The organism is Pedobacter gandavensis, from assembly GCF_032678745.1.
GTDB lineage: Bacteria > Bacteroidota > Bacteroidia > Sphingobacteriales > Sphingobacteriaceae > Pedobacter > Pedobacter gandavensis_C.
Genome location: NZ_JAVTST010000001.1, coordinates 1787818 through 1845488 on the forward strand (window position 1 = coordinate 1787818; position 57671 = coordinate 1845488).

The window sequence follows — 57671 nt, forward strand, 5'->3', positions numbered from 1 at the left end:
AGTTCCGACAAGCCTAAAACAAGCCTATAACAAGCTTTTTATGAGGTATTTCAAATAAAGACTACAAAATCCATAGATTTTATAAAAATAATGAAAAAGAGTTCTATATTTGTATAACCGAATCAAGTTTACAATCCAAAACCAAATGAAAACAGATTTACCTTTTATAGAAATCAAAAGACAAACGCCTAAAGAAGGAATGCGATTCCTCTTAGCATGTTGTTGTTGCTGTTGTTGATTCAGCTCAAAAATCATCGCGCAAAAATAAAGCGCCAATAAATCCCATAGCAAGTTTTTAAAATTCTACTGGATGTGAAAATCATCCATATGGCTCTGCTTTGCCCATATTATTTGGCATCGTCATCCAGTATAAACAAAATTAACCCGCAGCAGAGTAGCTGTCTGCTGACGTACCACCAACAAACCATATCATATTAAAATCATGAAAAAAAAATTACTTATTATCTTTTCATTTATACTCATCGCAAATTCTGTTTTTGCCCAAAGTGCAATAACGGGTGTTATAAAAAGTAGCAACGGAACTCCGGTACCTCATGCAACAGTGTTGATCAGAGGAACTAAAATTTCTGCTAATGCAGATGATCAGGGCAGGTTCAGTATTGATTCAAAGCAGGACCTCCCCTTTTATCTTCGGGTCAGTTCAGTTGGCTACAAATCTCAGGATTTCCAGATTTTAAAGCTTCAGGAAGCACCCTTTGAGTTAATCCTGATTGAAAGTGAATTACTGGATGAGATCGTGGTCACCTCAAGAAGACGATCTGAAGTACTTCAGGATGTGCCTATCGCAATTACGGTTATCGGGGGCCAGGCTGCAGAGAACGCAGGGGCTTTTAACGTTAATCGTTTAAAAGAGCTGGTTCCATCAGTACAGTTGTATGCTTCAAATGCCAGAAACACAACCCTTAATATCAGGGGACTAGGTTCCACATTTGGTTTAACGAACGACGGTATTGATCCAGGAGTAGGCTTTTATGTAGATGGGGTTTACCAAGCTCGTCCAGCCGCGACTTCTACAGATTTCCTGGATATTGAACAGATAGAGATATTGCGCGGCCCACAAGGAACCTTGTTTGGAAAGAACACTACTGCAGGTGCATTTAACATCACTACAGCAAAACCAACTCAAATACCAAGCGGAAAGGTTGAATTGAGCTTTGGAAACTATAATTTTATACAGGCGAAAACATCAGTTTCAGGTGCTGTTGCAAAAGATCTTGCAGCAAGATTATCCATTTCTGGAACCCAGCGTGATGGTACTATTTTCAATACTAAAGAAGAACGCAGGTATAGTGGCCAAAACAACCTTGGTTTTAAAGGTCAGTTATATTATACGCCATCGGATAAATTACAGGTATTGTTGAGTGGTGATGTAAGCATACAGCACCCTGCAGGTTACCCATTGGTAATTGCCGGTGTAACTACAACCGAAAGAAGTGCTTACCGTCAATATGCCAAAATCATTTCTGACCTGGGCTATCAACAACCTGTAATAGAACCTTCTTCCAGAAAAATCAATACCAATACGCCCTGGAAACATGATCAGTCTATCGGTGGTCTATCTGTTAATTTAGATTATAAAATTGGGAATGGAACGCTTACTTCAACCACTGCCTGGAGATTCTGGAACTGGAATCCTACAAACGACAGGGATTTCTCTGAATTATCGGCACTTACCAAATCTCAGGGAAACTCCCGCCATGATCAATATTCTCAAGAGCTAAGATATGCTGGTCAGATTGCAGAAAAAATAAGTGGTGTAATTGGTGTATTTGCCCTTAGTCAGAATTTGAAAGGATTAGACCAAACGGAAGAGGTGGGTAAAGATCAGTGGAGATTTGTGCAGACCAGTAATACCGGTGCCCAGGCCTTATACTCAACACCAGGCTTATTAGATGGCTATGGTATTCAAACCAATTCAACCATCAAATCATTAAGTACTGCTGTATTCGCACAGGTGGACTGGGAGTTTCTAGATCACTTCCATATTTTACCTGGTTTAAGGTATACTTATGATAAAAAGGATGTTGATTATAACAGGGTAACTTATGGCGGACTGCAAACCTCAGATGCGGCATTGCTAGCACTTAAAACCGCCGTTTATAACAATCAGAAATTCAATACCAGTGTAGATAACAACAACCTTTCTGGTAACATCACCTTGTCATATCGCCCTACGACTAAGTTAAATGCTTACGGAACTTTTTCTACCGCTTATAAACCTGTTGGTGTGAATGTAGGTGGTTTACCAACTACCCCTGCTGGAGAACCAGACCTGGCTGTGGCAATAGTAAAACCAGAATATGTACAACACTATGAATTGGGCGTTAAAACCAAGCCTTTTAAAGGTGCGTTGTTAAACGTTAGCGCTTTTAATACTGATATTAAAGATTACCAAACCAATGTACAGTCGCCACAATTGGGTGTAAACAGAGGTTATCTTGCCAATGCAGAAAAAGTGAATGTAAAGGGTCTGGAAATTGATGGAAGTTATCAGTTAGGAAGGTTCTTAACTGTTAATGCAGCACTGGCTTATCTTGATGGCGAATATGTAAAATTCAAAAATGCACCGCTGCCATTGGAAGAGACCGGACATACGGAGCTCGTTAATGGTGTGGCTACACAGGTAGCGTTTAAAGATGCTTCAGGTGGCAGTTTACCAGGTATATCCAAATGGAATGTTTCTGGTGGTGCTGAGTTCAGCAATCCAGGGAGCTTGGCTAGCACTTTAGGCAGGTATTTTATTGCTGCTGATGCGAGTTACCGTTCGGAATATTCTTCAAATCCAACACCTTCGCGTGTCTTAAATGTTGAAGGTTATGCCTTGTTGAACGCGAGATTAGGGTTTAAGTCTGATAAATTCTCTCTGTTTGTTTGGTCCAGAAATATTGCGAATAAAAACTATTACGAACAATTACAGGCTGCAGCGGGGAACGCTGGTTTATATGCTGGTGTACTTGGTGATCCAAGAACTTACGGAATTACATTACGCTATTCTTTGTAAAATTATTTTATCTAAGCTTGCAGAAGCCGTCTCATCATAAATGATGAGGCGGCTTTTTGTTTAAAATAATTCGTTTATCTACAATAGGGTATAGATAAACTGTAAATAGACCCAAAACAGAAAAACATACAAATCAGCACTTTATGTAAAAATTAACTCTTTTTTTCTTTTCGGTATGTAAATGACTGCCATCAAGCCTTACCTTTGCAGAAAATTTATCATAATGAACAATATCACTCCACATCCAGTGCTGGAACACGTTGTAAACATCATCAAAAATGTGATCAGCGATATCAAAATTGATTATACTTCAGAAAGTACAGCAAACCTTAAAGACGGCAATGCTTTCATCATTTTAGAACAAGTATTTGACAGTAGCAAAAATTCTGCAACAATCCTTATTAAGGATCCAAAAGATATTATTTTCAGTGAGGACCTTTTGCCAGATTTGAAGCATTTACATGATGGTACTACAGGAGCGTTCAAAACTGAACTACAAAATGCGACTGTCATCATCAATGATTTGGATGTAGCTACGCAAATTATCTTCGAATCGGCAAAAGATGCATTTGACCAGATTAGCAATAGTTACGAATTGGTAAAAACTATTGAAAAAGAGATCTCTAAAGTTAAAAGCACATTTAAATTCGGAAGCAATGTCTTTAATCTTACTATTGCAGATGGAGAAGATCTGATCTGTATTACCCCAGAGTTTGCGCCATCTTATAACGCCGCTATCCAAAAAACAATAGAGGATGATGCGCTTAAAGTACAGAACTCATTAAATAGCATATTTAAATAAGGAAAAATCAGTACCTCAGTCTGTTTTGTAAAAGCAGCATGAATCAAATAGCCCTTCTAAAAATTAGAAGGGCTATTTGTTTTCGCATCAAAAAATAAATGCAGTTTTAAAATGAGCTTTAGGATTAATAGCGAACTTCAAATTCACCATTTTTGACTACAATAGAATCCAACAGGTTCTTTGTATTGTATAAAACACCATTAAATTTCCCTCCAACAATCGGAATTAAACTATTTTTTGGATATTCATATTTTGTGATTTCTATATGGAAAGGCTTTTTTAAGCTGCTGGTAGAATACAACACATTTTCACCTAAGTCTGGTTTTTTGACGGCATAAATATAGGCCCCAAAGTCCGTCCTATCAGATAAATCACCTTCCATTTCATATTTCCTCTTTTTAACATCATAAATCTGAAAGCTCAATCTAAACACATCAGTACTGCTTAATGATGCTTTAGGTAAGTTTACATCCACCGTGTAGATGTCAATTTTAGCGCCATTACCCATACCTAATCCTGTCCATGAGCCATAAAAGACTGTTCTATCGTTGTCGGTTTTCTGAAGGCTAATAGATTGACCGTCTATAGTTGCTTTGAGGTATTGGATGTCGGCTTTTTTTTCTTCTTTAACTGGACTTTCCTTTTTGCAGGAAGATAAGCTGAATGCTGCCAATAAGTATGGCAAAAGAATAAGTGCAGGATTTCTCTTTATGTTTTTCATGTTAAAATGATTTTTACATTTAAATCTATAGGAGGATAAAATGTCTTTTGCAAGAGACTAAACATCCTAATAAGGAAATTAATAATCGAAAATAAAAATCAACACCTCAAGATAACGATACTTAAACACAATACTTTCCATCGTTTTTCCTTGGTAATTACGCCGCTCATTAACTCGTAATTTAACCCTGACTTTCTCTGCAGCTTTCACAGAAAACACATATAACTACCTGATTTTCAAATCACATAATTATATGTATAATTCTAAACCCTATATCTCTGAACTTTATATAAGAAGATCCCCATTTGCTATCCAAGCCATACTCACACGGAATTTTGATTTAAAGATTTTAGCTGAACCTTAAACCCTTTAACCCAATAAGATCAAATGAAAATAACTATCCTAATCATTCATGAGGTCGAGCTGACCGATATCAACAACAGTATTGATGCTACGCTGTACTCCGATATTCCGGTTGTTCCAGTACCCATCAGCCCCTATTATCACATCATCTCTATTTCCAATAATCCCCTAGAAATATGTTAAATGATCAACAACCAGGTTCCGGGTTATATACTTACAGGAGCCTATTAAACGACCCCGACATTACCAAAGAGTTCAATGACTTACAATTCGGACTTGGTAATCTACAAATCAACATCTCCGAAGCAGGAGTGCTAAGCGGAAGGATCTATGACACCGGCTGGGAGCTTAAACTCAGTGGATGCGCCCAATCCGGGAATCCGGCGACGCTTTGGTTCCAGGGTTCCGGAACTGTAGGTGGTGCCCCATGGATTTATGAATATCTATGTTACCGGGTTCCTCATATTCCAAACGGTGTAGCGCAAATCCCCTCCCTGGTTGGCAGTGTGATTCGCGTAATTCCACACCCGAATGGTAGCGGTGGCATCAGCCCTGCAGGCGTAGTCTGTTCATTTTATGCGGTACTTCAAGCCCTCAAACAATAGGATATAAAACCCCCTATTTAAAACCATCCTTATGTCAACTAAACCCTATTGTTGTCAGCTGGAATCCTCCTCAGTGGAAGCTCCCAGCATTAATAAGAACGCTAAAAAGAGCATGAGGGCCATCCCTTCTCTTCTGATGAGCATTCTGATCGCTTTCTTTCCAAAATGTCCATTTTGCTGGGCCGTTTATATGAGTATGTTCAGCAGTATTGGTCTAGCCCAAATTCCCTATATGCCCTGGCTATTGCCTGTCTTGAGCGCAATGCTTTGTATCCATTTGTATCTGTTATTCAGAAAAGTGGCGACCAAAGGCTACCTACCCTTTATGATCAGTGTAGCGGGTTGTCTCTTCCTTTTAGCAGGCAGGCTTGGCTTCCCCGATGAAAAATGGATTTCTTTGGTAGGAATGCTCTTGATCATTAGTGGCTCATTACTCAATAATTTACTAACTAAATATCTTCCCTTAAACTTTTATAAAAGATTAACGCTCTCATGAAAAACGAAGAAACATTAAAAACGCGCCGTTCAATTCTGGAAATTCAACGCGCACACGAAGCTGGTGACGTAAAACCCCTGGAAAATCTGATGCGGGCCTGGCGTGGTGTAAAGGCATTAGATTCGGATGATCCCAGATCATTCTTTATGCTGGGAGGCTTCCATGGAGAACCTTTCCGAGGCCCTGGTGTAGACGATAGCGCCTATTGGGGTGGTTACTGTATGCATGGCAATGTACTTTTCCCAACCTGGCACCGAATTTACCTCTATAAATTGGAGCAGGCACTGCAAAGCATTCCTGGTTGTGAGGAGGTCATGCTACCTTATTGGGATGAAACTGATGAGTATTCCCTGAACAATGGTATTCCATCTTGTCTAACGGATGAAAAGTTCAAACTTGATGGGGCATACATTGACAACCCATTACGTTCTTTTACCTTTCCGGTGAAGATCTCTGATCAGATTCTTGACAATGGCAATCCTTCTGCCTATTCTAAACCAAAAGGTTATGAAACTGTTCGTTTTCCACTTTCGGGATTAGTGAGTACGCCGGAAGAAGTCGCTAAAACCGAACTTTATAATAAACAATTCTCTGACTCAGAAAGACTTTATTACCTGAATCACAACGTGGTCTCCTGGTTGAGTGACCGGGGTTCCAATCCCAGACGTCCGCTACAAAACGTTCATGACCTGTACAAAATGTGCCTTACTGCACCAAATTACACCGTTTTCTCCAATACCACTTCTTATGCAAAATACAATATGGACAATCCTACAAACCTTGTCCAGCCCTTGGAACAGCCACACAACGATGTTCATATTTCGGTAGGTGGCCCAAACAGGACAGTCACCCCACCGGTTATTTATGCCAGTGGCGATATGGGTGACAATGAAACTGCAGGTTTGGATCCCATCTTTTACTTTCACCACTGCAATGTAGACCGTGTATTCTGGTTATGGCAAAAACAAAATGGCTTTACGGAGCATTTAGAGATTATTGCAAATTATCCAGGGACAAAATCAAGCGATGCGCAAGGGCCAACACCAGGGTATTCAATGGACTCCGAACTGAACCTTTCCTCTCCGCTTTACCCCTTTGCAAAAAACGGCGAACTACTTTATCCCTATAACGAGAATGATCCATCAGATGTATACACTTCCATGGATTGTATAAATATAGAAAAACAGCTAAATCTGACCTATAGCCTCGGTTCACTAGAAAAACCAGTAAGCACTTTAACAAAAGAAAAGATGACAGAGCCCATTCATATCAATGCCAATAACAGCAGGAAACAGTTGTTTGTTACGGACATCAGCAAAGGAGATATTAGTGGCTCCTTCATTATTGCCGCTTACATTACGCTTGATGGCACAAGAGAATTACTGGGATATCATTCTGTGCTGAGTCGGAAGAACGTACGTGGATGTGCGAATTGTTTGACACACCTGGATGTAGCTGCTTCCTTCAAACTGAATAACTATACCGAGGAAGAGGTAAAAAGGGCAACTTTCGATGTCGAGATCCGCGCTAAAGAGGCAGACAACGAGGCCGTGCTAAAAAAATTCAGCGCCGCAGGACTGAAATCCGACGTTCCACCTTACAAATTAGAAGTCCGTTAACCTTAAACTAAATTTGTTATGAAAAGAAATACGCAGTTAAAACCACGGTTTTTTAATAAAAGACTGTGGCTCATCGTTCTTTTTTGCTGCCCGATTTTTTACCTGGCCTTTAACACTCCAGGCAAATCGGTTGTCGGCGGCGAAGCCTTGATCCCTTTTAGCAATGTCGTTCCAACAGACATCGCCAATCCTGCTGATCCTCAACAGGCGGCACAATTTGCCTGGCAGGAATTTATTGCACTCACCTGGCCAGCGAAAGTCAATCCAGCACCTGGCCCTGGAATGTCAGCTTACTTCCGCGGACAACCCTCGGATACGGACAGCCCCGGATCTACGGGCTCAGGAGGAACAGTAGTTTGGGAAACATTTTATCACCGGGCAGAGCTTTACCCCTCTTACAAAACCCCTTCTGGCAACATACTCCCTGATCCAAACATCATCCCTAGTTACACTTACCCTTCCTATGTCAAGATCAGTCCCGCAACGGCAACAACAAACATGAACCTATTCAACAATATGGATGAGGCTAGTGAGATTACCCTGGCCAATATGTATTACACACCGCTCGCGCAAAAATCAGATTCTGTCCGTAATAGTATAGGTCCACAACCAACCCCTGTGCAAACTCTGGCACTGAATAAAGCCTCTATAAAAGCTGCTTTGATTTATGAAGCCAAAGGCAATCCTATTATGTTTAATTACCTCAAGCAAACTGGATTCAATAACCTAAGCCTACGTAAACCGGCGATGCAGCAAAGCGTAAATCTGGTGACTAAGAACATCCAACCTACAGGACCGGTATTCCAACTACCTAATGGCACTTTAGAAGTAAAAGCGACCTGGAGACACTATGATGTTTCAAAAGATAACCTGCAGGATTTCCACTGGAAGGTTGGCATTTATTACACCACAGGAGCAAACGGACTCATCGCCAACAATGATACCCTGCTGTTAGTTGGTCTGCATATCATCCAAAAAACACCGAATGTACCGACCTTTACCTTCGCTACTTTTGAGCATGTCAGCAATGATAAAAACGGTTTCCGCTATATCAACACCAACCCACTTACTGATACCAGTCCGAATCTTCCCCGACCATTACCTGATTCTGGGGTGATTACAGCAATCCGACAATTTCCCATCCCGGGAGTGGGAAATCCATTCAACCTGGTGGCTTATAACCAACAAGTTCAAAATCAATTGCGCGCCAGTTTCGGATCCAACGTGGTATGGGCTAATTACCAATTAATTGGTGTACAAGCGGTACCGCAGAATGATCCTGGCGGCGTAGTACCAGCCCAGCAGTTCTTTTTATCGAATTTTGCAACAGAAACCAATGATGCCCTTCAGTTCTTCCAGGGTGGACTTTCTGGGCCATCTAGCAATGTACCAGATCCGGATGCCGCACACGTTTTTGTACTTGACAATACTAAAAAGTATGTTGGCCTTACGATGGGTGGGTGTATGGGTTGCCACGGTTCCCAGGCACAGTTTATCGGTTCAGACTTTAGCGTGATCTCAGCAACGGGCAACAGATTCATCCCAGAACCAGTCAAGCCCTATCCGGGAGGAAGAATAACCAACCAAAACCCAGCAGGCTTCCCACTGCCACATAGCAAATAAATTTCTTAAACTTATATCAATCAATCCCATGGCAACAGTAATCAACAACTACTCGGACTTACAAAAACTGCTTAACGCTTTCGTTGCAGCGAACAGTCTTACTCCTGGTCTTGCTCCACACGCAGTATTCTGGAACTCGATGTCTTATCAAGAATTCATTACCGGAGAAGTTCCAAATGTTTCGGGCTTCAAAATCCTGATACCCGGGGATCCAGAAAATTCGAACCTGATTATGGCACTGGCAGGCACTCCAAACTCTCCTTTCGATCCTAATACAGGAGAGATCGGACAAATGCCGCAGCCAAATCCACCTTATAATACTGCAAGCCCTCAACAAGCAGAGGTTATCGCTGCAATATCGGACTGGATCGCTAGAAAATGCCCGAATGGAGCTGTTTAAAAGCGTTCTTTCCTAGAAATTAAAATCCCTTTTCCTGCTCAGGAAAGGGGATTTTTTATGGAATTTTATTACGTTTTCATCCAGCCCATATTGGCTCAATTGTTTGATAATTTGCTTTTACGAAATGAGATTCCTTTTCTGAGGAACTACACATTTAGGCTACAGTAGGTGTTTTTACCTGTAGCATCATTTTTTCTAATAACTAAACATATAAAAAAGTTCCTAGCCATTGAAATGGCAGATAAATACAAAGCTTATTAAATTTATACTTCATCTGATTAAGCCCTCTGGCTATCAATTTATTCAGAACTACTCAAACCTCTTTGTTTTGGTAAAAAACATTTACCTACCGCAGTAATCCCACAGCCAATATCAAACCTCTTATCTATAATTGTATTTTTTCGACAGACAATCATATTTAGTTATAGTTACATACGATATTCTATAAATACTTTCTTTATATTTGATATACACCCTAAAGTGTTAAATTATGATTAATAAACCAACCATTGATGCTGTTCCTCTGGAAGAAGCGCTTATTGACATCAGGAAGTATAAAAACTTCATGAAAGATCATTTCAAGCTTGAGGAAAAACAAATTCTAAAAGCCTTTACCATTCATTCTGTGGAGTTACTAGAAGCTATGGGTATTGATTACACTAGTATTCTACCTCAGTACCCCTCAGTACGTGTTTACATTGGCAAAAAAGACGGGGATGAAGATGAGGCCTTCAAATTGTTCCTTGTTCCAGTAGACGAAAACGGCAAGGATGTTATTCTGAAAGGGCCTTTTAAGAATCTACTTGCAACAGATGAATATGTTTTTGACTTCACCATGCCTTGTCCAAATACCTGTGATGATAGTAGCCCATTAGCGAATGCCTGATGAAAGAAGTAGCCAAAATTATTTTGATTTTGACCAATATCCCCATCTTAATTTCTGCTATTTATGCCTTGACATTCTATAAAAGAATGGACTGCAAGTTCAAAATCTTTTCTTGCTTTTTATTCTTTTCTTTCCTTGTCCAGGCAAGCTCTTCGGCACTTTGGTTCCTGGGAAAAAATAACTTGCCTCTGCTGCATATTTATGTAGCCGGAGGCTTTATTTTACTAGCCTGGTTTTATAGAGAAATACTAGCTGATTTCATTGACAAACGAATCATTAACGCGATTATGGTCATATTTACGTTGTTCACGCTAGCCAATACGCTATTTTGGCAACCTATATATGTATTTAACTCCTATGCACTAACCATTGAATCCGCGTTATTGCTCTTTTTCTCCTTATGTTGGTTCATTAGTAGTATGACGCTGATGGGTAGTGATACTCCTCATGATAAAACAGAGGTCAGCAGTATCAACTGGATCAATGCCGGTATAATGATCTACTATTCTTCCAGCTTGCTTATTTTTTATTTTGGGACGATGATTACCAGCTTCTCAAAAAACATGAACCGCTATGCCTGGGCGATCCATTCCTTTTTCTCGATTACTATGTATTGCTTTTTTTTAATTGCCTTGTGGAAAAAACAGAAGAACTAAATTTCCTAAACATTTTGTTGCCATTTGCAGGTTTGATGTTCATGATCTGCCTGGGGGTTATTTTTATTGCCCGTCGTTATCACCAGAACCTCTACAAGCAGCAATTGAAGCAGGAAAACCTAAAGCTACAGTACCAGAAGGAACTTTTACTCTCTACCTTTAATGCCCAGGAGAAAGAGCGTAAGCGCATCGCGAGCGACCTTCATGATGAACTTGGCGCAGCACTTTCCATCAGCAGGATGCAGCTCATCCAACTCGAAAGACAGAGCAAAGTGGAGGCTCCGGATATTTCTGCAGCGCTACTCAGTATCCATACGATTACTGGAACCGCACTAAACAGCGTAAGAAGAATTTGCCATGAACTGATGCCCGTTAACCTGGAATCTTTTGGCTTAATGGTCTGTCTGGAAAGTTTAGTTACTCAATTCAACAAAAGCGGCATCATCAAGCTTAAGTTAGAAAATGGCCAGGAAGATTTACGGTTACCCGCAGCTATAGAACTTCATTTGTACCGGATTATCATGGAGTTGATCAACAATACACTCAAACATGCTGAAGCAACTGCGATTGAGCTCTGCTTTGAGTTAAAGAACGATTACATCCGTGTTCATTATGCCGATAATGGCAAAGGTTTAGCTCCGGAGATCCAGAAAAAAAAGCAGGGATTAGGAGCCGATACGATAACGGCAAGAATAAATGCACTTAATGGGACCTACAATTTCTTTAGCCCAGCGGAAAAAGGAATGGCGGTAGAAATGAAAATCCCAAATACCACTGATTTTTAGTTAATCATTAAGCCACCATACTATGTCAGCTATTTTACAAAACACGATACACATAGGTCTTATTGAGGACCAACACATCTTCAGGGAAGGTATCAAAGCCCTGGTAGCAGGCTGGCCGCAAATAGAGGTCACATTTGAAACTGCTGAAGGTTATACCATTGTAGAGAAATTGAAATCCAGTTCTCCCTTACCTGATGTTCTTCTTGTGGATTATTCCTTGCCTCCTCAGGGGGACATAGAATTTAATGGCGTCCATGTGATTCAGGCCGTCAGCACTCATTTCCCAGACATTAAGATTATTGTACTGTCTATGCATGAGGATGAACATTTCATTGCGCGCATGATTGAAAATGGGGCACGTGGACATCTGGTGAAAGACAGTGATCCGGATGAGGTTCGATTGGCTATACTTTCCGTTCATGAGAAAGGTTCTTATATTAATGAGCGCACATTGAGGGCGATCCAAAATAACATGGGAAAGAAGCCAAAAGTAAGTCGTGATGGAAATGGCCTGATCCAGATCAGCAAGCGAGAAAAGGAAGTATTGGATCTGATTTGCCGACAGTATAAAACGGAAGAAATAGCGGAAAAGCTATTCATTAGCAGTAAAACTGTTGATGGCCATCGTAATAACCTCTTACAAAAGACAGATTCCAGAAATACTGCCGGATTGGTTGTTTATGCATTGCGAAACCATATTGTGAGTATTTTCTAGTGCGGTTGGGCTACTCTGATTTTAATTGTACCTTTCCATTTTTTTAATAGAAATGGAAGATAAAATCCACAAGCGTTTCAAAGTAGCCTCCTACCTAATTTTCAGTTCCATCATCATAGATTCAATTGTCGGCGTGATTCAAAGTCATAAAAACCCCGATTTCGAGATGACAATTGGCATCGAAACCTCTTTAATGTTTATGACCCTGGGATATTTTGCCTTCATTGGAAAGCATTGGGTAAAATGGGTAGTTTTATTTGTAACTGTTTTAAGCAGTTTACCTTTATTAACCATGCCTGATCAGGACCTGAGTACCAATCCTTCTTTTGCTTTACAACTGTTTTCAGGTTTCTTAAAATTTACAGCAATTTTAATGCTCTTTTTAAGTCCTAAACAAGATAGCTAGCTGTCGGCAATTTTGTCATCCACATAAAATCTAAAACCCAGACCTCTTACACTTTCAATGTGTATGGCTGGGTCTGCGGACAGGTATTTCCTTAACCTACTGATGAAAACGTCCATACTCCTACCATTAAAAAAGTCGGGTTCCTTCCAGAGGTGTAATAAGTCAGGAGCGTTTCACAAACAGGGAAAATATTGAAGCAATATATGGGAGCTTATATGGTATAACTCTCAGTTCTAAACAGAAAATAAAGAACAAGGCTATTGATTCCAGTCCGGAACTCAGGGGACGTTTATAAAACAACATCGCTCCTCTATTGAATCCTACAAACTAATGCCTGAAATTATTGTTATTACCAAAATACAATTATGAAAGGTTCCAGAATTAAAGTACTCTTTTTTGATGTCGGCGGTGTACTGCTGAACAATGGCTGGGGTCATCAATCCAGACAGGAAGCATCGGAGAGATTTGGCCTGAATCATGAAGAAATGGAGGTCCTCCACAACTTCATTTTCAATGTTTATGAAATTGGAAAAATCACTATGGATGATTATTTAGATACTGTGGTATTTAACCATCCTAGAGACTTTAGCAAACAAGACTTTAAAGACTTCCTGTTTGCCCAATCGGTAGCATTGCCAGATTTCTTACCCTGGTTAAAAGAATGGAAAAAGAGTTGTGGCTTACGGGTGATCTCTATCAACAATGAAGGTCGGGAAATTAATAATTATCGCATACAGAAGTTCGGATTACACGATTGTTTTGATGCTTTTATTTCTTCCTGTGAAGTGGGAATGCGGAAGCCGGATCCAGGGATTTTTAACCTGGCCATGGGAATTGCTCAGGTCTCTCCGGACGAGTGTCTGTATTTTGACGACCGGCTAATGCTGGCGCAAGCCGCACAAAAACTTGGCATCCGCAGCTTCCATCATCAGGACTTCATTACTACAAAACAGATCCTGGAAGCACATATCCATCCATCTGATACCGCTGTATGAATTAGATAAAACACGCAAAATGAACACTCAAGAACTAAAACATCTGGCCGAGAGGCTAATGGCCGAAGACAAGGGCTTATTGGCTATGGATGAAAGCACTGGGACCTGTAACAAAAGATTTAAAGCTTTAGGCATCCCACAAACTGAAGAGTACCGTCGAAAATACCGCCAATTGATCGTTACTACCCCTCATTTAGAGGAAAGCATTAGTGGTGCCATCCTCTTTGAAGAAACCCTGCATCAGCAAACCGATGATGGCCAGTCTTTTCTTGCCATTCTGAAACAGAAAGATATTATTCCGGGAATAAAAGTAGATCAAGGTACTACACCTTTAGCTTTTTTTCCAGGGGAAACCATTACTGAAGGACTGGATCGTTTAACGGATCGTATGATTAGCTATCACCAAATGGGCTTACGCTTTGCCAAATGGCGTGCGGTAATTCATATTGAAACCGATCTCCCTACAAAGACCTGCATCACAGCCAATGCTTTTACCCTTGCCCGATACGCTGCAATTTGCCAGGAGGCTGGAATAGTCCCAATTGTAGAGCCTGAAGTGTTGATGGATGGAGCGCATAGCCTGCAAACCTGTGCAGCAGTAACACAGGATGTCCTGAAGGAAGTTTTTAGTGCTTTATATGAGCACAAAGTTTCCCTGGAGGGTATGATTTTAAAACCCAATATGGTGTTGCCCGGTTTAAACTGTCCTGATCAAAATAGTACTGAGGTGATTGCTCAACAAACCATTTCCTCTTTCCTTAAGGTAGTTCCAGCTGCGGTAGGCGGTATTGCTTTCTTATCGGGAGGTCAATCGCCTATGCTTGCCTCTGAGCGACTCAACATGATGCAGCTGAGGTATGGCTCCCAAATACCCTGGCCTTTAACATTTTCCTTTTCAAGAGCAATTCAACAACCTGCTATGGAAATCTGGAAGGGAGATGATCAGAATATTACGGCAGCACAGCAGGCACTGGCACATCGCGCAGCTTGCAACAGTGCCGCACGCAGAGGGGAATATCTTCCAGCCTCCTAAAAAAACTCATCCTAATGGAATTACTTGGTGATCAATTTCTGATAATAAACTAATTTACCAGAATTCGTTACAGTTTGTTTATCTACCCATCGGCCAAGGTTTATATTTCTACCAAATGGTCCTGAAGTATAAAATAAGTCAATTTTTCTAATTTCTATAGAAAAAAGATAGCTTTGCTACCCTAAATTATGTGCGCAAGATATACCCTAACAGCAGAAGAAAAAGAGATTCTAAAAAACAACCCGTATCAGCTTGTTGGTGCTTATGAGCCGGATGCCAATATCGCGATCACCGATGGTGGTCTGGTTATTACCGCCGATGAGCCCGATATTATTCAACAGATGTCGTTCGGTATTGTTCCTCACACCGCCAGTAGTAATGTGCTTACTTTTGACACCTGGAATATCCGCAGTGAGGAGGTCATGGATAAGAAAACTTATGCCCCTTTAATGAAACATCGTAAAACCTGTTTAATCATTGCAGACAGCTTCTATGAATGGCAAAAGATTAGCGATACCGACAAAAGACCATATCGCTTTACCAATGAAAGGAAAACTTTCTGCTTCGCAGGATTATGGAGCCAATGGATCAATCCTGAAACCGGCGAGAAACACCGGACTTTTGGCATTATGACAACCGTTGCGAACCAGACGGTTGGAGAAATTCATGATAAGCAAAGAATGCCGGTCATCTTACATCGAAATGAGGAGTTAAGGTGGTTGAATAAAAAGCTAAGTGTCGAACAATTGCTGGAAATGTGTAAACCCTACCCTGATCATATGATGAAAAGGACTCAAGTGAGTAAAAAAGTGAATAAAGTTTCCACGAAAAAGAGTCCAAATAAGGGAATAGAACTGATTAAACCTTACAATGAGCTGGATATACCGACTCTTTTTGACTAAAAACCGGGAGGAATGAAAAATAAAACTACTCAGTTTTAGTTTGTTATAAAGATTTCATTAAATAATCATAATCATAATTTGCAGAACCGGCTTGAGTTCGTACTTTTGTGCCGGAGAGTTGGCAGAGTGGTCGATTGCGGCAGTCTTGAAAACTGTTGACTTGTCAAAGGGTCCGCGGGTTCGAATCCCCCACTCTCCGCTAAATGGTCATCAAAACCATACTAAAACCCTGAAATCGTAAGATTTCAGGGTTTTTTGTTTTGGGAAATATCAAAATCACACAAAATTTCACTTATTCTGGTGCCCTATTCGATAAGGGCGGAAAATGGATCAGCACCTACAGGCAGAAAACGGATGCCGTAGTAAAGGTCCCGCTATTGCCTTTTGCTTCAGACCTGATTGATAAATATTTAGTTTAGACACCGAAATCATGTAATATGATTGTATTCGCAGAAATTTCTAATAGTCCTCAGCAAGATGTGGTTTACTTAACTATACAAGGGAAATAAATCTTAAACTTAAACATTTGCCCCGACCTAAATACCTTCAACTCATCACTTCCTTTAACCTTGACTATTGAATCATTCTTTTCAATAAATTGATAAAAAGAAGAAGTATCCTCGTTCAAAACAATATCCAGATTATTTGTTAATTTAACAGTTCTCATTGAATGGTTAGCTTCATTTATAAATTTCTTTACCACAACTCCATTATAGTCTTCTTTTTTAAAGTTTCCCAACCTATTGCAGGTGTAATAATTATTTAGATTGTCATCATTTATTATAAAAACAACGGGTACAAGAACAAGCACCACGAAACCTAACAATATTTTTATTTTTACATCCATAAATTATTTATTAAAAAACCGTGATTTTAGCTCTAGACCATGAGACACCGAATGATGGAAATCCCATCAGTAATTATTTAACTTCTCTTTTTTAACAAAGAGTAGGCAAACACCTATAATGATTGTTGGAAGCCATAATACGAAGGAGTATTCTCCAGCTTTAATCTCAAAAGTGCTTAGCCTTGGACCTTGATAGGCAAATAATGATACCCCATACAAAAACATAGCAATACCCAAGATGACAACGACTATTCCAACAAATTGACATTTAGACATTGATTTTCGTGTTTTAATTTTAAGACGACACAATATACATTTACATTGAGCGTATTTATATATGAGAGCGTTAATTTAGATAAAGCGGGAATGATCGGAGGATTATTTCCGCTTTTCTTATTTCCCGGCACTATTAAGAGTTACCACAACCTAATTCATAGACCTCAAACCATTAGATAATACCTCCTATGGCGCGACATCCTCCTCTAATGGTCTAAAATTCTTAAATCGAGTATATGGATCAAAATTATTCTTTCTATCCTTAACTATGGTTCTTCTCTTTCCATTTTTATCTACAAGTTGTATATTAATTTTGTCATCTAGATTAACACTCGCGAATTCTTTTAGACTATCTCTTTTAATTTTTAAAAACACCGTAGTAGAACCACCATGAACTAAAAATGCATATATACAATCTAGCGTATTATTATATAGCATATTTGGATAATTTTCGGAATTTTTCATGTAAATAAGCTGATCTTCAGAACTGTCATAAATAAAAAGATTTCGAACATCATTGGCACCTCTTGCAGCAATAGCAGATTTATAAGTTACATCTTTAAATCCATCATTATTAAAATCAGACAACTCCGGAAAACATCCTGAAATGTCATCTTTTAAGAAATTGATTTTTTGCTTTAACTGCCAATTACCTTTCACTTTCGTATAAAACTGAATAACGACATAACCACTGTCAGAATTTCGAAAATGTGAAAGTTCAATCTTATTCTTCGTTGGTTTACCAATATTCAAACTATCAACAAAATGCTCGAGAAGTTCTACGGCTCCTTTTTCTATATGTTTTGATTCTACTTTTGAAACTGTGCTAATCTTAGATTCAAAAGATTGATTGGATCTATTTCCCTGCCGATTCTGGCAAGAAAACAAAAACAATAAAACTATTAATAGGTATTTTTTCATTTTGTTTGGCTGATATAAAGCTACTACTTTGCAAGCCACTTATCGAAATCATTAAACGTTAGTAGGGTAATTTTGAGCATATCAAGCAAACTGCTTCCTACAAACAAAATGAACAAGTTGAATAGATCATCCCTTCCAGTAGCTAATAATGGTGAATTTTAAGCTACACACTAAACAACCTCCGTTTTATCGTTAAAAATTACCCATTTATAGGTATAAGGTAAAACACGCACAGTTAACTATAATAAGTTTTTATATTATCTTCATGCTTTTAATTTTTAAACATAATTTAAATCTAATGCAAGAAAAAACAATTAATTACTCTCCTTTACTATTATGTGCTTTACTTATGCTTGGTACCCTCATTGGGTGTAAAAAAAACAATGATGCTCCATCAGAGCCAGAACAACCTGTACTTTCCATGAACCAATTATACCAAAGCGCCATACTGGATGCAATGGTTGCTGATAATTCAGAAGTTATTGATACGTTATGGGCATTAACTCCTGAAAACACTGCTTTAAAATGGAAAACTATTAATGGTAAACCACATGTTCTACTAGCTAGCTTTATGCGTTTTCCATCTAGCTATCCAGTTGGTGAATCAATTACCAATTCTTGGGGCGAATCCTGGCTATTCGTTCCACAACAAATGAAAGCACGCATAGGATCTTCTTTCTCTAAATCAAGTGATACCACCATGCGTATCTGCCAGCTGTTGGGCCTCCCTCCTGCTAATGAAAGAAGCAATACGCATATCGCCGAGATTTGGGTGAACCCAGAGAATTTATATAGGCCGGCCGGCAACCAGATGATCACCACTAAAACAGCTACGGCGACACTAAGTAATACTAACCCTGAAAGTTTCAGCACATGGTATAACAACTATATTCTTTTCGCCTATTACCGAACATTATCAACTACATCAGATTTCCATTACCCATGGACACGTCTGGGTTATACCTATGATTGGTCGCCTAAAGCAAAAGAGGTTGGACTTAGTGAATATGTTTTACAGCCCAATTCTGCAGCTTTGGTAGAAAAGGTATCAAAATTAAGTAGCTATTTTTAAAAACAAATCGGAATTAAACTTTAACCTAATACTCCTTATTTATGAATGCTCTAATTATTATCGACGTACAGTATGATTTTTTACCTGGAGGTGCTTTAGCAGTTAACCATGGGGATGAAATCGTCCAAACCATTAACGACCTGCAGTCAACATATGATCTGGTAGTTGCCACGCAAGATTGGCATCCAAGAGGCCATAAAAGTTTCGTTACTTCCCATCCAGGTAGAAAACCGTTTGAAGAAATAGATTTAAACGGATTAAATCAGGTGCTATGGCCTGAGCATTGCATACAAGGAACAAAGGGAGCCGAATTTGTCCCGGAACTATCCACAAATGCTATTGAGGCTATTTTTAGGAAAGGAATGGATAAAGAAATTGATAGTTATAGCGGCTTTTATGATAATGGTAAAAAAAAATCTACTGGCATGGCCGATTACCTTAAAGGAAGAGGTGTTACAGAAGTAGCCGTTTGCGGAGTGGCTGCCGATTATTGCGTGTATTATACAGCTAATGACGCCTTAGACTTAGGTTTTAAATCAAGTATTATAGAGCGGGCTTCTAAGCCGATAGATCAGGAAAGATATGATCGTGTTAAAAAAGACTTTCAGTCAAAGGGCGGGACTATTATTTAATATCAATTTTTTCTAAAAACTGGAGTTGCGACCTAAGTTCTGTGCTAAGGTCGCAACCCTCTTTCAGCTTATAAAATGCTGTTTATCGGATTATTATTCGTTAATTCAATACATGATTTTAGAAGTAGCAGTAGAACTATGACTATCAAAATTGAAATATCGAAAAGCCTAACAGAAGATCAGACGAAGAAAGTTGATCAACTCTGGAACGAAGTATATCCAATACAATTAAATAACAGGTTTAGACTCCTGTTGGAAGGCATAGAAGATTACAATCATCATCTTTTACTTAATGAAGCTGACGAGGTAATTGGATGGGCAGTTGCTTTTTTTAGAGCTAACGAGCTATGGTTTTCCATTCTTATATCTGCTACAAATCAAAACAAGGGCAACGGTAAAATGCTACTCGACAGTCTAAAGCGCAATTCCACAAATTTATGCGGTTGGGTAATCGATCATAATAATGACCTGAAACAAGACAGCTCAACTTATTATACACCTATGCAGTTCTACCTTAAAAATGGCTTTATTGTAATGGAGCAAAGAATTGAAACAGCTATTATTTCAGCGGTTAAAATTAAATTTGAAGTATAAAGGAGGAGAACTACTACCAGGAGTCATTATCTTTGCTGATAATAGTAGCAAAGCTAAATTTGGACTATCTTTATATTAGTTTTGCTTCGGCAACCCACATCATCAAAGACCCCATGAACACACTTCGCATCATCGCAACCTCCGCAATGTTATCCTGTCTGATCTATTCTTGTTCGACCTCCAGAAACTCAACTGCTGAGGGAAAAAGAAAACGTACAAAAATTACCACCATTAACCCGGGAATAAAAAATCCCAGCAGGTCTGTGATCAATGCAAGCGGCGACGGGCTATCACCTGGAATCAACCCGATAAATACTCCTGGTTCAAAGGTAAATGCAACTAATGCTGCCAGTATTGCAATTGAAAGAGCTAATGCCCTGGCTAGAAAACAGCAGAGCTTAGAAATGCTTACAGATGCAGAACTGATCAACAGGATTGCTACTGCTCAACAAATGGAAATCAGTACAAGCAACAGTATAAACCGTACAACGAAAAACGACAAGATTAAGGACTATGCCAACATGGTTGCTACCGATCATATGGAGCTACAAAAGGAATTGAAAAAGCTTGCTTCCGGAAAAAACATTGGACTGGATAAGGAAGTCTTTTTACCTGGCAGTCCTAAAACGGATCTTGATTTCATTAAATTGATGACGGAAAGCAACCGGGACCTCATCACCCTATATACCATAGTTGGTAATTCTAATGATCCCGATCTAAGGGAATTTGCCTTGAAACAATTGCCATTGTTAAAAAAGCATATGGATACCGCTTTAAAAACAAGAGGCGAGCTTGATAAAAAAGCGAAGCAATAAATAAGCATATTTTTATGAAAAAAGGCAATGTGCAAAACGCACATTGCCTTTTCAGTTAAAACTTAATAAGTTCAATCTTACTTTCTTTTTACCCCCATAATCTTCACTTCTACCAGGTAATTTCCTTCCTGCTTAAGTTGAAAACCTATTGCAGGGTTAATGTTAAACCTGGTATTAACAGGATAACTTGCCTTTGGATTGCTAACTTTCACAAACTCACTTGGAATCCTATAAAAGATATCAAATGAACCATATCCTGGAATCGTTTTGTATGGGAATGGAATGATCTCAAAATTAAGACTCATTTCGGTATCAGTTTTAAGTACCGGATTGAACTTCGCATAAGAATCCAAAGTAGGCCTGTCGCCACGAACAATAAGTTCCCCAGCTTTAGGATTAAAAGGCACCCCATCTTCATCCACATACTTTACTACTACATTTGTTCCCGTAGGTGCTGTTTTTGTAACGGTAATTTCTACCGGAGGTAGCGATTCGAAGGTCGCACCACCATCCTGCAAGTAAGTTGCTGTATTTCTGTTGATGGAAAAAGCCTGCGCTTCCACAAAGTCCAGTTCGCCAATATTCGAATAGGTTTTTGTACCGCTCTCATTGCTCAACTCCAGGTCAAAAGTATATTGAGATCCTGTAGGGATCACTGCCGTTCCGGAAGTGAACAAAAACTGACCGCTTGGCAAAAACTCGAATATTGGTTTCGACTTCAGCTCTCTGATCGAGTTTAATTTCTCCAGTGTGGTATGTACCTCGGGGTCGAATGCCGTTTTATAAATATAAACCGGTACTTCCTTATACAATTCATCCGCATTCTGATCTGTTCCTTTACGTTTGATCTTCAACAATTTGATCTTCAATGGCACAGTAGAGCCATCACCTTTTAACTCGGAAGTCAGGAAGCCATTCTTACCTTTCTCTACCTGGAATGGACTGCCTACAAAATAGACATCGTCACTTAAAAAGCCAACAGTGATCTTTTTACAACCTGTCCAGATGGCAACTGAGAGCAGCAAAGCTCCCATAATCATTATATATTTTTTCATCAGATTTATTTCTATTAGTTACCAGTAAAACCTATGTGTATTTGTCAAAACATGCAGTACGCCAGTTGTGGTTTGAATATTTGACGTTTGTGCAAACGTAAACAGATCAACATCCAAAACCGGAAACCCCGAAGGGAGAGATACAGGATCCAATCCATTTCTTATTTTTATCAGGAATAAAATCTGAGGCTTACTACTCACCAAACCTGGGCTTTCCTGTTCGATCAACTTCACCGAAAACGGTTCATTAGACTTACTGGTGAATAATTTATTCGATAAGCTCAGGCTTTCTCTGGTAATTTTACCAGCAAAAAGATGAGAACGTAAAGAATCTCTAAGTTCTGGAACCGGAAGATCGTTCAAGGTATAAGTTAAACTTTCATCGTTATTATCCTGTCGCAATTTCTCTTGTCTTCTGAACAGTAAAGCTTTAATAGAATAATCTGTTGGTGCAAAGAAGGTAACATCAGCATTGATTTCTTCTTTCATTCCGGCTTTATCCACTAAAACCAGTAAAGTATCAAACAAACGATTCGTTTTCAGGTAATCATAAGTAGTCATATTTACATGTGCATCATGTAAACTACCACCAATGATATACTTATCCTTTTTACAGGCCGTGGCCATGGCGACTACCGCACAGGCCAGTACTAGTATGTGCTTAATTTTCATCTTGAGCTGCTTAATTTCTTCCATTCCAATATTTATTTTGAACCAATAACTGATTCTTCTGAAGGTTAGTTCTTGAGATTGGCCACTTCCATCCGTCCTGGTCGAAGCGACTTTGAGGGAAACGTCCTTCTGTGTACTCGGCTAACCTTTTATTCCGGATCATGACGTACCACAACTGACCTTCAAATGCGATCTCTCTATAGGTTTCTTCAAAGATCTCTGTTCTTAAATCCGCATTACTGCCTTGGTAGGGATCAATTCCCGCACGTTGCTTCACGGCATTTAAGTCGGTAATTGCCGGTCCATAATTCCCTAAGAGTTCATTACATTCGGCACGAAGTAACAATTGTTCTCCCAACCTAAAAATTGGTGTATTACAATCAACCACAGGGTCTGTATTGTTTGAGGCATTTCTATACTTTACGTTTCCTCCATTCCGACCAGTGTATTTGGTAAGAATCCAGTTGTCTACATCGGTCTTATCAAAATTATACTCAACACGGGCATCATTGTCATAGTAATAGATCTGGTCCAGAAAATTGCCATTAATAATCACTGGCATGCTCCCTTTGCTCTTAATATATGGCATCATCGTGGTAGTATAAAAGAAACCTGTCCCCGATTGGTACTCATTATTACTCAAGCTTGTAGCTACTTCAAAAATAGCTTCTGAAGATCCTCCCTTATACAAACTCACATAATTTGTATTAGGCACTAAAGTGTAGTTATTTGAATTGGTAATAGAGTCTATTGCGGCTACAGCTTTTGTAAGCAGGCCACTTTCTGTGTTTTTACCCAGGAAATACTGCCAGCGAAGGACGTTCGCTTTTAGAGCAAATACGGCTCCTCTATCCGCAGCAACAGCGCGGTCTGAACCCGTTGAAAACTGAAGCAACTTTTGTGCTTTATCAAGATCTACCAAGGCAGAATCCAATACGACCTTATCTGAAATACGTTCAAGATTCACTGAGTTCACCGGATCTGGATTGTTTTTCAATACCAATGGCACATCACCCCAAATTCTGGTCAAATAGAAATAGGTATAGGCCCTTAAGAAGTAGGCCTCGCCAAGAATTCTGTTTTTTCTATCTCCAGTAAATACATTATTTGGCATTTTAGCTACTTTATCGAGTACCGTATTGGCCATGTTAATGGTGGTATAATACGACTGCCAATCTCCAAGGTCTTCCAAATATGGGCCGATAAAATCACCGATATTGATTCCTGTACCATAATACCTATCGCCTTCTATTAAGAAGCTCAATGTAAAATCGCCATTTACTTTTATAAACTCATTGGTAGAAAGATCGCCATAACTAAAGTGCGACATCCTTCTGCTTTCAGCTCCCCGCACCATGGATTGTCTGGATAAGGAATAAACACCCGCTAAGGCGGAAACCGCATCGCTCTGTGTTTTCCAGAAGGAACCTTCATAAGGTGCATCTTCAGGGGCAAAATTCAACAGCTTTTTGCAGGAAGAAAAAAGCAGTGTGGAAGCCATCAGGAATAAAAGGCCAATGGCTGCGTATGATTTTTTAGTATTCATCTTCAATTGATTCTAATGGTGATTAAAATGTAGCTCTAAGTCCTAAAGTGAATTTTCTAGGTAAAGGATATCCATTACCGTTATAAATTCCCAATGCGTCTACTGCCTCTACATCAGGTAAGTTTGATTTCTGAAATGTGTACACATTATCAATAATTCCATATACCTGCAGCGCATTGATTTTAGCTTTTTTCAGCCATTCAGCTGGAAATCTATAGCCAAGATTGATGTACTTGATGCGGGCGTAACTTCCGTCTTCCATATAAGCAGATGAGAAAGTATTGAACTGATAATAATAGCTTTTATACGGATTGATGTCTGCATAAGCCGCCTGATCTCCAGGATTACGCCAGATAGAAAGCTTGCTCAGGTCAATTAAACCCTGACCATAGAAATTCCCGATTTGCTTGTAATTGGTCAATAAAGAAGCTACATAAGTATTGTAAACATCTCTACCCAATGAAAAAGAGGTAAATACTTCCAGAGAAAAGTTTTTATAAGTTAAGGTATTGCTGAAACCACCTGTTATTTTCGGATTTGGATCACCGGTTCTAACAAGGTCATTTCTGTCCCAAACATCATAATCACCATTCTGATCAATCCAACGGTAAGTACCTGGTCCGGCAACAACTGATCCATCCCAATAAGTAATCAGGTTACCAGTTCTTGGGTCAAAAGGAACATCTGCTGCGGTGGAATAAACACCATTAGATTTCACCTGATAGAATTCATTAATCGGGCGTCCTTTAGATAAAATATAAGTAGTTCCATTGTAATCGATCACGATATCTCTGTTTCCATCCGGAAGTTTGGTGATCTGATTCTTGTTCATCGACATAATCAAACGTGGAGTCCATTGGAAGCTCTTTTCAGGCGAGAATACCCTACCTGAGATATTAAACTCAAAACCTACGTTCCTTACGCCAACAGCGTTGGTAAACACCTCTTCATAACCACTTGTAGTTGGTAGCTTAAGGTTAAAAAAGATATCCTTAGTATTTCTGTTATAGAGATCCGCCACTACATTAATCCTGTTATTGAAGAAATCGGCATCAATACCAATGTTTCCTTGTAGCGCTCTTTCCCAGGTCAGGTTATCTTGAGTAACTGATTTAGGATTATGAGTGATGATCGTATTGTTGTTATAGGTATAGGTATTGCTACCAGGTTGCAGGCTTCCTTCCCCAACCAGATAGGAATTATAAGGTGCATAAAAATCATCCGGTAAATTTCCGCTGACACCAAAGCTACCTCTGATTTTCAGCATACTGATCCAGGATTTTGTTTTTGACATAAAGGCCTCATCCGAAAGGATCCAGCCCGCAGAAACTGCCGGGAAATATGCCCAACGGTTGTTTTTACCAAAGCGAGAAGAAGCATCTGTTCTCAGCGAAGCAGAGAATAGATATCTGGATTTATAATCATAATTCACACGTCCAAAGAATGACAATAAACCTGCTTGTTTATTGCTGGAACGCGTATAGTTCTTATCAAAGTCACCAGGTTTAATGGCATTAACAGTGGATATGGAGTTGTTTCCTGTACCGAATCCGCCAACACCAGTGTAACCTACATTGATGTAATTAATGGTGTTACCAACCAGGAAGTTTAAATGATGGTTGTCCAGTAAGTTCAGGTTATAATTTAAGGTATTGTCGATGTTAAAATTCTGAAATTTAGAATTCATCGAATAGCTATAGAAAGTATCATCGGCATCCAGAGCACTTGGTCTGAAAAGATCACGTGTAGAACTGGAAAGCAATAAAGAGCCCTGACTAACAAACTTTAAATTAGGTGTAAATTCATAATTTACGGAAATGCTGGTTGCAATGTCATCATTGATGTTTTTATCTTTTGCCAGGTCATACTGACCTACAAAATTAAGACTATCGGCATGGCTCAACTGGAATAAAGAAGATGGGAAAGCACCACTGTTGATGGGCAAAGGGTTGCTATAATCGGCATCCGGATTAGGAATTACGCCCCTACCTCTTGACCTGTCTGTTCTTGATACCCTAAAGGAAAGATCAACATTCAATTTTGGCGTCATCTTATAGCCCATACTCGCGGCCAGGTTATAACGTTTAAAGCCTGTTGACTTTACAATTCCTTCTTCATTATAATAGTTACCACTTAAACGGTAGCTTACATTTTCACTTCCTCCATAAACAGAAGCATCAGCATTATAAATCTTTGCCGTTTGAAAGAATAAACCTTGCCAATCAGTTTTATTATTGAAGGCAGGATTTAAACTATCCGTTAACAGCAAAGGAAGCGTTGATAATTGTTCGTAATTGCCCAGAGAGTTCAGGTAGTTCATTTTATACCTGCGTTCTTCTGCACCTACATAGTAAACCTCAGAATTCGCACGCATGGAAAGGCCAGTATAGAAATTGGCATTAATTTTCGGTTTCTCTCCGATTTTACCTCTTTTCGTTTTCACAACTACTACCCCATTTGCCCCTCTTGATCCGTAGATAGAAGCAGAAGCTGCATCTTTTAACACATCAATACTTTCGATATCATTAGGATTGATACCTGCGATAAAGTTGGTTTGTGTCACATCAGAAAAGCTAGAGATGTCATCATAAGAAACAGGAACGCCATCGATGATAAAAAGAGGACTGCTTAGCGCATTCACCGAATTTACGGTTCTGCTCATTGCGGTATTTCCACGTACGGTAAAGGTAGGTCTGGAACCCGGCTCACCTGAATAGTTTTGGATATTTACTCCGGCAACTTTTCCTTGCAGCAGCTGGTCAAAACTAGGCGAAGGCAGATTCTCAATATCTTTAGCGGTTACCGTAGATACGGCAGCAGTGGAAGTCCGGCGGGAAACGGTTTGGTAACCGATCACCACCGCATCTTTCAACATATTTGGATTAGGCTCCAATCTAATGCTGAACACTTTCTGTGTACCTACTTTTAAGGTTTTGCTAACATAACCTACAAAGGTTACCGAGATGGAAGATTCCGGTCCGGCTACATTGAGTTTAAACTCTCCCTTATTATTAGTTTGAACGGTATTGCTGGTCCCGATTTCCTTAACGGAAGCTCCAGGCAATGGTTGTCCGGTTTCGTCAATTACTTTTCCAGAAATTGGCTCAGCAATGATCAGTTGGTTTTTACTTTGTGGTTTAGTTTTCGCTTTTTCCTGTACCACTAGGGTTTTCGTATCCAGAGAATATTCGAAGGGCTGGTTCAGAAAACACAAATTCAGGGCATCTTCCATGCCTGCATTACGCACATTAATAGTCACAGGTTTTGCAGTAGATATATCTGTTGCGATAAACACCAGGTCGTAGCCTGTTTGTTTGGTGATTGCTTTCAGCACCTTTTCTAAGGTGACATTTTTCTCCGACAAGGTTACTTTTTTTTGTGCCAGAGTAGAAGCATTCAGCTGAAACATGAACAATAGCACAAAAGCTAGAGAAAGTTTCATGGTTAGAAGAATTTTATTTTTCATATAGGAATCCCTATACGAGTTAAAGTCGTACAATTTCATACATTTGGTAAGTTTGGGTTCATGATAGAGAGTGTAACTGCTAGGCTTCCTCTTTATCGCGTTAGGTTGATAAATTGTATAATTCAGACAATGGACCATAAATCAGACACCGGGGGCGCGTCAACGCTCCTGGTTCTTTTACGAACCATTCAAAGTAGAGTTAAGGCATAGCTATAATCCTCCTTCCTTCTGTCTTAAATTTAATTTTCCTGGTCAATTGAAGTACCCTGAGTACTTCTGAAAGGCTTTTACTGCGGGAGATCTTTCCCCCTATTCTGATGTCATCAAATGTTCCTTCGGAGCTGATATCTACATCATACCAGCGTTCCAATTTATTAAGCACCGTACGCACATCATCTCTCTCAAATGCAAAATAACCATTCTTCCAGGCCACAGCCTGCTCCACATCGACTTCTTCGACCTGAAAAAGCTGCCCGGTTAATGCAGCCTGTTCTCCAGGTTTTAAACGTTTGCCGTCTTTTGTGTTTTTCAAATTAACATTTACACTTCCTTCTAATAGTGTGGTGATTACTGAAGGCTGATTGGCATAGGCATTCACATTAAAATGTGTACCCAATACCTCAACTTCCTGATGAGCGCTAATTACTTTAAAAGATTGGCCTTTACTTTTTGCAACCTCAAAGTACGCCTGTCCGGTTAATTCGACCTTACGCTCCTTACCAGCAAATACTACGGGATATTTTAAGGAAGATGCGGCATCTAACCACACCAGGCTACCATCAGGTAGTATAATTTGGAATTTTCCACCTCTTGGTGTTTCTATAGTATTGTATTCCGGAGCCTTTTGCCCCTGATTTGTTTTCGATTTTGGAAGGGAGCTGTATACAATTTGTCCATCCGAAGATTTAGAAATTTTTAATCCGGATTGGACGGCAATCTCACCGCTCTTAATATCCGTTAAACTAATTTTCGAACCGTCAGCAAGCGTCAACATTGCCTTATCTCCACCGGCCTTTATATCTGTTTCTCTATGTTCCGCATAATTCGGACTTTTCTTTCCCGGATAGTAGAAATATAGCAAGGCTGATAAACTCAATATGACTAAGGCTGCAGCGGAAATCCGAGTCCAAAGAATGATACGCTGCGGCGGCCCTCCTACACGCCCCAATACTTCCTGGATTGCATCTACATCGGCCTCCATTTCGGCCTCCGACAATCTAACTGGGTTCAGTGGCTCATGTTTATTATACCAGGTTTCCACAAAAGCTTTTTCTTCTGCTGTACAGTCATTGGAGAGATACCTGCTTAATAATTCTTTTAATTTACCACTTTGCATATAGGTCGGATTAACGCTTAATTAAAAACAAGACATTTAACTCGCCCGGGGGGCCTAGATGAAAACTAAAAAAAAATCATTCATTTTTACCCGCAACACTTTTAGTGCATTATTAATTTGATTCTTTACTGTTTTTTCAGATAGGTTAAGCTGGTTAGCAATTTCCTTGCGGGATAGGTTATTCTTGCGGCTAAGTTCAAATACTTCCCGCATTTTTTCCGGCAAACAGGCAATCTCCTTTTCAATGAGTAGGCTAAGTTCTTTTTCGCGAACGCGATAATCGGTTACAGATTCATATTCGTTAATGTTGACCTGGATTTGAGAAAAGTAAGTAGATTCCACCTTCCTATGTGATATGGCATTTAAAACTCTATTTCTAACCGCACAATAGAGATATCCCGGCAAATTAGTTTCAATTGCCATTTCTTCTCTTTTGACCCATAACACGGTAAACAATTCCTGAATCGCATCTCTAGCTTCCTCCCGATCCTGAAGTTTTGCATAAGCATGGCTATATAACACAGCTGTATATCGTTTGTAAATTTCCGTATAGGCGGCCCTATTGCCCGAACGCAATAAAGCGACCAGTTCAGAATCTGAATGCTTACTATACAATAACATGTTCATCTATCCCCCTCCTCTAATGTAACATTTTTCATACTATTTTCTATTCATCCAAATAAAAAACTGCAGGAAACGTTGATTTCGGCAAATTATTATTACAAATCAGCGGTTTTTATCAAAAATTGAGAATAAACACAGGTAATGGTATGGCTGATGAGTCGGCCATGCAACATTTCTATAATCCTTTTGTCTTTTACATAACCACCATAATTCCATAACCAACACACTAATGACAAAAAGCTTATTAATGAGATGCTATTCGCTCTTTCTGGTAATATTTCTAACCACATTGAGTACTGGTTTCGCCCAACAGAAAACAGGATTAAACAGTTTAAAACAAAGCATTGCCCTCATAGACTCCGCTTTCCAAAAAAACGACATTCAATATTTCAACAGCCTTGTTTCTCTTCAAGATCTTCAGGAATTTTATAAATCAGTTGTGGAGGAAAAACTGAAAAAGGTACCAGGAAAATCCAGCATCATTAGTGTAAATAAAGATAGCGCCTATGTTTTTCTTACTGGAATTCTTTTATACGGCAATTCTGGCGATGAAACCAATTATTCCAGTAACTATACAGGCATTTATAAATTTGAACGGGTAGCGGGTTCCTGGAAACTAAAAAACCGAATTGATATTGACAGGACAAATCAAATAAAAAATCACCAGTTAAGATTAGATGTGCTACCTGGAAAAAGCGTACATGTTCGAGATACCATCAGCATTGATGTTAACGATGTTTTTGGATTTGCAACCAAACTAAACCACCGCGCTAAACTAGAAAAACTATTCCTGAATGGTGCTAAAACAGATTTCAGCTTTAGCGGCGGTTTATTGTGGGTAAATGCTAAGCAAAAGAAAAATCAAAAGCTCATTATTGATTATACTATAGAGGTCGAAAAAGATGATAAAAACACAAATTCCGCATACTTTTCGGAGACCTATGGGCACCTACGCAACCAATATTTCTGGCATCCATTCTTCAGTTTTTCAAGTCCGAATGACAGAGCCACTTTCAGCTTACATTGTACCATTCCTAAGGCTTATCACCTGGCCACAAGCTTAGCTCAAAAAGAATCAATTGTTGGCGATTTAAGGATCATTAAAGCTACATCTGAACAGCCAACTTTCGGATTATCCATTTACTACGATAAGGATTGGGAGGTAAGTACTTTTAAGAAAGGTCAGACTGAGCTGGTGGTTTATGCTACAAAAGATTTTCTTCCAAAAAAAGAAGCGCTTTATGCAGAATTCGCTAAAAGTTATGATACCCTTGAAAAACATTTTGGAAAACCTTTAAGTACTTATATGGGCATAGTTCAAGACAGGACAGGCGGAAATGGCTGGTTGAACAGAAGCAATAATATTATTATTGCTGGAGAAAAAGGAAGTATTTTAATTACTGACAAACCTCAACCCAGAGCATATTTTGGACATGAGATTGCTCATGGCTGGACAAGCCCAACAGGACCTGCTACAAATTTCTTAATGGAAGGCTGGGCAACCTATACAGAATCATTGCTTTTATCATCAGTTTATGGGGATACTATCCTTGCCAAATTCTTTAAATCTCAAAAACAGAATTATATCCGCGGAGAATATGATGGCAACGCATCCCTCTGGGAAGATTATAGCAATAGTGGTGTTTCTTACAGTAAAGGAGCCTGGTTATTCTATATGCTGGAACATCAAATGGGTAAAAAAAATCTATCCATTGCCATGAGAAACTTCATTAAATCTGGCGATCAATCTATTCAATCATTCATCAATCAATGTAGCCGGATTGCCGGTGCTGGTATGGAACCTTTTCTCCTCTCTTGGCTTAAAAGCAAGACAATACCGATGTTGAACATTCAGCAATCAGCAAATCATCTTAAAATCAGTCAGCAAGGAGATGTCTTCTTGTTTCCTTTGGAGATTAAGCTAAAATTAAAGGATGGGACTTATTTAAACAAAGTACTAAACATCAACAGCAAAGAGCAATTGGTAAAAATAGCAGAAGGCGAAATTGACAGTTACACTTTAGATCCTGACAACAAACTTTTGTATACTATAAAATAACTAAGCTATTTTTTATAGCTTTAGTCTATCAAACCCTATTGCTATAAATTAACCTCTCCATTATGAATCATTTAAATGATGTTCTCACTTTAGTTCAAACTCAAATAATCAGTCATCTTTTTCGTAAGTAGAGTTAATGCAATAAACAAATTTTGTAATAACCCTTGAATCATTTCTTAAACTAAACGAAAATAATACCATGACTGAAAAATCAAAAAACAAGTCAGATGCAGCATTGCAGCCTGAATCTTCGGCCGTAGTAAAAGGCGAAGCTACCGCAAATAATGTAGTCTGCTGGGATAGCAATGGAACTACAGAGGTGGTCACAGAACGCCTCAAAGAGATGTTCGTGGAAATGGGACAAAAGACCCGGATCGAAAAAGGACAAATGCCTGCTGAGCGTGCCGTATTTAGAAAACAACATGGGATAGCCTATGGAACCTTTCGTATAAAAAAAGACATAAAACCCGAGTTCAAAGTTGGGATTTTCGCTGGCGACAGCTACGAATGTGCGGTACGATTTTCAAGCGACACCGACCCTCGCTCAGCAGATTTGCACACCACCTTAGGTCTTGGACTGAAACTCTTTGGTGTAGAAGGCCCGAAATTATTAGGCGATAGCACCAATGCAGATTTCATCTTTCAAAACATAGACCGCTTTTTTGCACGTGATGCACAGCAGATGTGTAGTTTCACTACTGCTGGTGTTATAGACAAAGACTACGACTCTTACATTAATAAACACCCGGAACTCGCGCATATTCTTGCAGCGATGACAAAAGTAGAAGCGAGTTGCCTGAGCGCTGGTTATTGGGCAATACTTCCTTTTAGATTGGGCGACAATAATATTGTTAAATACCGTTTAGTACCGGATGAAACCGATCATGGTGCTGTTTTTAATGATAAAAACTATCTGGCCCTTGATTTACAACAACGCCTGCGCAATAAGGCAGCAAAATTCCGTTTTGAAATACAGCTTCGTACCAACGACGCCACCATGCCGATTGATGATGCTCAGGTGGTTTGGAGTACTGAAGAAAGCCCTTACATCTGCATTGCGGAATTAGAATTCCCGCAGCAGGATATTCAGGCAATTGGTCAATCAGAATTTGGAAGCATCCTTGCCTTTAATATCTGGAGAACTTTAGCACAACACGAACCATTGGGATCTATTGCCGATGCCCGGAAAGTCGTGTATGAGGCAAGTGCCGAGGCACGTCATCAGGCCAATGGTCAACAATTAGAAGAACCTCTTCAGGTAAATCCTGAATTTAAAGGAGATACAGATGAAGACAGCGACTGTATTGTTACTGCCGGCATCTACCCTCCTATCGGAGTGATGCGTGTAGGGAATAGTGAGGATGAATATTTTATCGGCCCACTGGTTTCGGAACCAGTAGCATTAACCGACGACTATGCCTACCGTGATAAAACCGGAGCATTAAAACGTCAGGCTGCTCAATTCAGAATTTACGGATTTAATGCCGCCGGAAAAGCAATTAAAGAACTGACTTCCGAAAACGCCAATATCGTTTGGCATGCGCATTTAGCAAATCAAAAATCATCCTGGTATCAATTTCAAATGGCGCTGGATATTCCGGATGCTGTAGGCGCACCAGCGTCCATGTTACGAAATATTAATGTGGCAGACCGGAACTCGCTGATCATAGACGGTGGTCACCAAACAGTGAATACCCCTAATGTAGACAATGGCCATCCTTTTATCGGGAAGTTCCAGGGCGAGACCGTTTATCTTGGTGAAATGCATACCGATGAAAAAGGAAGATTAATCATGCTGGGAGGCCATGGTGTCGCTAAGAACTTAAACGGAGATATTGCCATTACATTCGCGAACAATGAAGGATGGTATGACGATATTTCTGATGGCCCGGTCACTGCTGATGTGGAGTACAAGGGCGTTAAACTTAAAGTTGCCCCGGCATGGGTAATTTGCGGTCCTCCGGATTATGCTCCTCTACAAAAATCGGTTCGTACCATGTGGGATTTAATGAGAGATGTAGCCGTTGATTCAGGTATGCTGGCCCGACCAAAAAGACCTTCATTTACGCAAGACATCCTACCTATTTTCCAACGGATGACTAATCTGCAATGGGTGAACGCAGGTTTCGGAGCAGCCTTCGGATGGGGTGGGCAGTTTGATTATACCACCTCTAAATGGATGGTAAGGTTGAATGATCCTTCCTCTGCAAATCTGGAAATGCGCCGTACGATTTCTAATAATTTCCGTCGCTATGAAGTATCTGGTGCCGAGGCACCTCAATTATGGCCATGGATGTATGGTGACGCCATCAGTATCCCTAGTTTAGGCTCCGTACGTCAACATTCCACACTTTCTCAATTACAATTGTCTTTTATTGACCAATGGGTAAAAGGAGATTTTGATGCGGATTATGTAGACATGACCGGTTGTCCGCATATACCAGCACCAAAAACAATTGATGATTTACCGACTGAGGAACAACCAGATATGCTGACCAGAGCAGCGATGGAGTTTTGTTTGGCAGATGCCTTCCATCCGGGTTGTGAAATGACCTGGCCAATGCGAACAGCCGGTATGTATATGTCGGCATTCCGACTTAAACATGCACCAAAAACACCTCCAGTAAACTCATCATACTATGGCCCTGTGATGAACAGTGATGTATTTACTTTGGCAAAAGGACCATTACTAGGCGGTCAAGTAGCCGGAGGTATCACCCGATGGATGGCTATCCCATGGCAAACCGATACGGCGAGTTGCAGAGATGGCTATACATCAGCCTACGATCCGTACTTACCAACCTTCTGGCCTGCCAGGGTTCCTAATAATATTTTAGGCGAAGAACAGTACAAAGAATCTATAGATCCAAACTTGTCGGAAGAAACACGAAAACAAGCCTTTTCTTACCGTAAAGATTGGCTGGATGATTTGCCTCTGGATGGCGAAGATCCTAACTACACCAACCAGATTAACAGCATGGTAAAATACTTTGATAAACTGGCTGTGGTTCAGGCACGTCCCGGCGTACCTAATGACCCCAATTTCCCTCCGAAAATGCAAGTCGGAATTACCCCAAATGCCGCCCAGGAAGCTGCATTATTGGCGGAAGCTGTCAAAGAACTGGAAGGTATTTTAAACCGCAAAAAAGCGATAAAAGGAGCTCCGAGTCTTTTGACTACTACTCTTCAAAACTTATCACATAAACAGTTATTAACGGAGCAATTGCTAACAGAAAGTGCAAAAACTAACCTGCTCGAAATTGTTAAACAGGAACTGAATGATGATTTCAGCTCAAGTCCGAGTGTTCAAAAATTACTGACTTTATTGTCTTCTAAAGCCCCTAAAGCAGCGAGACCATTGACGTTGAAACATGAGACAGGTACCAGTGGAAATACTGGCGTGACGGAGAAATCTACACGCTTCTCCCGATTCATCCCTAAATAAAATTAACAGGCATTACCTATTTTAATGGAATCGGAAATAAATAAAGAAGTCGATATTGCGATTATAGGCGGAGGGCTGGCGGGTTGTACCGCCGCCATCGCTCTTGCCAAATCGTATAATGTGGTGTTGGTTGATCAAACAGACAGTCCTCCGGAACGGATTGGCGAATGCCTCGCGCCGGCAGCCAGACGGATTTTAAAGCAACTGGACCTGTTGGAAGGATTAGAAAAAACACGCTTAGACAGCGAACAAAGCCTACATCTAAAACATATCGGCACACAATCCTATTGGGGTACTGAACAGGCATATGTCGTAGATCATTTGCGAAATCCCGATGGATTTGGCTGGCATTTGGACCGACAGGCATTTGAAATCTATTTACGGGAAACCGCTTTACAAAGGGGTGTAAATTGCTTTTGGCCTGCCAAATTACAAAGTGCTCATTTTGAAAACCACCGTTGGCAGCTCAGTGCCACAGCAAATGATAAAGTCTCCAATAATCTCCTTTACCGCTTCAAAGCAAAATTTGTGATCGATGCAACTGGCCGACAGTCGCAGTTCGCGAGGAAAATAGGTGTTGGGCGTGAGCAATACGACAAATTAATTAGCTGTTGGCTTACCCTGCCCAATCAGGAAGCCAATAAAATGAGTACCATTTCGGCAAGCGAATTCGGATGGTGGTATAGCGCACCTTTACCTCATAACAGAAGGGTACTTGCTTTACAAACAGACCCTGACCTGATCAGCCGAAACACCTTGAAAAATGTGGATCAGTTTATCCAATTGGCACAAAGTAATCAGCAAATGGCAAGGCTTATTCAAAGAAATTGTGCTGCAACCAACTTTCATCAAATCGTATCGGCCAATTCAACACGCCTCAACCAGATTGCGGGGCAACAATGGGTAGCCCTTGGCGATGCCGCAATGAGCTTTGACCCCTTATCGTCACAAGGGATGTTTAATGCGATGGCTGCTGCTGTCCAGCTCACAGAATTGATAATGGAGAGGGATTCAACGGGGAGCCTAGCCCCTCAAAAGTTAAAAGATATCCAAATTAGTTATACCCAGCAGCTCGATCAAATATGGGCGCATTATATGCATCATAAAAAAACATATTACCGCCAGGAAATGCGTTGGAAAGACGCTGATTTTTGGAAAAGAAGGCATTAGCTAATAGATGAAACTTATAGTTCTTTATAAAAATCTATTTCAATTAAGGAATGTATCCAATAATTACCTCCACCTTCAGTACTACCCTTTTCGTTTTGTCTTATTCAAATTATTTATAAATGTAATTTGCGAATTAGACGTTTTTCTTCTGTATTCAATAATATTGCTAATCGAAATCTTTTCCATTATTTAAAGAAGTTAATTTGTGATACTAAATGTGTTAAAAATAACCCTGTGTACGTTTCCATTTAATTCCCGTTGACAATTAGGTCTATTGTTCTTATCATTGGCTTGGACTGCTAACTTCTTGTGCATTTATAAAGTATATAAACAGCCTTGATTTTTTTACAGAATCCCTAACGAACAACTGCAACATCTTTATCAAATTTATTCATTTGCCTGATTGAAGTTTGATAAGCCTTAAAGGCAGTCCCAAATTCTTGAGTAAACTCATAATTGCTAAATTCATACTCTTCATTTACTCCAGTTTTTGTTCTTAACCTGATATCACCATACCGCACTATTGGAATTTGGTAATTGCCTTTGAACCTTTTATCCGGACTGCCATTTTTATTAACCTTAGCCCAGGTCTTCTCAATTATTTTTGAATCTCTGGGAACAGATCCTGTTTCTGTAAACCGTACATAGCTTTGCTCAAAATCTATCTCATCAAGGCCGATAATTGCAAAATTCTCTTTACTCGAATACATGACAATAAAGCTTGGATAGAAATAAAAATCCGCACCATTTGCATTTTGAAAATAAAGAGCTTCAAAATTTGACTTCATGTCATCTATTGATTTTAATGCGAATTTTACATCTTGTTTTTTCACTATGGTACTTGCTGATGAGCGGGCTACCACTCTATCTTGATAATGGGCACTTGTCACATCCCAAATTCGATGACAGGTGATTAATTTTTTAAATGCACTAAACAGCCTATCATACTCTTGTTTAATCTCCGGTTCGAGATCAATATCTAGATTTACATAACAATTGTCAATTTCTTCTTTTATCTGCTCAATTGCTTCTTTTTGAGCTACGATATCTGTTTTTAAATCCCCAGAAACCGTCTTGTTTATCAGCCCATAAAGTAATACATAACTCAAAACAAATTTCAATCTTGACACTCCTAAACTTGCTTGAACCTTCAATAGGTCATTCGCTAGATCTTTTCTTTGTTGAGAAGCCAAAATAATTGCTTCTTTTAGGCCCTGCATATTCTGACTGGTTATTTCATGAATATCTGCACTAAAAATATTATCTGAATGTCTAGTCGCCTGATATTGATTATTTGCCTGAGGCTGAGGATCTGTATTTGTGCCAGAAAGTTTCTGTCTGTTATAAATACCTAATCCAGGTACACTGGTATTTAAATATGTTCCTGATTTGCCAAAAGTCATACTTGCACCTTTAACTCCAATGGAGGTTGAAATGCCACTTTTACTTAAGTTCAGATGAACTCCTGGAATGATTTTTATTCGTTTACGGAAACTCCAAGCCATTATTTTAGATTTATTATATTTATTTTGATGAACAAGTAGTAAATACTACTTTATTAACTACTCAAAAGTATACACAACATCTTACCTTTTTTTACGGAAAACCGTAAACAGTTAAACTATCGCTAAGGATATTAAAAACTGCATTTACGTGGCAAAACAGATCTTCAGATTGCAGTCCCAGCGATAGCCCAACACAATAAACTTCATTATTATTTTTTAACCATACTTTGGAGTTCTCAACATATGTACATGTTTTGAAAAGTCACTGGCTCTACCTTTGCCTAACTAATTAAAACATGCATATCATGAGAATATTATTAATCACCTTATCTACCTTGTGTATCGGCTTCCATGCCTTTTCCCAGAAAGTTGACAGCCTAAATATCTACAGTGCGTCTATGAAAAAGGAAGTCAAAACATTGGTGATTCGCCCTACATCCACCTCAGGAAAGAAAACACCAACAGTTTACATCTTACATGGATTCAGTGGTTACCCAAAGAGAACATTAACGCAGGACATTCCAGCTTTGCAAGCATTGAGCAAAGAAATGAAAATGATGTTCGTGTTACCTGATGGAAACTATGACAGCTGGTACCTGGACAGTGAAATTCAAAACTCGAAGTATGAAACATTTGTTGCTAAAGAACTCGTAGCATATGTTCAAGGCCATTACAGCTCAGATCAATCAAAAACAGCAATAATGGGTTGGAGCATGGGTGGACACGGTGCATTATACATTGGCGCCAGACACCAGAATACCTTTACCGCAATCGCTAGTTTGTGTGGAGTCATGGACTTCCGTCCTTTCGGAAACGAATATGGCGTACCAAAAACATTAGGATCTGACCCTGAAAACTGGAAGAATTACACCGTGATGTCTCAAATAGAAAAGCTAAAGAACTCCAGTCAGAAAATCCTGATTAGCTGTGGAACCGAAGACCCATTAATTGGACAAAACAGGAAATTACATGAGCAATTGATTGGTTTAAACATCCCTCATATTTATGAAGAACGCCCTGGGGGACATGATGCAGCGTATTGGTCTAAAGCGGCAATTACTCAACTATTCCAATTGAATCAATTCTTTATACACCATGATTAACGCTAAAGGAATTTCAACACGATCAAAGTGTATCTTACTATCCTCAATTTTCATCCTCTCCTTTGCAGGTTGTCAGCAAGCTGAAAAGGATCAAACAAAAGCCCAAAACAACATGACCAATATCATTCATAAAAACCCAGAAACACTTTTCGATCCTACTCCATTTGCCTTTTCACATTCTACCAGCGCTCCAGAAAATGGAAGGTATGTTTTTATCTCCGGGCAAAGCGGTGGACAAGATTTAAAGCATAGCCTTTCAAAAGATTTCAGAACTCAGGTTCAGTTCGCATTATCTAATCTGGAAACGGTACTTAAAGCTTATCATTTGAAACCTGATGATGTAATGAAGATTACCATCTTAATCGTAGACCATAATGAGGAAAAGCTTGCAATATGGACAGAAGAAATGCACAAAGTATGGAAGAATAATAAATTCCCAGCCAGCACCTTAATCCCTGTTCCAAGGTTAGCGCTGGACGATATGCTGGTAGAAGTTGATGCGATTGCCTTTATGCAATAAAGGCTTTAATTTTAATGCTGCACAATATAAACTCTGTTTAAGCGTCTTTATATATGAGAGCGTTAATTTAGATAAAGGGAAATAGTCTTATGACGGTTTCCCTTTTCTTTTTACTCCCCAGTTTCATTTCCAGCCATTCCAACAGGATAACCTACCATACCCTATTTCAAAAGAAAGCCCTTAAATCAAAGATTTAAAGGCTATTCCATTCTTAATTAAACTAGGGGGGATAATTAAACTTTTCGAAGTGCTGATTTTAAGGCGGTCAATAGAAAAACAATAAAAAATGCAATGATTACCGGAGCAAAAACTTCGAACCAGCTTACGGTACCGAAAATCACTCTTATGATAAAAAGTATTGCAGTAAATAGTATTCCTAATGAAATCAATACCCGGTTAAAACCTATTCTATTTTTCTTACTTCTTCTCTTAGCCACGAGGGGATCTATTTTTATGATCAACGCTTCAAATTTAGGCCATCTCTAATTTCATTTCTTACGGGAAACCGTAAACCCGTAATCATCTTAGATCCGATGAGAAGAATACAACAAGAACCTAATTAAAAAAGCAGGTATTCACTCGACAAATTAGATCGGGTGAATACCTGCTTTTTATGACAGTAATATTTGCTGGAATGGTCTTTACACTTATTTTTTAATTCAATACCGGGTAAAAATCATTTAATGACCTCGTGTACACACAATAATCTACGGTAGAATTCCAGAAACTAATTTTCTTTAAATCTGCTGCCCCTACCGGCACCAACATCACCGACCTCATGCCATCCACCTTAGCCAATCCAGCAGCAGGTGCTAACCTATTGTCGACCGCAGTATCAAAATAATATAGATAATCATATACAAACTCTGTATAATACCTCTTGGATACCTGATCCCTACTGGCCAATACCACCTTATCGTAATGCTTAGTCAACGCATCCTGAAACTCCACCGCATTCAATGGTTTTCCATTCAACATCGGCATTACATTGAACTGTCCATCAAGAAACACCCATTTCTTAAGGTCCTTCAAATAAACTTCTGTGGCTACATGTCCCGGAGAACCCTTTCTAAATTCTGCATCTTTGGTCTTCAAATAGAGCACACGTGCAGGAATACCATAGGCGATCAATTGATCCCTCAATACTATCGCATAAGCAAAACAAGGAAATCTCCCTCCTGCTTTTACCTCATTTAAAATTGAAATCCCATCACTACCTTTTGGTGCATTATTCCCATCATGTTTCCATTGATGGTGCGTCCAGTTCATGATCGAAAGCGCTTTTTCAGTATCAGATTTATCTTTTAAGAGCTGCGCATCCAGCGGATACTGCTTTCTCAAAGACGCTGAATAAGCATCATCTTTTCCCGGAAAATAAAACTTAAGATCTGCCCGTCCCGCGGTCTTATCATAAACGATAGGATCCCAAACATAGGGCTCTGCAGAAATCAGCGTAAAAGCAGGTGCAGCATCGCCAAGTTTCACATAAAACGACTTCGTTTCCCCAACCTTAATCTTGAAGCGCAAACTATCTTTATCTGTCCTAAAACCAAATGTTTCCATTTTACCATATAATTTCAGCTTCATACTGTCACGTTCAATCTGGGGAGATATCCGCCAGCGATTGGAATACCAATCTTCTCCGATCAATATATCTGCAGCCTCATTATTTGCATGCAGCAAGGGTTTATTGTTAAATTTTTCCTGCGCAAATGAAGAAATTGAGAGGGCAGACAGCGCAATCATGCCGAGTAAAACGGGAGCTTTCATAGAATAAATTATAGCTTAAATATACTAGTTCCCCTTCGACAATAAAACTATCCGGCAAAACATTCTCCTTATTCAACACCACCGCTATGCTTTTCCTGCTCCGGAAGTTTATAAAGAAAATACAACACACACAATAATGCTAAAAGATTAAAGCCTGTTGCGCCCATATAAGCATTTACAAAAGCGGCTTTATTACTTTTCGCGTCCAGCAGCGAAAAGAAAACACCACCGGTTAAACCAATTCCCAGGGCAATTGCAGTTTGTTGAATGGTGGAATATAAACCTGAGGCAGATCCCGCCAGATTCCCTGGAATACGTTGCAAGGCCAGCGACATGATGGAAGGCAATACGGATCCGCAACCAATGCCATAAATCAGTAATAAGGGATAAGAGAAATACCAATCTAAAGAAGCAGTACTAAAAAGAACAACATGAAAAACCAGCGCAACCATCATCAATAACACCGCCATTAAAATTACTTTTTTTCCGTACTTATTGATCAAGGAAACAGAATATACAGAGCCGAATACATAACCTAAACCTTGAAAAACAAATAGCAAACCCGTTTCCGAGGAACTAATATGTAAACCATCCTGCAATAACAATCCCGTAATTAAAAAGTAAGAATCCTGTGCAATGAAATAAAATAGCGCGATAAACAGCCCAATCTTAAAATCCTTAATGCGAAATAACTGAATATTAATCAAGGCACTCCCTCCTCTTTTCATTTTCCCCTGTTGATGTCTCACAAAACCATACAACAGCAGAAAAGAACTACCCAGCATTCCAAGACTCCAAAAAGGCCAGCCAAGTTCTCTTCCCCTGATCAGCGGATAGATCAAAAATAAAAGTGCCAGACTTCCCAATATCACACCTGCGACATCAAAGCGCCCAGTACGTGCCACCTTATGTTCCTTTAAATAAAGGAAAGCCGTATAAGTAGCAGCAATTCCCAATGGAATATTGATTAGAAAAATCAACCTCCAGCCATCCATATTACTAAACCATTCATTTGAAAAGTGTATGTCCGGCAAAAAACCGCCTAAGAACTGCCCGATCACGGAAGCGATTCCCGCAACACTCCCATAAAAAGCCAAAGCCTTTGCTCTTGCTTTCTGATCAGGAAAAAGCAACTGAATATACGCTAAACTTTGAGGCACCATAAATGCCGCAGTCATCCCTTGCAAAGAACGGGAAACGTTGAGCTGCATAGGTGTTTGCGCAATCCCACAAAATAAAGACGCAAGCGTAAAACAACACATAGAAATCACATACACTTTCTTCTTACCATAATAATCCCCTGCACTGGCACCGGTAATCAGGAACACGGCATAACCTAACAAATACCCCGCAATCACCATTTGTATATCGGCTTCTGTAGCATTGATGTCTTTTTTGATGGTTGGAAGTGCTACATTTACAATGAAAATGTCCAGTACGGATAGAAAAGCAGCAGCAGAAAGGATAAATAGGGATCGTCTGTTATTAATTTGCTGAATCATATTTTAGGCTGAATTGAACAAGGCAACATGCCCTGTAAAGGCCGCAAAGATGTCTCTACTTGTAAATCCCTGCAAGTAGTTATTAAAACGATACTTAGTATGGAAAACAATACCAATATTCATAACCAGGAGGTTACAAAACCAGAAAAAGACGATTATTCAACAAATAACTGTGCGGTGACAAACGCCCTGAAAATTATGGGTGGTAAATGGAAAATGTTACTGATAAAAATCATCGCCGATGATTGCGTGTCGAGGTTTGGAGAATTGAAAAGAAAGATGGACGATATTGCACAAACCACACTCACCATACAACTGCGGGAACTGGAGCGTGATGGCATCATTTACAGGAAAGCTTACGCAGAATCTCCTCCAAGAGTGGAATACAAACTCACAGAAATTGGGATTACCTTACTTCCGGTCATTCAGGTGTTAACAGATTGGAATGACAAATACTGTAACCTGACAAAAACGGCTGATCACACAATCAATAACACTGGCATAATACCTGATTAATACAACTTCCCCTCAAAAACGGAAATCTGCGACTTGCTTTCTTTTCAAACCAACGCAGATTTTCTAAAAACCTTGATTAGAACAACTATTAAAACCGTTTTAGCTGCTTTCCAGCCTTGGAATTCTTTTAAATAAAGTGGCTCCATCCACCAGGCATTATATTTCAGAAAACCAGAACCATAATGCCTGTTTCATATTCCTTTTACAGCCTAAATCTAGATTTGCGCTGTAAAATCAAACAAATATGAAAAGAAAACTACTATTATTTGCGGTGCTATACCTGCTAATCAATCAGGTTGCCTTTGCACAAAATATCATTAAAGGAGTCGTAAAAGACACCAAAGGTATCGGCATCCCGGGCGTCAGCATCGCGGTGGTCAGTACCACTAAAGTTGCCACCACCGACTTTGAAGGGAATTACACCATTGCTGCACCTTCAAATGCAACGCTTTCTTTTAGTTACATCGGTTACCTGACTCAAAGCGTACCGGTTAATGGAAAAACTCAAATCAACATCATTTTACAAGAAGACTCAAAAACATTGAATGAAGTGGTGGTTACCGCCATCGGTATCAAACAGCAAAAGAAAAAGCTGGGATATGCCACTCAGGAAGTCAAAATGGATGCCCTGTCGGAATCGAAAACCATGAATATCGGTAATGCTTTATCCGGACAGGTAGCAGGATTAACGGTAAACAATCCTACTGGTATGTTTCAGAAACCCTCTTTCTCTTTAAGAGGCAAGGATCCATTGATCGTAATTGATGGTATCCCGGTAGAAACCGACTTCTTTGATGTATCCGGTGATAACATCGCCAATATTAACGTCCTAAAAGGAACAACAGCTTCCGCATTATATGGTGCAAGAGGTAAAAACGGAGCCATCCTGATTACAACTAAAAACGCAGAAAAAGACGGACTGGAAATCAACATCAATACCAATAACATGATCTCTGCCGGTTATACGGTTTTTCCGAAGACGCAAACCGAATACGGAAACGGATCCAATGGAAAATATGAATTCTGGGATGGTGAAGATGGTGGTATCTCTGATGGAGATATGATCTGGGGACCAAAATTCCAGCCAGGCGTTAAAATTGCACAATGGAACAGCCCTATCAGAAATAAACAAACCGGAGAAACTATTGACTGGTGGGGAAATGTGAAAGGAACCATTTACGATGATAAATCCAAATATGAAAGAGTACCTATCGACTGGGTAAGACACGACAACCTGAAAGATTTCCTTAGACCAGGACTCGTAACCAACAATGATTTTTCTGTGGCTTACAAATCAGATAAAGCCAAGTTTTACGCCTCAGGAACCTATGGCTACCAACGCGGTCAGGTGCCAAATACTTCTTTAACTACTGGTGGTGCAAACTTCAACTCTTCTTTCAAACTAAGTAGTGATCTGGAATTAGATGCAAGCCTATCCTACAATAAAGTATCCTCACCAAACTATCCGAGATACGGTTACGGCCCTAAAAACCACATGTACACCATCCTGATCTGGATGGGTGATGATGTAAACGGAAAAGACCTGAGAGACCATATGTATGTTCCAGGATTGGAAGGATACAGACAAGCCAATTATAACTATGCATGGTACAACAACCCTTACTTCGCCTCAGAAGAACTTACACAATCTCAAAATAGAAATGTACTAAATGCCCAGGCAAAATTAAGATGGCAGGTGATGCCGGGATTGAGCCTTCAGGCCAGAGCTTCCGGACGTGAAAAGAAATCTTTTGAAGACATGAAAAGCCCTAAATCTTATATGAACTATGGCGATTCTAGAAATGGAGATTATAAGATGTGGAACAATTCACAAACAAATATTGACCTGGATTTCCTGGCCTCTTATAATAAAGAAATTTCAAAAGATCTGAACTTCACAGTAAACGCTGGTGCATCCACCTTCAACAGAGATATACAACAGGAATATGCTTCCAGTGATGGTTTAATCGTCCCATTTGTATACAACTTAAACAATACACAAGGACCGGTACAGGCAAAAAACTCCCTGGAACAAAAATCTATCCGCAGCGTTTATGCTTCTGCAAACTTCGACATTTTCAATGCAGTTTACCTGAATGTAACCGGGAGAAACGACTGGTCTTCTACCCTAAGCAAAGAAAACAGATCTTACTTTTATCCATCTGCATCTTTAAGCACCATGGTTTCAGATTACATCAAATTGCCAAAAGCAATGGACTACCTGAAAGTATATACTTCATGGGCTAAAGTATCAAATGATCTAGCTCCATACAGTGTAAACTCTACCTATTCAAAAGATGTCACTTATGGTACCATACCATCTGTTTCCTACCCTGAAGGAATTGTAAACCCTAATATTATGCCTGAAAAATCAACCTCTTATGAAGTTGGTTTATCCAGTTCCATATTCAAAAGAGTAGGTTTAGAATTCACCTATTACAATGTCATAGACGAAAATCAGATTATTGATTTAAGTACTTCCGAGGCATCCGGCTTCAAAACCCGTAAAGTAAATGGCAACAAATACAGAACGCAAGGACTTGAAATCATGGGTAATTTTACGGCGATCAAAAGCAAGAATTTCAGCTGGAACATCGCTGCAAACTGGAGCGCATCAGCAAAGAAATTAATAGAGATTTACAACAATCAGAATAAATACGGCGACCTATTCCTTAACGATAGAGCGGATAGTTTCTACGGAACTACCTGGTTAAAAAGTGCCACAGGCGAGGTCATCCTGGATGCAAAAACAGGGATGCCAACAAAAGACAACTTTAAAGTTAACCTGGGCCACAACGACCCAAGCTGGCGCTTAGGCCTTCAAAACAAATTCACCATCAAAGGATTTGATGTCAACATCGATATTGATGGTGCCTGGGGTGGTATTATGCGCTCAGTAACCATTGAAAAAATGTGGTGGGGCGGTAAACACCCAAGTTCTGTAGAATTCAGAGACGAAGAGTATGCAGCAGGAAAAGCGATATATGTACCAAACGGTGTAGTTGTAACCGGTGGTGAATTGAAAAGAGATGTAAACGGAAAAGTATTGTCAGACACCAGAACTTATAAGCAAAATACAACCGCTGTAAACTGGCAAACCTGGAGCCAAAACTATCCTTACGAAGCAAGAGTTACCGAGAAAGAAAACAAAAAATTCGCCAACGTTTTTGACCGCTCTTTCTTTAAACTGAGAAGAGTATCTGTTGGATATGACCTTGCAAAGGTGGTTAAAATGGGCAGCTTAAAATCAGTAAAACTATCTGTATACAGCTATAACCCATTGATGTGGAAGAAAATGCCATTACTGGACCCGGATTTTGGTAATGACAATGATCTTCAGGATCCTTCAACCAGATTCATTGGCTTCTCTCTAGGTGTCAAACTTTAAAACAAACTGTTAAACCAAAAAAACAACAACGATGAAGAAATTAATATATAGTCTACTAGCTGGCGCACTCTTATTCTCTTCCTGTAAGGACCAGGATTTCATGAATATAGATCCGAATAAACCTTTGCAAACTCACCCACAGTTATTGCTTACCAAAGTAGAATGGGATGCTTTCCGCGCTTTTAGTGGCACTAGTCCATTATATGCAAACCGGATATTGGTGCAAACCGATGGGGAAAGTCAGGGGCAGTATTTTAAATGGGGAAGAGGCGATTTTGCACCTTATTCCAACCTTAGAAATGTAACCAAGATGATCGAAGAGGCCAACAGAGTAAATGACCCTTCTTATTTGGCATTGGCCAAGTTCTTCAGAGCGTATTATTTCTATAATTTAACCCTTACTTTCGGCGATATCCCTTATAGCCAGGCCCTGCAAGGAGAAAGCCCTAAAGGCTATGCCCCTCCTGCTTATGATACGCAGAAAGCAGTCTTCCTGGGCATTCTAAAAGAACTTGAAGAAGCCAATACCATGTTGAAAAACATGAACCCAAATGCCAGCATTGCAGGTGATATTATCTATAAAGGCGTTCCCGCTAAATGGCGCAGACTGGTCAATTCTTTCCGCTTAAAAGTATTGATCACCCTTTCCAAAAAAGAATCAGATGGGGAGCTTAAACTAAAAGAAAGCTTCGCACAAATTCTCCAAAACGAGCCTATTTTGGGAAATACAGAGGCTGATGGCGATGGCCAGCTGATCTTTAAAGACCAGGATGGAAACCGTTATCCTGAATTTAACTCCAGCGGATTTGGTTCCGGGATGTTTATGAGTGCTACTTTTATCGACCAGCTTAAAGTCAGAAAAGACCCACGCTTATTCTTCTATTGCGCGCCAACAAAATTAGCGAAAGAAGCAGGAAAAGCAATCGATGACTTTACGGCCTACGATGGTGGTGATCCTGCCGTACCTTACGCAGAAACCAGTATCAAAGCAGCAGCAGGAAAAGTATCAAAAGTCCACAACCGCTTTCCAGCTGAACCTGAAAATGAACCATTAGTACTCATGGGATTTGCCGAACAGGAACTCATCATCGCAGAAGCCATAGTTAGAAACTGGGTTGCAGGTGATGCCAATCAGCATTATAAAAACGGGATAAAAGCTTCCTTTAAATTCTATCAGACCTATGTAAAAGGAGCTGCAAACTATTTTACTGAAGAAAAGGCAAATGAGTATTTAGCGTTACCGATAAATGACTTTACACAAGCCAGTACTACCGCACAAAAAACAGAACTGATCATCACCCAAAAATACCTGAGAACATTTTTCCAATCCGGCTGGACTGCTTTCTATGACCACCTGAGAACAGGTTATCCGGACTTCCACAGAGCAGATGGCGTTAATGTTCCCTTCCGTTGGATTTATCCGCAATCGGAATACGACAACAATACAGTCAATGTTTCTAAAGCCATCCAATCACAATTCGGTGCTGGAAATGACAAAATCGACCAGCAGGTTTGGTGGGTAAAATAAACAACAATAAATGACAATTTTTAAAAGGATTGATTAGTTTCGGCTAATCAATCTTTTTATTACAACACAATTGAACCCAATGGAAAGCAGAAGAGATTTCATTAAAAAAGCCACATTACTAACCGGCGCACTAGGTATGGCAGGAATGTTACCCGCCTCCATACAAAGAGCAATGGCCATAAATCCTGCAGTAGGAAGCACCTATTTAGATGCAGAACATGTTGTATTTCTAATGCAGGAAAACAGGTCATTTGACCATGCATTCGGTACCCTAAAAGGAGTAAGAGGATTTAATAATCCCAGAGCCATTACCCTACCTAACCAATATCCTGTATGGTTGCAAAGCAATAAAAAAGGAGAAACTTATGCCCCTTTCCGCTTAAACATTAAAGACACGAAAGCAACCTGGATGAGCGCCCTACCCCATTCCTGGGAAAACCAGGTAGATGCCCGTAACGATGGCAAATACGACGGATGGCTGGAGGCAAAAAAATCCGGCAATAAAGAATATGCAGAAATGCCTTTAACCATGGGTTACTACAACCGCGAAGACATCCCTTTCTACTATTCCTTAGCAGATGCGTTTACGGTCTGCGATCATAACTTTTGCTCTGTTTTAACCGGAACAAGTCCGAACCGTTGTTTCTTCTGGACCGGAAAAATCAGGGAAGAACAAAACGAATCCTCTACCGCACATCATTCCAATGGATTCATCGATGGTTCAGAACGCGTATCATGGAGTACATTTCCGGAACGTTTATCGAAACATGCAGTAGATTGGAAAATATATCAAAATGAACTGAGTGTAGGTGTAGGTCTGGAAGACGAAGAAGACAGCTGGCTGGCCAACTTCACAGATAACGACATGGAGTTCTTCAAACAATACCATGTTAAAAGACATCCGGAACACCTGGTTTACCTGCGTAAAGCAAAAACCGAACTGGAAAACAAATTGAAAGAAAAAGCAGATCCTAAACTGCAGAAGAAACTGGATTTTTTGACCAAAGAAATCGAGTTCCTGGAACTTAATCCATTGGAAAAACTAAGTCCTGAGCAACAGGATTTACACCGCAGGGCTTTCGTAACCAATAGAAATGATCCGGATTTCCATAGCCTGGAAACACATACCTATAACGACAATGGCACAGAAAGAACTGCTAAAATCCCAAAAGGTGATGTATTGCACCAATTCCGTAAAGATGTGGACACCGGCAAACTGCCTACCGTTTCCTGGTTAGTGGCCCCATGCAACTTCTCCGATCACCCGGGAGCGCCCTGGTATGGTGCCTGGTATTTATCAGAGGCCATAGACATCTTAACGAAAAACCCGGAAGTATGGAAAAAGACCATCTTTGTCCTCACCTACGATGAGAATGATGGCTACTTCGACCACCTACCTCCATTTGTAGCGCCAGACCCTAAAGATCCAACCAAAGGAAAAATATCAACCTCATTAGACAGCAGCTCAGAATATATTTATAAAGAAGGAAACAGCGAAAGAGAAAGTTCTGTAGGCCTCGGTTTCCGCGTCCCAATGCTGGTCGTTTCTCCATGGTCAAGAGGTGGTTATGTGAACTCTCAAACGTTCGACCATACCTCTTCCATTCAGTTCCTGGAAAATTTCCTTTCCCACAAAACAGGTCAGAAAATCCATGAAGATAATATCAGCTCCTGGAGAAGAAGCTTATGCGGTGATTTAACCTCTGTATTCAGACCCTATAACGGAGAAAATATCCCATTACCAACCACAGTAGAAAGAATGCCATTCTTAGAAGGAATTCATAAAGCTAAGTTTGCCAAACTCCCAGACAATTTCAAAAACCTGGACAAAGCAGCAATTGCGGGAATCCTAAAGCATCCTAAAAACAATCCAAACCTACCGCAGCAGGAACCAGGTATTAAACCGGCAAATGCCATCCCATATGAGTTGTATGCGCATGCCACACTAGATACCGCAAACAAACAATTTCAGATCGATTTCAATGCCGGGAATACGTTTTTTGGAGATAAAGCAAAAGGTGCTGGATTTATCGTTTATTCAGGAGATAAAAACTGGGATTTCACCGTGGATGCAGGTGATACGATCCGTTACGAATGGCCATTAACTGCTTTCAATACCGAAGCTTATGATTTGAAAGTTTATAGTGCAAATGGTTTCTATCGCAGGTATACCGGCAATGCACAGGATCCAGAAATCGAAATCGCCTTAAGGTACCAGGCCGAAAAAGAGGGCAGCAAACCTAATGGAAATGTAATGCTACACATCAGGCGTTTAACGAAGGGCAATCCGATAAAAATAACGATCAAAGACAACAGCTATAAAAAACCGGTAATCAATGCGGTTTTAAACAAGAGTCAGGAAGAAATCTTTATTCCTATCGACTTAAAAGCAAGCCATAGCTGGTATGATTTCACTGTCACAACTGATAAAAACAAAATTTATAGTCAGCAGTTTGCTGGCCATGTAGAACATTCAAAAGAGAGTTTTACTGACCCTTTAATGGGGAATTTATATTAAACTCAAAACGATAAAAAACAGCCCCTGAATTGTAATGATCCAGGGGCTGTTTTTTTGTTTTTTCAGTCCCTCCTACCCAAATTCCGAGTAAAATCACTATTACAATACCACTGATAACACCCTTTATTTTCCAGCAAAATCCCGAACCCGAAAACAAATTGTTTTATGTGTTTGAACTATTAAAAACGCAATTAATCACAAAAAAACACCCGATAAACAACTCGTTATCAAAGGCTAACCCAAAAACATATTTTCAAAATGTTGTAGGAACTTACAATAAATTATTAATACATTAACAATTCTTTCGTTTAGTTCAATTCTTGTAAACATCTGGGTATGCATGATAAAATTTCTGAATCGAAGCTTTGGGAAAGCTTTAAATCCGGCGATAAAGACGCGTTCAAAGTGATCTACTACAATTACTATATGCTGCTCTACCGCTACGGTATAAAAACCTCTGCTGATACGGAGCTTGCGGAGGATTGTTTACAGGATTTGTTCTTGAAACTTTGGAAAAACAGAGAGAATCTTGGAGAAGTAGCCTCCGTTAAAAGTTATCTGTACCGCGCCTATATCCGGATGCTATTTGAAGCCATTAAAAAATCCAGACGAGAGATTAACCTGGCAGAGCTAGACCACCCGCAGGAAGAAAGTAGCATTGAAGAGACCATTATTCAAAACCAGGATCAGAATGCCCTTAACCTCCATTTACACCAGGCCCTAAAACACCTCAGTAAAAGACAGCGACAAGTCATGTTGCTCCATTATTTTGATGGCCTTTCCTATAAACAAATCGCCGAAATCCTACCCATAAAATACCAGGCCATCCGGAATTGCGTACATGAAGGCATCAAAATCCTCCGCAAAAACATCGCCTCCAGGTCTGGATAGCCCTTTAAAAATATTTCTCGGAAAAATACAGTACAAAACCAATGAGGGCCCGTCTGTATGTTCATAAACCGATGAACCAATGAAAAGAAACTACTTCGTACTGGGACTGATTCTACTGACATTCTTTGTCATCTCATTTTTAACCAATATCATCGGCCCATTGGTTCCGGATATCATCCGGAGTTTTTCTTTAAGTCTAACCACTGTCGCTCTGCTCCCATTTGCTTTTTTCATCGCTTATGGCGTGATGTCTATCCCTTCAGGCATCCTCGTAGAAAAATATGGAGAGAAAAAGGTAATGGCTGCGGCCTTCTTTATTTCCTTCCTCGGCGCCATGCTCTTTGTATTTACCCCAGGCTATTTCAGCTATATGTGTTCCCTCTTCCTGATAGGTGCGGGCATGGCGATGTTGCAGGTCGCCATTAACCCATTGTTACGCGTCGCCGGAGGCGAAGAACACTTTGCCTTTAACTCTGTCCTCGCACAATTCTTTTTTGGTCTCGCTTCCTTTTTAAGCCCTTTAGTATATTCCTACCTCGTCCTGAATATCGGAAAGCCGGAAGGCGATGCCAGTCCGCTGATTTCCTTTTTTGAGTCGATCGTTCCAGCTGCCTTGCCATGGATTTCTCTATACTGGATATTCGCCATCGTTTCTCTTCTAATGGTCATCGTAATTGCCTGTATAAAAATCCCTAAAGTGGAACTGAAAGGTGACGAAAAAGTAGGCGGTATGGAAACCAATATTGCCCTCCTTAAAAACCCAACAGTAGGTCTTTACTTCCTGGCCATATTCTGTTACGTTGGCCTGGAACAAGGTGTTGCCAACTGGATGTCCGAATTTCTACATACTTACCACCAGATAGACCCGAAAACAGGGGGTGCCACTGCAGTATCCTGGTTCTGGGGAATGCTCACCATTGGCACACTACTCGGTTTATTACTGCTCAAATTCATGGACAGCAAAAAAGTACTGGTCATATTTACCGCAGCAGCAATCATCAGTCTGGTTTTTGCCTTATTTGGTTCCGCCACCATAGCCATATGGGCATTCCCAATGATCGGATTCTTTGCCTCAGTAATGTGGTCGATCATCATTTCACTGGCACTCAACTCGATGGACAAGCACCATGGTGCCTTATCAGGCATACTCATTACCGGAATATGCGGTGGAGCAGTGATCCCATTGATTATCGGTTGGATAGGAGATTTTACCTCTTTAAAAACCGGAATGATTTTTATATTTGTGATGCTCGGTTATATCCTGAGCCTTGGGTTTTGGGCCAAACCCCTTGTACAGAATGAAACCATTTCCCTTAGGAAAAAGAAAAATATATCCCATAAGAAACTCGTAACTAATGAACAATAAAATGCTGATTGGCGTAGATCTTGGTGGCACGAATGTGCGCTCTGGATTAGTAAGCGGACAAGAAATTATTAAAATAGAGGCTGAAAAAATCCAATCTAAAGACAACGAGAAAGCAGTCATCGACCAGGTCATCAATTCAATCAGCAGAGTAATCAGCCCCGAAGTTAAAGCCATTGGCATTGGCGTTCCCGGCATTCTGGATACTAAAGAAGGTATCGTTTACGATGTGCAAAATATCCCTTCCTGGAAAGCCGTCCCATTAAAAGCCATACTGGAAAAACATTTCAAAGTTCCTGTCCTCATGAATAACGATGCGAATTGCTTCGCTGCCGGAGAATGGCATTACGGCATGGGTAAGGAAACAAGCAACCTCACTGGCTTAATCCTCGGTACAGGCGTTGCCGCCGGAATCATCTGCGATGATAAACTCTATGAAGGCCGCAACTGTGGTGCCGGAGAATTTGGCATGATCCCTTACCTGGACCGCAATTATGAATTCTATTGCAGTGGCAATTTCTTCAGTCATTTCCACAAAAGCTCCGGTGAAGCAGTTTACAACAAAGCCGCAGCAGGAGATCCAGCAGCATTGAAAATCTTCCAGGAATATGGAAAACACCTCAGCTCCCTAATAAAAACCATACTCTATGCCGTAGATCCGGACATGATTGTAATGGGCGGATCAGTGAGTAAAGCCTTCCCCTTCTTTAGCGATACTTTATGGGCAGAATTACAGGACTTCCCCTATCAACCTGTCATTAAAAATATCAAGATCTCGGCTTCTGAAATCAACAACATCGCCATCCTTGGTGCCGCCGCATTATATTTTAACCCTTAAAAACCTATCGTTCCTCCTTTGCTCGGGTGTTCTTTACTTTTTTCAATAAGTTACTACAGGTAATACATACCATTCCTAATATCAAAACGGATAAAGTATTAAATAGGCTACTCATTTGTTTGGCTCCCGGTATTTCATCTTTAAGGCCTTCCGATCTTTATACTTCTTATATTCTACAATAGCGGCAAGTAAACCACCAGCCAGCCCGCCAAGAATGCAAGCAATCATTTCTTTTACCTCCACAGAATTCCATACCACAGTAAATACTTGCAAATAAAACGAGTACAAAAGTCAACCGGCCCCGTCTTACAGGGAAAGAACCTATTCCAATGAAAAAGCTAAGCCAAACCTTCCTCTCCTTGTCCTTGCTCCTCCTCATTACATCGAGTACTATTGCAGCAGAACGCCTCCCCTTAAAAGTCGAAAAACATACAGAAGGTGCCCCTATTACCTTAGGCATCCCTATTCCTGAGGGCGCACTATACTCCCCGGATCATGTCCGCCTGCTCAATAAACAAGGCAAAGAAATCCCTTCACAAATCACAGAAGTCAACAATTGGATGCCCGCCAACAGCAGCATCAAATGGATCTGGGTATTTTTCTTTACCGATGCCAACGATAACTACACCTTAGAATACGGCAACGATGTCAAAAGAGAAAACTTTAAAGGCGATCGCGTCGTGATCAGAAACGTACAACCCATGGGCAGCTATACGGAAGTCAGCACCGGCCCATTAAACTTTAAAATCAAGAAAGACCAGGGTGGTTTCTTTGAAACAGTACAATTAGACACCGATAAAAATGGCTTTAGCGCTTCAGATGTCATTGCCGAAGGTGCAAAAGACAGAGGCTCCTTCCTCGACCTGCTCGATCAGGCAGGAATAGATAAATCCAAAGCGGTCATTACCAGAAGCGTCATCGAAAAAGGCTCCGGCCCACTCCATGGCATCATCAGGCTGGAAGGAGAATATCTATACAACAGAAAAGACAATAATAACGCTCCATTTGTACTTAGAATACATGTTTATGCCGGCAAATCTTACGTAAAAGTACTCCATACCTTTGTCTATACCGGGGTCCCAGATCAACATGAGATCAAAAAAGGAGAACATGCCAGAATTACCACACAAAGTAAAGACATCCTATCAGAAGAAGAAAGCAATGATAAAGGCTGGTCCAAACCAAACGATCAGATTGCCGCAACGGGCTTCGCCTTAAACTATAAACTAAACGGAAACATCGCCTATAAAGTAGGTTATAAAGAGGGTAAATGGTGGGAAAACCAACCAGAAAAAGTATTCGAATTCAGTGGAAATGGTAAACAACAAACCTCCTTGTTCCAAACCGGTCCGAAGCCAAATAAAGTAGCACCAGTACCGGAATCAACGGATACCAAAAGAATTGAAGGCTTTTCCGCAAGCCTCAGCACCGATAAAAAAGAACAACTCCAGACCGCAAAAGCCAGCGGATGGATGGACATCAGCGATAAAAAATGGGGAATTGCCATCGGCATCAAACACTTCTTTGAAGAATATCCCAAAGAACTGAACATCATCGCAGATCAGCAACTCGCAACCGCCTATTTATGGTCGCCACAAGCAGGGCCAATGAGCTTTGCAAGAGATACCAATGCCCCTGATGATGGCATTTTAGGGAATTTCGCACAAGGACTGGCCAAAACCAGCGAACTAGTATATTACTTCCACGAGGCCAATGTAAGCACTCCAGCAATTCAAAAATCACTGAATTATTTCCTGGATCCGCCAGTAGCTCATGCCGCTCCACAAGTCTATGCGCAATCCAAAGTATTCGGTGCCATGTCTCCGCACAACACTTCCTTCTCCGAATTTGAACGAGGAATGGACTATAAATTCGACTGGATGCTCTTCAACCAAAACTGGGCACCATGGTACGGGATGTTTGAGCATGGCGATTTTAAAAATTATTACATCAACAACAAATGGGAAATGTGGGCAAACAATGAACCTGCGCAGGATTATATGCTCTGGATGCAATTCATGAGAACTGGCGACCCAAAACTGTACAATACCGCACAAGCAATGAGCAGACATACCATGGATGTCGACAATATCCACTGGCCTAAAAAACCGGTATACCATGGCGATACCAACCCGGTACTAGACTATTTGCAAAGTAAAGAGGCACCAGACAACACCACCCCCTATTTAGGTATTGGCAAAAGACATGGCGACCAACACTGGTCGGCAGTACTGAGCGCACATGTATGGGTACAAGGATGGCTGGCAGATTATTTCCTAACCGGAGATCACCGTGGACTGGAAATCGCCCGTCAAACTGCAGACACCTATGTAAAACGCATCTGGGGCGACCATGACCTAATGGGACGCAGGTTATACCTTTCCGTGTGGAACATGACCGAAGTATACGATGCTACAAAAGATGAAATCTACCTTACCGACCTCAAAGACCGCATTAAACACATGCTCGACCTTCAAAACGGAACAGAGCAAAACAACAGTCTGGTGATCGACCGGTACGGCTATTCACAAGTATACGCCTCACAGGGACTAAGAAAATATTACCAGATCACTGGTGATCAGAAAGTGAAACAAGCACTCCTCAAACACGCCCGTTCGGTAAGAGATAATGAGCCTATCGCTTACTTCATGGAATCTTACCTTTCCTCGATCCACAGCTTACTGATCGGTTACGAATTCACCCAAGATAAAAGCTATCTGGATAAGGCCCTGGAACGCGCACAAGTCTTAAAAACAGATCCTGCCAATGTTAAATTCGACGACAATGCCACACAAAAACAACTCGCAGAAACCTTACTGAAAGTCAGCCACCTCCCTCAAGATCCGGAAAAGGAATATGCAGAATGGGATGTCAGAAATGGCCTCCGCGTATTCGGCTGGACACATGCCTACAACGTCCCTTACCTGCTGTATTGGTTAAGAAACGAAGGGCAACAAAAGTCTGGCAAAACAGAAATATCAAAAAAATAAGAATTATACAGTACAAAAACTATAAACCAACGTCTTAGCGAATAATAACACCAACAAAATCATCCCCCAAACACAATGACTAAGAAAATCTACAAAAATGACCTGGAAAGAATCGATGCCGCATGGGAAAAGCTAGCACCCATGCTCAACGAACCAGAAGAAATACCGGTAAGAAAACTGAAGCCCTGGTTCAACAAAAAGATCATCGCTGCTGCAGCAATGCTGATCCTGATGTCCACCATCGGCCTATGGTTTCTAAAGGGACAAAATGCAGAAGTCCAGTACCTCACTAAATACGGACAAACGCTAAGAGTCCTGCTGCCGGATAGTTCTGTAGTCATGTTGAATGGAAATAGTCGACTGAGCTATCGTAAAGAATGGGCTAAGGATGGCGATAGGGAAGTAAAAGTAGATGGAGAAGCCTACTTCTCTGTAAAACATACCCGCTCCCACCAGAGGTTCTTTGTCAGAATGCCTGATCAGCTCTCTGTAGAAGTATTGGGTACAGAATTTAACATCAGCACCAGAAACCATGATACCCGCGTAGTATTGAACTCAGGAAAAATAGACTTCCATATGGAAGGACTTCCAGACCAGCAAACACGCATCGTTCAAATGAAACCTGGCGACCTGGTAGAATACCAAAGTAACAAAAAATCCTATACCAAAAGGATCGTAGA

At 40.2% G+C, this 57671-nt stretch carries 48 protein-coding genes, 1 tRNA gene and 1 pseudogene (1 of these 50 running past the window's edge); 35 read left to right on the forward strand and 15 right to left on the reverse strand.

Features of this window, described 5'->3' with window-relative positions; genetic code table 11:
* The first annotated feature begins 442 nt into the window (after nt 1-442).
* Together R2S10_RS07335 and R2S10_RS07340 are read left to right on the forward strand one after the other, a co-directional pair.
* Nucleotides 443-3022, forward strand: a complete 2580-nt coding sequence (locus tag R2S10_RS07335; protein ID WP_316839795.1) for a TonB-dependent receptor — start codon at nt 443-445, stop codon at nt 3020-3022.
* A gap of 223 nt (nt 3023-3245) precedes the next feature.
* Nucleotides 3246-3824 (forward strand): hypothetical protein, encoded by a 579-nt coding sequence (locus tag R2S10_RS07340; protein ID WP_316839796.1) that lies wholly within the window; start codon nt 3246-3248, stop codon nt 3822-3824.
* 124 nt (nt 3825-3948) lie between these two features.
* On the opposite strand, the gene R2S10_RS07345 is transcribed toward R2S10_RS07340, so the two are convergent.
* A complete protein-coding gene (locus R2S10_RS07345; RefSeq protein ID WP_316839797.1) occupies nt 3949-4545 on the reverse strand; it encodes a DUF5025 domain-containing protein in 597 nt (198 codons plus the stop codon).
* 387 nt (nt 4546-4932) lie between these two features.
* Between R2S10_RS07345 and R2S10_RS07350 the strand changes: the two genes are divergently transcribed.
* The 11 genes from R2S10_RS07350 to R2S10_RS07400 all read left to right on the forward strand — a co-directional run bounded on the left by R2S10_RS07350 (nt 4933) and on the right by R2S10_RS07400 (nt 13099).
* Nucleotides 4933-5091, forward strand: a complete 159-nt coding sequence (locus R2S10_RS07350) for a hypothetical protein (RefSeq protein WP_316839798.1) — start codon at nt 4933-4935, stop codon at nt 5089-5091.
* A complete protein-coding gene (locus R2S10_RS07355) occupies nt 5085-5513 on the forward strand; it encodes a hypothetical protein (RefSeq protein ID WP_316839799.1) in 429 nt (142 codons plus the stop codon). Before R2S10_RS07350 ends, R2S10_RS07355 begins: the two co-directional genes overlap by 7 nt.
* Before the next feature lie 31 nt (nt 5514-5544).
* Nucleotides 5545-6009: a hypothetical protein gene (locus R2S10_RS07360; protein WP_316839800.1), complete on the forward strand. Its 465-nt coding sequence runs from the start codon at nt 5545-5547 to the stop codon at nt 6007-6009.
* On the forward strand, nt 6006-7628 hold the full coding sequence (locus tag R2S10_RS07365) for a tyrosinase family protein (protein WP_316839801.1): 1623 nt from the start codon (nt 6006-6008) through the stop codon (nt 7626-7628). Before R2S10_RS07360 ends, R2S10_RS07365 begins: the two co-directional genes overlap by 4 nt.
* A gap of 18 nt (nt 7629-7646) precedes the next feature.
* Nucleotides 7647-9251 (forward strand): hypothetical protein, encoded by a 1605-nt coding sequence (locus tag R2S10_RS07370; protein WP_316839802.1) that lies wholly within the window; start codon nt 7647-7649, stop codon nt 9249-9251.
* 28 nt (nt 9252-9279) lie between these two features.
* Nucleotides 9280-9651 (forward strand): hypothetical protein, encoded by a 372-nt coding sequence (locus R2S10_RS07375; RefSeq protein ID WP_316839803.1) that lies wholly within the window; start codon nt 9280-9282, stop codon nt 9649-9651.
* A 490-nt stretch (nt 9652-10141) separates the two neighbouring features.
* Entirely contained in the window at nt 10142-10537 is a 396-nt protein-coding gene (locus R2S10_RS07380; RefSeq protein WP_316839804.1) for a hypothetical protein, read from the forward strand.
* Nucleotides 10537-11193: a hypothetical protein gene (locus R2S10_RS07385; protein WP_316839805.1), complete on the forward strand. Its 657-nt coding sequence runs from the start codon at nt 10537-10539 to the stop codon at nt 11191-11193. The genes R2S10_RS07380 and R2S10_RS07385 overlap by 1 nt, the downstream gene beginning before the upstream one ends.
* Entirely contained in the window at nt 11172-11978 is an 807-nt protein-coding gene (locus tag R2S10_RS07390; RefSeq protein WP_316839806.1) for a sensor histidine kinase, read from the forward strand. The genes R2S10_RS07385 and R2S10_RS07390 overlap by 22 nt, the downstream gene beginning before the upstream one ends.
* Before the next feature lie 22 nt (nt 11979-12000).
* Nucleotides 12001-12693, forward strand: coding sequence for a response regulator transcription factor (locus R2S10_RS07395; protein ID WP_316839807.1), 693 nt, complete (start codon nt 12001-12003; stop codon nt 12691-12693).
* A 52-nt stretch (nt 12694-12745) separates the two neighbouring features.
* Nucleotides 12746-13099 carry a hypothetical protein gene (locus R2S10_RS07400; protein WP_316839808.1) on the forward strand — a complete coding sequence of 118 codons (354 nt, stop codon included), beginning with the start codon at nt 12746-12748 and terminating at the stop codon, nt 13097-13099.
* Here the strand turns inward: R2S10_RS07400 and R2S10_RS07405 are convergent.
* Nucleotides 13096-13242 (reverse strand): annotated as a pseudogene (locus R2S10_RS07405) (winged helix-turn-helix domain-containing protein); the annotation flags it as partial. The gene R2S10_RS07400 and the pseudogene R2S10_RS07405 overlap by 4 nt on opposite strands.
* A gap of 222 nt (nt 13243-13464) precedes the next feature.
* Between R2S10_RS07405 and R2S10_RS07410 the strand changes: the two are divergent.
* The 4 genes from R2S10_RS07410 (at nt 13465) to R2S10_RS07425 (ending at nt 16228) form a co-directional block, all read left to right on the forward strand.
* Entirely contained in the window at nt 13465-14094 is a 630-nt protein-coding gene (locus tag R2S10_RS07410) for an HAD-IA family hydrolase (RefSeq protein ID WP_316839809.1), read from the forward strand.
* Between the two features lie 19 nt (nt 14095-14113).
* On the forward strand, nt 14114-15127 hold the full coding sequence (locus R2S10_RS07415; protein WP_316839810.1) for a class I fructose-bisphosphate aldolase: 1014 nt from the start codon (nt 14114-14116) through the stop codon (nt 15125-15127).
* Nucleotides 15128-15315: 188 nt separating this feature from the next.
* Entirely contained in the window at nt 15316-16029 is a 714-nt protein-coding gene (locus tag R2S10_RS07420; RefSeq protein WP_316839811.1) for an SOS response-associated peptidase, read from the forward strand.
* A 112-nt stretch (nt 16030-16141) separates the two neighbouring features.
* Nucleotides 16142-16228, forward strand: a tRNA-Ser gene (locus R2S10_RS07425).
* A gap of 285 nt (nt 16229-16513) precedes the next feature.
* Here R2S10_RS07425 and R2S10_RS07430 read toward each other — a convergent pair.
* Both R2S10_RS07430 and R2S10_RS07435 read right to left on the reverse strand, forming a co-directional pair.
* Nucleotides 16514-16876, reverse strand: coding sequence for a hypothetical protein (locus R2S10_RS07430; RefSeq protein ID WP_316839812.1), 363 nt, complete (start codon nt 16874-16876; stop codon nt 16514-16516).
* 462 nt (nt 16877-17338) lie between these two features.
* Complete coding sequence (locus R2S10_RS07435) at nt 17339-18073, reverse strand: hypothetical protein (protein ID WP_316839813.1); 735 nt, start codon at nt 18071-18073, stop codon at nt 17339-17341.
* A 421-nt stretch (nt 18074-18494) separates the two neighbouring features.
* On the opposite strand from R2S10_RS07435, the gene R2S10_RS07440 reads away from it, so the two are divergent.
* From R2S10_RS07440 to R2S10_RS07455, 4 genes are all read left to right on the forward strand, one after another.
* Nucleotides 18495-19145, forward strand: a complete 651-nt coding sequence (locus R2S10_RS07440; protein WP_316839814.1) for a hypothetical protein — start codon at nt 18495-18497, stop codon at nt 19143-19145.
* A gap of 41 nt (nt 19146-19186) precedes the next feature.
* A complete protein-coding gene (gene pncA, locus R2S10_RS07445) occupies nt 19187-19777 on the forward strand; it encodes a bifunctional nicotinamidase/pyrazinamidase (RefSeq protein WP_316839815.1) in 591 nt (196 codons plus the stop codon).
* A 138-nt stretch (nt 19778-19915) separates the two neighbouring features.
* The gene (locus R2S10_RS07450; RefSeq protein WP_316839816.1) at nt 19916-20371 is read left to right on the forward strand and encodes a GNAT family N-acetyltransferase; all 456 of its coding nucleotides are present in this window, start codon (nt 19916-19918) and stop codon (nt 20369-20371) included.
* 59 nt (nt 20372-20430) lie between these two features.
* Complete coding sequence (locus R2S10_RS07455) at nt 20431-21186, forward strand: DUF4142 domain-containing protein (protein ID WP_316839817.1); 756 nt, start codon at nt 20431-20433, stop codon at nt 21184-21186.
* Between the two features lie 77 nt (nt 21187-21263).
* Here the strand turns inward: R2S10_RS07455 and R2S10_RS07460 are convergent, their stop codons facing one another.
* From R2S10_RS07460 to R2S10_RS07485, 6 genes are all read right to left on the reverse strand, one after another.
* A complete protein-coding gene (locus R2S10_RS07460) occupies nt 21264-22241 on the reverse strand; it encodes a DUF5007 domain-containing protein (protein ID WP_316839818.1) in 978 nt (325 codons plus the stop codon).
* Nucleotides 22242-22259: 18 nt separating this feature from the next.
* Nucleotides 22260-22913, reverse strand: a complete 654-nt coding sequence (locus R2S10_RS07465; protein WP_316839819.1) for a fasciclin domain-containing protein — start codon at nt 22911-22913, stop codon at nt 22260-22262.
* A gap of 10 nt (nt 22914-22923) precedes the next feature.
* Nucleotides 22924-24459, reverse strand: coding sequence for a RagB/SusD family nutrient uptake outer membrane protein (locus tag R2S10_RS07470; RefSeq protein WP_316839820.1), 1536 nt, complete (start codon nt 24457-24459; stop codon nt 22924-22926).
* Nucleotides 24460-24481: 22 nt separating this feature from the next.
* The gene (locus tag R2S10_RS07475) at nt 24482-27901 is read right to left on the reverse strand and encodes a SusC/RagA family TonB-linked outer membrane protein (protein WP_316839821.1); all 3420 of its coding nucleotides are present in this window, start codon (nt 27899-27901) and stop codon (nt 24482-24484) included.
* A 223-nt stretch (nt 27902-28124) separates the two neighbouring features.
* A complete protein-coding gene (locus tag R2S10_RS07480; protein WP_316839822.1) occupies nt 28125-29261 on the reverse strand; it encodes a FecR family protein in 1137 nt (378 codons plus the stop codon).
* A gap of 54 nt (nt 29262-29315) precedes the next feature.
* On the reverse strand, nt 29316-29888 hold the full coding sequence (locus tag R2S10_RS07485) for an RNA polymerase sigma-70 factor (RefSeq protein ID WP_316839823.1): 573 nt from the start codon (nt 29886-29888) through the stop codon (nt 29316-29318).
* Between the two features lie 244 nt (nt 29889-30132).
* Here R2S10_RS07485 and R2S10_RS07490 point away from each other — a divergent pair, with 244 nt between their 5' ends.
* From R2S10_RS07490 to R2S10_RS07500, 3 genes are all read left to right on the forward strand, one after another.
* A complete protein-coding gene (locus R2S10_RS07490; protein ID WP_316839824.1) occupies nt 30133-31944 on the forward strand; it encodes a hypothetical protein in 1812 nt (603 codons plus the stop codon).
* Between the two features lie 199 nt (nt 31945-32143).
* Nucleotides 32144-35389: a LodA/GoxA family CTQ-dependent oxidase gene (locus R2S10_RS07495; protein ID WP_316839825.1), complete on the forward strand. Its 3246-nt coding sequence runs from the start codon at nt 32144-32146 to the stop codon at nt 35387-35389.
* 24 nt (nt 35390-35413) lie between these two features.
* Nucleotides 35414-36559 carry a tryptophan 7-halogenase gene (locus tag R2S10_RS07500; RefSeq protein ID WP_316839826.1) on the forward strand — a complete coding sequence of 382 codons (1146 nt, stop codon included), beginning with the start codon at nt 35414-35416 and terminating at the stop codon, nt 36557-36559.
* A gap of 356 nt (nt 36560-36915) precedes the next feature.
* On the opposite strand, the gene R2S10_RS07505 is transcribed toward R2S10_RS07500, so the two are convergent.
* The gene (locus R2S10_RS07505; protein ID WP_316839827.1) at nt 36916-38064 is read right to left on the reverse strand and encodes a DUF4236 domain-containing protein; all 1149 of its coding nucleotides are present in this window, start codon (nt 38062-38064) and stop codon (nt 36916-36918) included.
* Between the two features lie 305 nt (nt 38065-38369).
* Between R2S10_RS07505 and R2S10_RS07510 the strand changes: the two genes are divergently transcribed.
* Both R2S10_RS07510 and R2S10_RS07515 read left to right on the forward strand, forming a co-directional pair.
* Nucleotides 38370-39167 (forward strand): alpha/beta hydrolase family protein, encoded by a 798-nt coding sequence (locus tag R2S10_RS07510; protein ID WP_316839828.1) that lies wholly within the window; start codon nt 38370-38372, stop codon nt 39165-39167.
* Complete coding sequence (locus R2S10_RS07515; RefSeq protein WP_316839829.1) at nt 39160-39687, forward strand: RidA family protein; 528 nt, start codon at nt 39160-39162, stop codon at nt 39685-39687. Before R2S10_RS07510 ends, R2S10_RS07515 begins: the two co-directional genes overlap by 8 nt.
* A gap of 233 nt (nt 39688-39920) precedes the next feature.
* Here R2S10_RS07515 and R2S10_RS07520 read toward each other — a convergent pair whose 3' ends face one another.
* The 3 genes from R2S10_RS07520 to R2S10_RS07530 all read right to left on the reverse strand — a co-directional run bounded on the left by R2S10_RS07520 (nt 39921) and on the right by R2S10_RS07530 (nt 42959).
* Nucleotides 39921-40124, reverse strand: a complete 204-nt coding sequence (locus R2S10_RS07520) for a hypothetical protein (protein ID WP_316839830.1) — start codon at nt 40122-40124, stop codon at nt 39921-39923.
* Nucleotides 40125-40341: 217 nt separating this feature from the next.
* The gene (locus R2S10_RS07525; RefSeq protein WP_316839831.1) at nt 40342-41457 is read right to left on the reverse strand and encodes a transglutaminase domain-containing protein; all 1116 of its coding nucleotides are present in this window, start codon (nt 41455-41457) and stop codon (nt 40342-40344) included.
* Nucleotides 41458-41525: 68 nt separating this feature from the next.
* Nucleotides 41526-42959: an MFS transporter gene (locus tag R2S10_RS07530; protein WP_316839832.1), complete on the reverse strand. Its 1434-nt coding sequence runs from the start codon at nt 42957-42959 to the stop codon at nt 41526-41528.
* A 99-nt stretch (nt 42960-43058) separates the two neighbouring features.
* Between R2S10_RS07530 and R2S10_RS07535 the strand changes: the two genes are divergently transcribed.
* The 7 genes from R2S10_RS07535 to R2S10_RS07565 all read left to right on the forward strand — a co-directional run bounded on the left by R2S10_RS07535 (nt 43059) and on the right by R2S10_RS07565 (nt 54001).
* Nucleotides 43059-43475, forward strand: a complete 417-nt coding sequence (locus R2S10_RS07535; RefSeq protein ID WP_316839833.1) for a helix-turn-helix domain-containing protein — start codon at nt 43059-43061, stop codon at nt 43473-43475.
* 244 nt (nt 43476-43719) lie between these two features.
* Nucleotides 43720-46863, forward strand: coding sequence for a SusC/RagA family TonB-linked outer membrane protein (locus R2S10_RS07540; RefSeq protein WP_316839834.1), 3144 nt, complete (start codon nt 43720-43722; stop codon nt 46861-46863).
* Between the two features lie 31 nt (nt 46864-46894).
* Entirely contained in the window at nt 46895-48391 is a 1497-nt protein-coding gene (locus R2S10_RS07545) for a SusD/RagB family nutrient-binding outer membrane lipoprotein (protein WP_316839835.1), read from the forward strand.
* Between the two features lie 79 nt (nt 48392-48470).
* Nucleotides 48471-50909, forward strand: coding sequence for a phosphocholine-specific phospholipase C (locus tag R2S10_RS07550; RefSeq protein WP_316839836.1), 2439 nt, complete (start codon nt 48471-48473; stop codon nt 50907-50909).
* A 336-nt stretch (nt 50910-51245) separates the two neighbouring features.
* Entirely contained in the window at nt 51246-51800 is a 555-nt protein-coding gene (locus R2S10_RS07555; protein ID WP_316839837.1) for an RNA polymerase sigma factor, read from the forward strand.
* Between the two features lie 79 nt (nt 51801-51879).
* Nucleotides 51880-53166, forward strand: coding sequence for an MFS transporter (locus tag R2S10_RS07560; RefSeq protein ID WP_316839838.1), 1287 nt, complete (start codon nt 51880-51882; stop codon nt 53164-53166).
* Nucleotides 53156-54001 (forward strand): ROK family protein, encoded by an 846-nt coding sequence (locus R2S10_RS07565; protein WP_316839839.1) that lies wholly within the window; start codon nt 53156-53158, stop codon nt 53999-54001. Before R2S10_RS07560 ends, R2S10_RS07565 begins: the two co-directional genes overlap by 11 nt.
* Before the next feature lie 111 nt (nt 54002-54112).
* Here the strand turns inward: R2S10_RS07565 and R2S10_RS07570 are convergent, their stop codons facing one another.
* On the reverse strand, nt 54113-54274 hold the full coding sequence (locus R2S10_RS07570) for a hypothetical protein (RefSeq protein ID WP_316839840.1): 162 nt from the start codon (nt 54272-54274) through the stop codon (nt 54113-54115).
* Nucleotides 54275-54330: 56 nt separating this feature from the next.
* On the opposite strand from R2S10_RS07570, the gene R2S10_RS07575 reads away from it, so the two are divergent.
* Entirely contained in the window at nt 54331-56991 is a 2661-nt protein-coding gene (locus R2S10_RS07575; RefSeq protein WP_316839841.1) for a hypothetical protein, read from the forward strand.
* Nucleotides 56992-57066: 75 nt separating this feature from the next.
* On the forward strand, nt 57067-57671 hold the 5' portion of the coding sequence (locus R2S10_RS07580) for a FecR family protein (RefSeq protein ID WP_316839842.1). It continues 253 nt past the right edge of the window; only the first 605 of its 858 coding nucleotides appear in the window; its start codon is at nt 57067-57069; its stop codon lies off the right edge, out of view.

What these genes read in the sequence shown, in the direction of transcription:
- R2S10_RS07335 (WP_316839795.1), top strand. Translation starts at nt 443, where the DNA reads ATGAAAAAAAAATTACTTATTATCTTTTCATTTATACTCATCGCAAAT.
- R2S10_RS07340 (WP_316839796.1), top strand. Translation starts at nt 3,246, where the DNA reads ATGAACAATATCACTCCACATCCAGTGCTGGAACACGTTGTAAACATC.
- R2S10_RS07345 (WP_316839797.1), bottom strand. Translation starts at nt 4,545, where the DNA reads ATGAAAAACATAAAGAGAAATCCTGCACTTATTCTTTTGCCATACTTA.
- R2S10_RS07350 (WP_316839798.1), top strand. Translation starts at nt 4,933, where the DNA reads ATGAAAATAACTATCCTAATCATTCATGAGGTCGAGCTGACCGATATC.
- R2S10_RS07355 (WP_316839799.1), top strand. Translation starts at nt 5,085, where the DNA reads ATGTTAAATGATCAACAACCAGGTTCCGGGTTATATACTTACAGGAGC.
- R2S10_RS07360 (WP_316839800.1), top strand. Translation starts at nt 5,545, where the DNA reads ATGTCAACTAAACCCTATTGTTGTCAGCTGGAATCCTCCTCAGTGGAA.
- R2S10_RS07365 (WP_316839801.1), top strand. Translation starts at nt 6,006, where the DNA reads ATGAAAAACGAAGAAACATTAAAAACGCGCCGTTCAATTCTGGAAATT.
- R2S10_RS07370 (WP_316839802.1), top strand. Translation starts at nt 7,647, where the DNA reads ATGAAAAGAAATACGCAGTTAAAACCACGGTTTTTTAATAAAAGACTG.
- R2S10_RS07375 (WP_316839803.1), top strand. Translation starts at nt 9,280, where the DNA reads ATGGCAACAGTAATCAACAACTACTCGGACTTACAAAAACTGCTTAAC.
- R2S10_RS07380 (WP_316839804.1), top strand. Translation starts at nt 10,142, where the DNA reads ATGATTAATAAACCAACCATTGATGCTGTTCCTCTGGAAGAAGCGCTT.
- R2S10_RS07385 (WP_316839805.1), top strand. Translation starts at nt 10,537, where the DNA reads ATGAAAGAAGTAGCCAAAATTATTTTGATTTTGACCAATATCCCCATC.
- R2S10_RS07395 (WP_316839807.1), top strand. Translation starts at nt 12,001, where the DNA reads ATGTCAGCTATTTTACAAAACACGATACACATAGGTCTTATTGAGGAC.
- R2S10_RS07400 (WP_316839808.1), top strand. Translation starts at nt 12,746, where the DNA reads ATGGAAGATAAAATCCACAAGCGTTTCAAAGTAGCCTCCTACCTAATT.
- R2S10_RS07410 (WP_316839809.1), top strand. Translation starts at nt 13,465, where the DNA reads ATGAAAGGTTCCAGAATTAAAGTACTCTTTTTTGATGTCGGCGGTGTA.
- R2S10_RS07415 (WP_316839810.1), top strand. Translation starts at nt 14,114, where the DNA reads ATGAACACTCAAGAACTAAAACATCTGGCCGAGAGGCTAATGGCCGAA.
- R2S10_RS07420 (WP_316839811.1), top strand. Translation starts at nt 15,316, where the DNA reads ATGTGCGCAAGATATACCCTAACAGCAGAAGAAAAAGAGATTCTAAAA.
- R2S10_RS07430 (WP_316839812.1), bottom strand. Translation starts at nt 16,876, where the DNA reads ATGGATGTAAAAATAAAAATATTGTTAGGTTTCGTGGTGCTTGTTCTT.
- R2S10_RS07435 (WP_316839813.1), bottom strand. Translation starts at nt 18,073, where the DNA reads ATGAAAAAATACCTATTAATAGTTTTATTGTTTTTGTTTTCTTGCCAG.
- R2S10_RS07440 (WP_316839814.1), top strand. Translation starts at nt 18,495, where the DNA reads ATGAACCAATTATACCAAAGCGCCATACTGGATGCAATGGTTGCTGAT.
- pncA (WP_316839815.1), top strand. Translation starts at nt 19,187, where the DNA reads ATGAATGCTCTAATTATTATCGACGTACAGTATGATTTTTTACCTGGA.
- R2S10_RS07450 (WP_316839816.1), top strand. Translation starts at nt 19,916, where the DNA reads ATGACTATCAAAATTGAAATATCGAAAAGCCTAACAGAAGATCAGACG.
- R2S10_RS07460 (WP_316839818.1), bottom strand. Translation starts at nt 22,241, where the DNA reads ATGAAAAAATATATAATGATTATGGGAGCTTTGCTGCTCTCAGTTGCC.
- R2S10_RS07465 (WP_316839819.1), bottom strand. Translation starts at nt 22,913, where the DNA reads ATGAAAATTAAGCACATACTAGTACTGGCCTGTGCGGTAGTCGCCATG.
- R2S10_RS07470 (WP_316839820.1), bottom strand. Translation starts at nt 24,459, where the DNA reads ATGAATACTAAAAAATCATACGCAGCCATTGGCCTTTTATTCCTGATG.
- R2S10_RS07475 (WP_316839821.1), bottom strand. Translation starts at nt 27,901, where the DNA reads ATGAAACTTTCTCTAGCTTTTGTGCTATTGTTCATGTTTCAGCTGAAT.
- R2S10_RS07480 (WP_316839822.1), bottom strand. Translation starts at nt 29,261, where the DNA reads ATGCAAAGTGGTAAATTAAAAGAATTATTAAGCAGGTATCTCTCCAAT.
- R2S10_RS07485 (WP_316839823.1), bottom strand. Translation starts at nt 29,888, where the DNA reads ATGAACATGTTATTGTATAGTAAGCATTCAGATTCTGAACTGGTCGCT.
- R2S10_RS07490 (WP_316839824.1), top strand. Translation starts at nt 30,133, where the DNA reads ATGAGATGCTATTCGCTCTTTCTGGTAATATTTCTAACCACATTGAGT.
- R2S10_RS07495 (WP_316839825.1), top strand. Translation starts at nt 32,144, where the DNA reads ATGACTGAAAAATCAAAAAACAAGTCAGATGCAGCATTGCAGCCTGAA.
- R2S10_RS07500 (WP_316839826.1), top strand. Translation starts at nt 35,414, where the DNA reads ATGGAATCGGAAATAAATAAAGAAGTCGATATTGCGATTATAGGCGGA.
- R2S10_RS07505 (WP_316839827.1), bottom strand. Translation starts at nt 38,064, where the DNA reads ATGGCTTGGAGTTTCCGTAAACGAATAAAAATCATTCCAGGAGTTCAT.
- R2S10_RS07510 (WP_316839828.1), top strand. Translation starts at nt 38,370, where the DNA reads ATGAGAATATTATTAATCACCTTATCTACCTTGTGTATCGGCTTCCAT.
- R2S10_RS07515 (WP_316839829.1), top strand. Translation starts at nt 39,160, where the DNA reads ATGATTAACGCTAAAGGAATTTCAACACGATCAAAGTGTATCTTACTA.
- R2S10_RS07525 (WP_316839831.1), bottom strand. Translation starts at nt 41,457, where the DNA reads ATGAAAGCTCCCGTTTTACTCGGCATGATTGCGCTGTCTGCCCTCTCA.
- R2S10_RS07530 (WP_316839832.1), bottom strand. Translation starts at nt 42,959, where the DNA reads ATGATTCAGCAAATTAATAACAGACGATCCCTATTTATCCTTTCTGCT.
- R2S10_RS07535 (WP_316839833.1), top strand. Translation starts at nt 43,059, where the DNA reads ATGGAAAACAATACCAATATTCATAACCAGGAGGTTACAAAACCAGAA.
- R2S10_RS07540 (WP_316839834.1), top strand. Translation starts at nt 43,720, where the DNA reads ATGAAAAGAAAACTACTATTATTTGCGGTGCTATACCTGCTAATCAAT.
- R2S10_RS07545 (WP_316839835.1), top strand. Translation starts at nt 46,895, where the DNA reads ATGAAGAAATTAATATATAGTCTACTAGCTGGCGCACTCTTATTCTCT.
- R2S10_RS07550 (WP_316839836.1), top strand. Translation starts at nt 48,471, where the DNA reads ATGGAAAGCAGAAGAGATTTCATTAAAAAAGCCACATTACTAACCGGC.
- R2S10_RS07555 (WP_316839837.1), top strand. Translation starts at nt 51,246, where the DNA reads ATGCATGATAAAATTTCTGAATCGAAGCTTTGGGAAAGCTTTAAATCC.
- R2S10_RS07560 (WP_316839838.1), top strand. Translation starts at nt 51,880, where the DNA reads ATGAAAAGAAACTACTTCGTACTGGGACTGATTCTACTGACATTCTTT.
- R2S10_RS07565 (WP_316839839.1), top strand. Translation starts at nt 53,156, where the DNA reads ATGAACAATAAAATGCTGATTGGCGTAGATCTTGGTGGCACGAATGTG.
- R2S10_RS07575 (WP_316839841.1), top strand. Translation starts at nt 54,331, where the DNA reads ATGAAAAAGCTAAGCCAAACCTTCCTCTCCTTGTCCTTGCTCCTCCTC.